The following is a 54,930-nucleotide window of genomic DNA, read 5'->3' on the forward strand; positions in this document are numbered from 1 at the left end:
GTGTGCCCTTCCGATCTGCCTGATTCTTCACTTTTTGCCCGCGCGGGGATGGGCCTGGTCATACCCGGCGGGGTTTTTGTCATCGCGGTCTGCGAAAAGCCTATTTCTTGGCTTCGCGCTTGACGATGCCGCGGCCGGAGACGCGCTCGGCGATACGAGCGGACTTACCGCGACGGTCGCGCAGATAGTAGAGCTTGGCGCGGCGGACTTTACCCTTCCGCTTGATCTCGATTTTCTCGACGTTCGGCGAGTAGACCGGGAAGACGCGCTCGACACCTTCACCGAAGGAGATCTTGCGAACCGTGTAGCTCTCGTTCAGGCCACCGCCATTGCGGGCGATGCACACACCTTCGAAGACCTGGATCCGCTCACGATCGCCTTCCTTGATGCGAACATGGACGCGCAGCGTGTCGCCGGCGCTGAAATCCGGAATGGTCTTCTCGCCCAGGACGCGGGCGGCTTCTTCTTTTTCAAGCTGCTCGATCATGTTCATCGTGCATTCTCCTTGCGCGCCTTGTACCTCTGCCAGAGGTCGGGGCGCCGCGCCTTCGTAATCTCTTCAGACTGCTCCTGACGCCAGGCCTGGATACGGCCATGATGTCCGGAGAGCAGCACTTCGGGGATCTCTTCACCCTCAAACACGCGCGGTCGCGTGTAGTGAGGATATTCGAGGAGATCGCCCTCGAAACTCTCATCTTCGGTCGACATCGGGTCGCCCAGCACGCCGGGGAGAAGTCTCACACAGGCCTCGATGAGGACCTGGGCTGCGGCTTCGCCACCGGCCAGCACGGCATCGCCGACACTGACCTCTTCCATTTCGCGGCTCTCGATGACCCGCTGATCCAGGCCCTCGAAACGTCCACAAAACACGACAACGCCAGAACCCGCCGCCCATTCCCGAACCCGGGCCTGGGAGAGCGGTCGTCCTCGCGGCGTCAAATAGATCAACGGCCGTTTCTCACCTTGCCAGCGAGACTGCACCGCATCGATCGCCTCCGTGGCTACATCCGGCCTGAGCACCATACCAGCGCCTCCGCCGGCCGGAGTGTCGTCCACGGAGCGGTGCTTATGACGGGAAAAATCCCGGATGTCCACAGTTTCTAGCGCCCACAACCCATGATTCGCAGCTGATCCTATCAGCGACACGCCAAGGGGTCCCGGAAAGGCATCCGGGAAGAGCGTCAACGCAGTCGCTGTCCAAGGCAGGGTTGGGTTTTGGGCGTCAGTCATTGGACTTGCCACCCGCCTCTTCCTCAGCCTTCGAGCCCACCTCTTCCGGCGGATCAATCGTGATCACGCCCTCGGTCAGGGAGATGTGGGGGACGAATTGGCGGGTGAAGGGGAGCATCCAGCTGCCCTTGCGGTCGGGCGTGCCGGTGATTTCCAGCAGATCGCTGGCACCGAAATCATGCACGGCCTTGAGTGTGCCCATGGGGGCACCGTCCAGCGCCTGGACTTTCAGGCCGATGAGATCGGTGTGGTAGAATTCATCCTCTTCCAGCTCGGGCAGGGCCGCGCGCGGGATATAGAGACGGGTGCCCTTGAGGGCCTGGGCCTTGTCGCGATCCAGCGCCTGGGCAAAGCGGACGATGAACCCGTCCTTGGTCGGCTTCCAGATTTTCGGGGTCAGGAGAACCCGGCCCTCTTCATCCAGGAAGGGACCATAGGCAAAGGCATCCGCAGGCTGACCGGCAAAGCTCTTCAACTTGCACTCCCCCCTCACCCCGTGCGCACCGGCCAGGGCAGCGATGAAGATGAGATCATCGGCGGGTTGGGTCATTGGATGTCGGTCCGCATCAGGTCCTCGCCCAGATAAGGCGAGGGGGACCGCGCGAATGCGCGGTGAAGTGGGTGGAGGCGAGGTGCCCGGAGAGTAATCCTCCGGGTATCACCCCGTCCGACCCAGCGCTGCGCGCTGGCCCACCTTCCCCATCAAGAGGAAGGATGGGTCAACGGCGTCAGAAAAATCCTATTCGGTCTTTTCTTCTTCAGCAGCGGCTTCGGCCGGAGCCTCTTCAGCCGGAGCTTCTTCTTCGGCCGGAGCTTCGGCTTCAGCCTTGGCAGCGGCTTCGGCTTCTTCCTGGGCAGCCTTCAGCTCGGCTTCCTTCTCGGCTTTTTCAGCCAGGCGTTCCTTGGCTTTCACGCCCGGCTCGGCCTTCTTCGGGTTATTGCCCTGTTCCCACTTCCAGGCTTCCGCCTCGACTTCGTGGATGAAACGGCCGACGCGGTCGGTCGGCTGAGCGCCCTTGGCGATCCAGGCCTTGACCTTTTCCATGTCCAGCTGAACGCGCTGGCCATCTTTCGGCAGCATCGGGTTGTAGGAACCGATCTTCTCGATGAAACGGCCATCGCGCGGGGCGCGGCTGTCAGCAACGACGATACGGTAGTAGGGACGCTTCTTGGCGCCACCACGGGCGAGACGGATTTTCAGAGCCATTGTGTTAGTCCTTCAAAGTCTGTTCTGAAATTACGCGATTACTTCCTCGGCAGACCGATGGGCAGGCCATCGGGACCGAGCGGGGCCCCTCCGCCCAGACCGGGCAGGGAGGCAGGTTTGGAATTTCCGGAGCCCAGCCCCGGCAGATTGGCGCCCGACGGCGCCTTGCCACCGAGCAAATCCTGTGTGGCGGCGCCCATATCGGCCGGGTTCATGCCCGCCATGCCGGGCGGCATGCCACCGGGCATTCCACCCATCATGCCAGCCAGGCCACCGCGACCCTTCTTGCCGACCTTCTTCATCATGTCGGCCATCTGGCGGTGCATCTTGATCAGCTTGTTCACGTCCGCGACCGTCACGCCGGAACCGGCGGCGATACGCTTCTTGCGGGAGGCCTTGAGGATTTCCGGCTTGGCGCGCTCCTGCGGCGTCATCGACAGGATGATCGCCTCCTGGCGGGTCAGCATCTTGTCGTCCATGCCGGCAGCCGAAGCCTGAGCCTGCATTTTCTTGTTCATGCCGGGCAGCATGCCCATGATGCCGCCCAGACCGCCCATTTTCTTGAGCTGGCCGAATTGTTCGCGCAGGTCCTCGAGGTCGAACTTGCCCTTGGCCATTTTCTTGGCCATGCGAGCGGCTTTTTCCTCATCAACCTCCTGCGCGGCCTTCTCGACCAGGGAGACGATGTCGCCGCGGCCCAGAATCCGACCGGCGAGGCGTTTGGCGTCGAAGGCATCCAGCCCGTCGGGCTTTTCGGAGACACCGAGAAACTTGATCGGCAGGCCGGTGACATGGCGCATGGAAAGCGCCGCACCGCCCCGGCCATCACCATCCATCCGGGTCAGGACGAGACCGGTCAGCGGCAGGCGCTCATGGAAGCGTTTCGCCGTCTCCACGGCGTCCTGACCGGTCAGCGCATCGGCGACCAGCAGGGTTTCGCGCGGCCGGGTCGCGTTCGCGATGGCCTGCGCCTCGGACATCATGTCCTCATCGATCGAAGTGCGGCCCGCGGTATCGAGGATGACAACGTCAAAGCCCTGCAGCTTGCCGGCCGTCATGGCGCGCTTCGCGATATCGACCGCCTTCTGGCCCTTCACGATCGGCAGGAAGGCGACATCCACCTGGCTGGCCAGCTGCTGCAATTGCTCCATCGCAGCCGGACGGCGCGTGTCGAGCGAGGCCAGCAGGACCTTCTTCTTGTGGCGTTCGGTGATGCGCTTGGCGAGCTTGGCAGACGTGGTCGTCTTACCGGAACCCTGCAGACCGGCCATCAGGATGGCGACCGGCGGCTCGCCTTCCAGTCCCAGGCCTTCCGGCTCCCCCTCGCCACCAAGCAGGTCGACGAGCGCGTCATGAACGATCTTGACGACTTGCTGGCCCGGAGCGACGGCGCGGATGACATCCTCGCCGACGGCACGTTCCTTGATCTGGTTGACGGCTGACTTCACGACCGGCAGGGCGACATCGGCCTCGAGCAGGGCGACGCGGATCTCGCGCAGCGCGGCATCGACGTCCTTCTCCGACAGCACACCGCGCCCGGTGAGCTTGTCGAAGACTCCGCCCAGTCTTTCTGTCAGTGCATCGAACATGCGTTCGTCCTTCAGTCCGCTTCATCACAGGGAGGCTGGCACGAAACCGACCGCACAAAGCAGATCAGCCCCGCTGAGCGAAACCTTCGCCGAGCAGGGTTCTCGCCGACCTCCCCCGTCAGGTGGGACGGATGTGCCGGTAAGACAAGCGTGCAAGCTTGCGTGATGAAGGCGGGGCAATACGCGGGGTGTGGAAAAGAGTCAAGCGGGCGCCAGGCTTTCGCCGCGTCTAATTGGCCGCCTCGACCTCGTTCGACGCCATCACCGCATCATCTTCCAGCACCGTGTCTGCGATGATGAGGGACGGGCCCGACGGGCGCGCAGAGAAAAGGGCACCGAACACGGAGGCGAACAGGATCGCAGCCGTCAGCCACAGAAGGGCGGACTTGGCAACAACGCGCAGGGCGAAATCAGCCTTGGCCATGATCGTTTCCTCTCCATTCCTGCGGGCCGGTTTCCGGTCTCCGCATCAGGCGCTGCCGAAGCGTTTCGCCTGCGTCTGATTCAGCGCGGAGTCCCTTAACGAAGGCCTACCAGCCCCCGGACAACCGCGTCATAGCGTTAACACGTCACAAATACGGCTAAAATTGGTCCTATCTCGCGACCGGACCGGGATTTGGGGAGGCCGTGTCTCCCGTGCAAGCACTCGATCCGTCGCCCCGGATCACGAATTCGAGAGCCGGGACCAGAGTTTCGGCAGGCGCCAGATGAACCAGATGGCGGTCCAGACATTGCCGAGAACAAAGATCGGCGCGATCCAGAACAGGCTCGGCCCGATGCGACGCTCGAAAGCGGCAATCACCAGCGCCGACAGGCCAAATCCCAGATAGAGATCGAACAGGGTGACGCGCCCCCAGGGGTCCGTCACCAGCCAGGCCCCGGCCGCGCTGAAATCCCCGGTCCCGACGGCGAGGGCAATCAAGGCCGTCAGGACCAGGGATAGAAGCAGGAGGATCCAGCGCATGGTTGGGGACATCGCAGCCTCCGCTTCCAGGGACATGATTGTCTACGCTGGAAACAGGAGGGCGGATCAGTCGCGCGCGGTGGAATGCGTGCCTATTCGCGCGGCGCTACACACTGGCGAACCGGCTGGCGTGTCTGGCGAGGGAAGGTTGAGACCCAGCATTCGTCAAACACCGAGCAATAACAGGCCTCATAGGTGATATCCCGCCGGGCGCGGTCGACAGCCCGCCAGACGGCGAGGCCGCGCGCCTGGGTCGCGGCGTCAGGCTGGTCGAATGTGATGAATTCGACGGTCTCCTGCGGCGCGATGAAGCGCATCTGCACATCATCGAAAATCAGCGCCATCTCTCCCTCCCGGAAGAGCGAGATCATATAGTCCAGGCGCTCATCCTCGGCGAGACCGTCCGGGGTACAGCATTGCGCCATGAATTCGGACGTGTCGGTGATCAGTTCGCCATTCCAGCGCATGGCCAGATAGTGCACCTGGGCCGGACCGAGGCCGGTATTGGAGACCTCGATCTTGATCTGCCACTCATCCGTCGCGGCATCGTAATTGCCGTGACCGACCTGGATGAGCGGCATGACGGAAGCCTCCATCGTGCGCTGCATCACCATGCCTTGGTACACAGCCACGAACAGGGAGGCGAGCGAGATGATGACGACACAGCCCGCGACGAGAAGCTCGATCGACCGGTAGTGCAGCTTCATCCCGCCAACTCCGGCCTAGATGACCGCCGGATCGCGGAAGCGTTCCTCGTCCAGCTCGCCTTCCCACTTCGCTACGGCGGTCGCCACAGCGGCATCCCCGGTGACGTTCACGGCCGTGCGGGCCATGTCCATGATCCGGTCAACCGGCAGAATGAAGCCGACGATAATGGCCGTGTGCTCCGGCGTGACACCGAAGGTTTCCAGCACAATCGCGAGAAGGAAGAGCGAGGCTGAAGGGATGCCCGCAGCGCCGATCGAGACGATGGCCGCCGTGAAGGCGATCATCACATAATTCATGAAGGTCAGGTCATAGCCGAAGGCCTGAGCCGTGAAGAGCGCCAGGATGCCCAGATACAGAGCGGTCCCGTCCATGTTGATGGTCGCGCCCAGCGGCAGGACCGAACCGGCGACGGACTTCTTGATGCCAAGGTTGTCGGAAGCCGCAGCAATGGTGACGGGCAGGGTCGCCGAGGACGAAGCCGTGGAATAGGCGACGGCAATCGGGTCGGTCATGCCGCGGAAAAAGCGCACCAGCGGCAGATTCAGGACGAAGCGGACCAGAATGCCGTAAGTAATCACGGCATGGGCGATCAGTCCCAGATAGACGGCCACGATCAGGGTCAAAATCGCCTGCAGAGCCTCAAGACCCTGACTGGCCGCTGTATAGGAGACCAGGGCGAACACGCCGAACGGCGCCACTTCCATCACATAATGGGTGATCTTCAGAACGACCTCGGAGGCCGAGTTGAACAAGTCACCCAGGGGTTTGCCGGCGGCTCCGGTCGACAAAATGGCGATGCCGAGGAAGAGAGAGAAGAAGATGATGGCCAGCACATCGCCGTCCGCGAGGGCAGCGATGGGATTGGTCGGGATGATTTCCAGCAGGCGCTCCGTGACCGAGGGCGGGTCCGTGCTCACCGGCACAGCCTCAACGCCAGCCATCAGATCGCCAGCGCCGGCCCCGGGACGCATAATGGTCCCGAAGACCAGACCGATGACGTTCGCGAAGAAGGTCGTGGTCAGATAGAGAATGATGGTCTTGATGCCCAGCGAGCCCAGCTTGGAGGGCTTGCCCATGGCGATCACACCGGACACGAGCGTGGTGAAGATCAGGGGAACGATCAGCATCCGGATAAGATTGATGAACATCAGCCCGACCGGACGGACATAGCTATCAATCCACTGCGTCGCAGCCTCTTGGCCCATGACGGCGGAGGCGGCAAAGCCGAAACCCACACCCAGAACCAGCGCAACCAGCACCCGCTGCCACAGTTTGATCTTGAACCACCAGCCCATGAAACTCTCCCCTCGATGGCGCCGAAACGGACGCGCAGCCATGGGAGAGCACACTAGAGTGTGTCGCCTAAGGGTCAATCAGGCGGGTGTTTCAAAAATCCGGGAGCCGGAAATTCAGTGCGGCGCAGAGCCGGACAGGGCCTTCAGGACAACGGTCGGAAGGCTGACAGCACAGCCGATTGCGCCCACCAGAAGCGCTAGTCCGCTCAGCGAGCCGGGACCGGTGGCCAGGCCTGCCAGGACAAGGGAAACGGAGAAAACGGCGGGCGCCGCAACCCGGATCCAGGGCACGTCGGAATAGTGGGACGCCTTGAAGACGGTATCCTTGGAAAACCACATCCGTCCGCCATGCCCACCCTGGTCAGTGCGTGTGGTGCGTTTCGGCAGCGGATCGAGCGTATGATCTATCATCGACATACGCTCATTATACGGAATTTATACGGGCGCGCAATCTGGCCATTACGCGCCCGTATTTTTACCCGTTTTCAGACCCTTGGAGTCGGGTCTTCACGGGCGTCAAAATTTTACGAAACCGTTAAAATCAGCTCTCGGCGAGAACCACATGAGCGACAGCATTCACCGTGGCCGCGATCCGGACAGCGGTCTGGATCTGTGCGGTGGTCAGACCGTGCTTGCGCAGTTCAGCTTCGTGGCTGTCGATGCACAGGCCGCAGCCATTGATCGCGGACACGGCCAGCGACCACAGCTCGAAATCGGCCTTGTCGACGCCCGGATTAGCCAGGACATTCATGCGCAGCTTGGCCGGCAGGGTCCCGTATTCCTTGTTCTTCGACAGGTGCAGGAAGCGATAATAGACATTGTTCATGCCCATGATCGCCGAAGCCGCCTTGGCCGCATTCGCCGCTTCCGGCGACAGCACGGCTTCGGCCTCCGCCTTCAGAGCAGCCAGCGTCTTGGGCTCACCCACGGCGTGGGCCGCGGCCAGGAAAGTGCCCCACTTCTTCTGGTCATCCAGCTCGGTTTCACGGGCCAGGGAGGACAGGTTGAGTTTCAGGTCCTTGGCATAGTCGGGGAGGTCGCTTTTCAGCGCATCAAGGCTCATTGCCGTCTCCTATGGGAATACGACCGGGTACAGTCACTCGGTTTTCGGGAAAGATAGGGGCCCCGGAGCCATGTGGGTCACACAAGGGCCGGCTCCGGGGCTACCGGCCGCCCAACTGGAGGGAGGGCGGCCAGCCAGGGTCTTTTGGGACGGCTTAGGCCGCCAGCGTGTCACCACCAACAGCGCGGTTGCACGGGCACAGCTCGTCCGTCTGCAGGGCGTCGAGGACGCGCAGCGTGTCTTCCGGGTTGCGACCGACATTCAGGTTCGTCGCATAGACGTGCTGGATCGTGCCTTCATCGTCGACGATGTAGGTGTAACGATAGGCCACGCCTTCCGGGGAGCGGACGCCGAGGCTGTCGACCAGGGAACCGGTCGTGTCGGCGAACTGCCAGTGACCCAGCTTGTCCAGGTCCGGATGCTCGCGGCGCCAGGCCAGCTTGCAGAACTCATTGTCCGTGGAACCGGTCAGCACGATGGCGTCACGATCAGCAAATTCCTCGGCCAGATTGTTGAAAGCAACGATCTCGGTCGGGCAGACGAAGGTGAAATCCTTCGGGTAGAAAACGATGACCTTCCACTTGCCCGGGAAGCTCTCATTCGTCAGCGTTTCAAAGGCGCTCTCGCCATTTTCTTCGTGCGCGTTGAAGCCCGGCTTCACACCCGTGACTTCGAATTCGGGAAGCTTGTCGCCAATACCCAGCATTGATCTCTCCATATTGCCAGTTGGTTCCGGCCAAAGCCGGCACATTATGATGCGCCTGCTATGACGCGGTGCACAAAATAAATCTAATGGATTGTTTTTTGCGAAGCCATAGCTATTATCTATGGCATCATGTCGCAACTCCCCACACTCCGGCAATTGCAGTTCCTGATCGCCCTGTCCGAACACGGCAGTTTCTCGCGGGCGGCCGAGGCCGTCTTCGTGACCCAGCCCACGCTGAGCGCCGCGATCAAGGAATTGGAGATGACACTGGGCACAGTGCTGGTGGAACGCGGCGCCCGCGGCGCTGTCCTCACCCATGCTGGAGAAGCCGTTCTGGAACGTGCCCAGCGCGTCATGGCCGAAGCCGAGGACCTCGTCATTGCCGCCCAGGCCGCCGGCGAGCCGCTCAGCGGACCCTTCCGGCTGGGCGTCATCCCCACCATCGCGCCCTTCCTTCTACCCAAGGTCTTGCCGACCCTGCGTATCAAGCATCCCAAGCTGGAAGTCTTCCTGCGCGAGGATTTGACCGAACGCCTGTTTGACGGGCTGCGCGAGCGTCGTCTCGATGCAGCGCTTGTCGCCCTGCCCTATGAGAGTCCGCTGATCGAGACCAAATCGATCTGGTCAGACGAATTCCTGTTTGCCTGCACGCCGGACCATCCTCTGGCCGGCAGCAAGACACTGGACCCGTCCCGGCTGGAAAATGAGCCCCTGCTTTTGCTGGAGGACGGCCACTGCTTGCGCGATCACGCCCTGGCCGCCTGCTCGACCGGCACGGCCCGATCCGATTTCGCCGCCACCAGTCTTCACACCCTCGTCCACATGGTGAAATCCGGCCTCGGCGCCACCCTGCTGCCGCGCATGGCTGTGGATGCGGGTCTGGTGGACCAGATGGGTCTGGAAGTCATGCCCTTCGACCCGCCGGTCGCCGGGCGCGAGATCGGCGTGGCCTGGCGCAAGGGCTCGGCCCGTGCCGAAGAAGCCCTGCAATTGGGTGAAGCAATCCGGGAGAGCCTGACGGGGTCAGGCAGCGCGGGCGAGGCAACCGGCTAGCTTGCCGGGATTGAGCAGATCGATCTTGTTGATCGGCCCGGTCACCTGGAAATCGAATCCGGTCGTGTCCAGACGCGGGGCATCGGCGGTCATCAGGATGACGTGCCCGCCATAGCCCGCGGCCGCGATTTCCTTCAGCGTATCCTCGAAACTGTCATAGGGCGGCAAGCACCGGTCCAGGAAGACATGGTCGAACTGCCCGGGTCCGGCTGCGATGAAGCGGTCAAGCGCTTCAAAGCCCTGGAATTCCAGTGACGGATCCTCGGCCCGCCCCAGTTCGGAGAGGATCATGTGCTCAACAGCATCATCATCGACAATGGCGATACGCATGGCGCGCTCCTGCGGTATCCCGGCTGCGGGAATCACCCGGCCGGACTGTCAGGCTAGCAGGCCAGGCCCGCCTGCAAATGACCCGGGGCCTCATGATTAATTCATCGGAAATGGACGCGTTCTTAACGCCTGCGGCGCGCCGCCGCATTGGCGCACCCCGCTTTCCGTGTTTCTGTTCAAACAGAAATTAGTGAAGGTGTCGACATGCAGCTTTCCGGACCGATGCAGCGCTTCGTTGTGCACTGGGGCGAGATGGGTGCCCGCTGGGGCGTCAACCGCTCGATCGCGCAGATTCATGCCCTGCTCTATCTCGCCGACCAGCCGCTGGATGCAGAAGAGATCGTCGATACGCTGAAGATCGCCCGGTCCAACGTCTCCAATTCCCTCAAGGAGCTGCAGCAACTCGGCCTGGTGACCCGTGAACAGGTGCTGGGTGACCGGCGCGACCGCTTCGTCGCGACCCATGAGCCCTGGGACATGCTGATGGCCATCGCCGAGGCCCGCAAACAGCGCGAGATCGACCCGACCATCGCCATCCTGCGCGAATGCGCCGACGCTGCCGAGGCCGACAACGCCACGCCCAAACTCGCCGCCGAACGCCTGCGCCGCATGGAGAGCTTCGTTACCAATCTCACCAATTGGTACGGCCAGGTCCGGTCGATGCCACAGGGCACGCTGGTCAAGCTGATGAAACTGGGCGCACGCGTGGCGAAATTCGTGGGCGGGTAACACCGCCCTTTTTTTGATCTCAAATTTCTGTCTCGACAGAAATAAATGAAGGGGGACAGAGCCATGATTTCCACAGAACGGGTTGAAGGCCACGCCACCAGCAGCGCCATGATCGGACAGGTTCACTGGGCCCCGGTCCGCTCCCTCTGGACAGGCAGCCTTTTCGCGCTCGGCCTCATCGGAGCCGCTTTCACGGTCTCGCTGGAAAATGTCCTGATCTTTCTCGGCCTGACGGCCGTGACCATCGGGCTGGGGCATTCCATCGGCATGCACCGCCTTCTGATCCATCGCAGCTTTTCCTGTCCGCTCTGGCTGGAATACAGCCTGGTCTGGCTGGGTGTCCTGGTCGGCATGGCCGGCCCGATCGGCATGATCCGCATCCATGATCTGCGGGACTGGGCCCAGCGTCAGGCGGAGTGTCACGACTTTTTCGCCCACCGCCGCGGCTTCTGGCAGGACGCCGCCTGGCAATTGCACGGCAAGCTCATCCTGCGCCATCCGCCCCGTTTCCGCCTGGAAAGCCGGGTGGCCGACGACCCGGTCTATCGCTGGATGGAGCGCACCTGGATGCTGCAACAAATCCCGGTCGCCCTCATCCTCTGGCTGCTGGCGGGCTGGGATGCCGTGATTTGGGGTGTCGCGCTTCGGGTCACGGTCTCGCTCACCGGCCACTGGCTGATCGGCCATTTCGCCCATCGTGACGGGCATCAGACCTGGCGCGTCGAAGGTGCCGCCGCGCAAGGCTTCGACCTGCCCTGGGCCGCACTCATCACCTTCGGGGAAAGCTGGCACGGCAATCACCACGCCTATCCGGACTCGGCCCGTCTCAGCCAGCGGCCGGGCGAGATCGATCCGGGCTGGTGGGTGATCAAGGCACTCGAACGCGTCGGCCTCGTGCGCGACATCATCACGCCGGACGCCTTGCCCTTCCGCCCGGGTCTGTTACGCGTTGACCCGGACGACCGCCATCATTGCCCCTGCCTCAGCCTGTTTTCCCATGACTGACACCGCGCGTCTCTACCAGGAGCTTCTGGGTGAGGCCTGGAGCACACTCCCGGCCACCACCCGGGCCCTGCACAGCCCGGAGCCAGACGCTGTATTCGAAGGCGAAGCGGATATAGAGCGGGGCGAAAGCCCGGCCGCCTGGTGGCTGGGCATGGCGCTGCGCCTTCCCGCCGCCGGTGAGGCCGTTCCGGCCAGGGTCCGGGTCACGCGGGACGGATCAGGCGAATGGCTCGAACGCTGGTACGGCGGACGCCGCTTCGCCACCTTCCAGGACCGGTCCGGGGCGGCGCTGGCGGAAGACTTCGGGCCTTTCCGGCTCTTTTTCCAAATATCGGGCGATCCCGAGGGACTCTGCTTTCACCAGCAGCGCGTCACACTGTGGGGATGGCCCTTGCCGAAAATGCTGGCCCCGCGCGTCGAAGCCAGCGAGCGCACAGCGGCCGGGCACCATCTCTTCGATGTCCGGCTCAGCCTGCCCGGCTTCGGCACAATCATTCACTATCGGGGCAAACTGCGCCCGGCCTAGCCGTGGAAGAGTTCCAGGACCTGTTCCGGCGGACGGCCGATCATGGCTTCATCCTTGTAGATCACGACGGGGCGTTCGATGAGTTTCGGATTTTCCGACATGGCCTTGAAGACCGCTTCTTCGTCCTCGATCGCTTTCAGGCCGAGCTCGCGATAGATCGCCTCATTCTTGCGCAGCCATTCATGGGCGGAGGTATAGCCCAGCTGTTTCAGGACCGTCTTGAGTTCGGCCACGCTGGGCGTGTCCGTCATGTATTCACGGACGGTCAGATCGCCACCGCGCGCTTCCAGCAAGGCCAGGCATTGCCGGGACTTCGAGCAGCGCGGATTGTGCCAGATAATCGTCGAATCGCTCATTTTTCTTCCTTTTAATCCAGCGATCAAAGCCGGTCTTGGCAGGCAACATCAAGTCTCGGCCTGCATTTGACTGTTCCTGAATGTCTAGATGTCGTTATCGCCGGCCGCCGATAAAAGGGCCCGTGCCGCCTCCAGATGCAGCCGTTCCACCATGTCACCATCCAGCGAGATGACACCCTTTCCGGCATTTTGCGGATCGGCAAAGGCGGCCACGATCCGGGCCGCCCGCTCCAGTTCAGCCGGGGTCGGACCATAATAGAGATGCGCCAGATCCACCTGTCCGGGATGGATCAGCGTCTTGCCATCAAACCCCAGCACCCGGCCCTGCTCCGCCTCGGCGCGGAAGCCCTTCGGGTCACGGAAGTGATTATAGACACTGTCCAGCGCATAGAGGCCGCGGGCCCGTGCCGCGCAGACGATCTGCGCAAGATGCGGCACCAGGGCGATCCGCTCATGGTCCGGGGAACAGCGCAATTCCTTGGCCAGATCATTCGTGCCGGCAATCAGCCCGGCCAGACCCGTCCCGGTCGCTCCGGAAATGCCCGGCAGGTTCATCAGGCCCAGCGGGGTCTCGATCATCGCCCAGATCGGAATGGAGGACCCGTGCGTGCTCAGCGCCGAGCGGACTTCATGCAGATCGCCGACCTGCTCCACCTTGGGGATGATCACGGCATCCGCCGTCTGCGCCGCAATGCGCAAATCCGCCGCGCCCCATGGCGTATCCAGCCCGTTGATCCGGACCGAGCGGATCGCGCCCGAGGCCGACCAGATATCCATTGCGGTATCGACGCAGGCGCGGGCCTCGGCCTTTTCCTCGGGCCCGACCGAATCTTCCAGATCCAGGATGAGTAGATCCGCGCCCACATGGGCCGCCTTGTCGACAGCCCGGGGCTTTGACGCCGGGACAAAAAGGGCAGAACGGATGAGACGGCGCATCGTGAGATAGAAAAGCTTCTGCGAGTGGAATTTTCCGATATAGCATGAAACCCATGCCCTTGGCGCTGATCCTTTCCAGTCTTGTCGCGGCCTCCCGTGTCGGAGGGGGTGTCAGCGAACGCGCGCTCAATGCCGCGAAGATCGATACCATGCTTGTGCCGACTGTTCTGTTCGGCCGCCATCCCGGCTGGGGTGCGCCCGGCGGCGGGCCGGTGGAACAGGACCTGTTCCAGGGCGTTCTCTCCGGCATTGCCGATCAGGGCCTGCTCGATATCACCGATATCGTGCTGACTGGCTATTTCGCCGATGTCGGCCAGGTCTTTGATACGGCCGCCGTGATCGATGTCGTGCGCAAGGGCAAGCGGGTGAATAAAGGCGTGAAGGCCTATGCCGCCCGCCCCATGGTGATTGTCGACCCGGTCATGGGCGATGCGCCGGGCGGGCTCTATGTCCACGCCGCCATTGCTGCCGGCATCAAGGACCAGCTCATTCCGCGCGCCGATTTGATCACGCCGAACCTGTTCGAGCTCGGCCATATCACCGGCCGTCAATTGACCGATCTGGCCTCCATGGTCCGCGCGGCCCGCTCGATAGACTGCCCCTGCCTGGTTTCCTCCCTGCCGCGCCACGGCCAGATCGGGGTGATGTATGTGGATCAGGACGAGGCCTGGATGGTCACCCATGACCGTGTACCCAAAGCCCCCAACGGGACGGGCGACCTGATGACCGCCGCCTTCACCTGCGCCATTGCTGGCGGGGCCGACCCGAAAACGGCACTGGAAAATTCCGTCGCCGTCACGGTCGCCCTCGTGCGCAGGGCCCAGGAATGGCAAGCCCCGGAACTGCCCATCGTCGCTGCGGCCAATCTCCTGCAGGAACCCGGGCTCAGCTTCGAGGCTGAACCTCTCTAGCCGGGCTTCACCCGCCAGGGCGGATCAATCCGGTTCTCACCGGCATGGTAGAGCTTGATAACATGACCGTCCGGATCCTTGAGGACGGCTTCGCGCCACAGCCAGCGTTCGTCGCGGGGCGCATGTTCAAAGGCGAAGCCCTTCGCCGCCAGCGCCTCATGGGCCGCGTCGACATCCTCGCTTTCCAGATAAATCACCGCACTGGAATGGATCGGCCCCTCTTCCGCATGCAGGGAGAAGGTCGTGTCACCCTCTGGTGCCAGGAAACGGCAATAATGCGGGCTGTCGACGAGCAGCCGAAAGCCCAGCCGGGCATAGAAATCCTTGGAGCGCGGAATATCGCTGACGGGCAGGGTGATCTGGTTAAGGCGCATCCGGGCTCTCTTCAGGACGGGGATCAGCGATCATGTCCAGCGGCCGGATCAGGCGTTCCAGGGTCAGGTCCGACAGGAGGAAGGCCCAACCATCGGCCGCCGCATTGAGCGCCGCCACGCTGTCCGCAGCCTCATCGGACAGGGCCTGGGCCTGAAGCCGGGCCCATCGCGTTTCGCCCAATTGCAGGACATCAACGGAAACCCGGATACCGGTAAAGGTTTCCGCGACATGGCGGGCAATCACCTCGCCGCCGATCCGATCAGCAGCCCGCACATCACGAAAGCGCACCCGCGCCAGGGCATTGGCCGGCCCATTGCCGGCCGCCGCCGTGATCGGCCGCCAGCCGCCCGGCTCCCGCAGGGCAAAATTGCGCACACTGAGACCGGCCCGTTCCAGGAAATAGTCCGGCCCCTCCGGCGGACTGATCCGGGCCGAGGCGATGGCATTCACACCCAGATCCAGAAAGTCCAAAGCCAGCCAGTCCGCCGCATTGGCAAGCGCCGGCAAATCACTGCCGGACATCTGGAAACCGGCGGCAAAAGTCCGGTCACGACCGGGAAAACGGACATAGATGCGCTCGCCCGACGCCTCGCCCAGCAGAATGTCCGCCAGAACGTCTCCGTCAGCACCGCGCACGGTGACGCGTGTGGCCGCATTCTCACCCCCGGCCGCAAGGCCAAGCCGGGCATGCTTGTCGGGATCGGCGGTGCGGGCACCGATATAGGTCAGGCCCGCCAGAAGCCGGTCGAGTTCCGCCAGCTGGTCCGGGCGGACCGGATAATTGTCGCGGCTGGGCATGACCCAACCCGCCTCCGTCCGCTCCAGCGTGAAATCATCGCTGGCGCTGCGAATGGCAATGCTCTGCGCGGCATCGACCGCCTGGGGCCAATCCGGCAGGACCGGGCCGCTGACCTCTGGCTTCCAGCCCTGGCTGGCCTGCATCCAGACTGTGCCCAGCGCCAGGACAAACAGCACAACGGCCAGCCCGCCTGTCACGCTGAGGCGTTTCAGTCTTTGCCGGTCCATATTCTGGCTCATGCGCGCCTCCGGCGGCGAAAGAGGCTGCCGGCAATGCCCGCCAGGATGATCAGGGCCGGCGGTACACCAATGGTCCAGAATTGGAGATTGGCATTGAGAGCATCGATATCACGACGGAAATCCCGCTCGACCGCCCGCAATTCGGCGCGACGCTCATTGATCTGCGTGCGAAGGGCCTCGGCCTCGGCACGCTCTTCAGCCCCGCTATGGCTCAACAGGGCCGATGTGGCGCCCTGCAGGGTCAGCACAGCCAGCCTGTCCTCCGCGGCGGCGATCTCCGCTTCCAGCCGATCCTGGACCTCCACATAACGGGCCTCTGCATCTTCACGCAGACGCTCCACCCGCGCCATCGGGCGGAAGGAGGGGGTGCGGGAGCGCAAGCCGATCAGGGCCGGATCCCCCGCCGTCATGTCGATCAAATTCATCACCAGGATGAGATTGTCCGCGACCAGGCTCTCCCCGAGAGCCGGGTCATTGCGGACATAGAAACTGTCATCCAGCCAATCCGCATCCGCGACAATCGTGATGTCGACCGGCGCGGCGGCCTGGGCGACATGCTCCGCCGGCGAAAACAGGATATCCCCCGGCGGCGGTCCGTCCGGGAAGGCCGTCTCGAACACACCCGAAGCGCGGGCCGCCAGGATGAGGGGTTCCGGCGCGGGCTCGTAATCGCGCAGCAGCGCATCCGGACCCGGCGCACCCGCCGCGATATCAGCGTCCAGCAGCGCCCCGTCCGGACTGGTGAAAACCAGCGGTGTCACGCTGACATGCTCCAGCCCGATCGCCTCCAACCGTCCCGGCGAGCCGAAATTCAGGCCCAGATCCAGCGTTGCGGTGGCGAGATCGCCGGAATTCATCTGTTCCGGTCCGGCCGAGAACCAGAGCGGATAGGCGCGGCGGCGCGCCCGGCCATCCGCTTCGACAATCTCTACCGGCAGGCCCAGCGTGCGGTCCATCGCCACGGTTTGCGGATCAAAGGCCACGCCCCAGCGCGCCAGAAGCGGTCCCAGATCCGAAGCCCGTCGGGCCCGGATCGGCGGCAGACCGTCCGGACCGGGACGCAGGGCCATGTGTGCCATGGGATCGAGGAAGGCCAGCACCCGGCCCCGGGTCAGCGCATACTGGTCGATCAGATACTGCTGGGACCGGCTCAGTTCCGGCGGGTGCAGGATGACCAGGGCTTCAGCCTCGGGAAGACTGTCAAAATCCGGGGCAATCCAGATCAGCTCATAGGCCCCGGCCAACTCGCGAACGAAGCGGTTGGGCGCGCCATTGTCCGGCGTGATCGGCAGGCCGGTCAGCACGGCCAGACGCGGCCGCGCCGGCCGGTCCAGATCGGACAGAAGCCGGGTCAGTTCATATTCCAGGCGCGCCTCGGCATCCTCGCGGAAGAGCGGGATCACCGCCTGGTCATCCACGGAATTGCGCGCCACCAGCCCGAAATACAGGGTTTCGCCGCTTTCGGTCGGCATCGCCGTCAGACCGGCCGCGATGACGGCGTCCTCATCGGCGGAGAAGGGCTCCGGATCAATCTCGGTCAGCCGGATCAGACCGCCGGACCGGTCTGCATAGGCCTGCAGCATTTCGCGCACCCGGCTCGCATAGGCCCGGATCGCCGGATATTGCGCGGCTTCGGCGCGGGAATAGTAGAAGCGCCATTCAACCGGCTCGCTCAGCCGGTCCATGATCACTTCGGATCCTTCAGAGAGGCGGTAGAGCCCGTTCTCGGTCAGGTCGAGACGCCAGGCCCGGAACACCTGTCCGGCCAGCTGATTGCCGGCCAGGAAGATGACGATCAGGCTGAGGATCATCAGTGGCAGGTAGAGACTGCGCTTCATCGACCGCCTCCGCGCCGTTCCGCGATCAGCACGCCGGCCAGGGCCAGCGAGACGATGATCAGGCCGATGAAATAGACCAGATCCGCCAAACCGATCACCCCGCGCTGGAAGGCATTGTAGTGATCCAGCGCGCTCAACCCGGCGACAAATTCGGTGACCAGGGCCGGCGCATTCTCACCCAGTGCCGCCAGAACGAAAGGAAGACCCGCCATGGTCAGCAGGAAAGCCGCCCCCGCCCCCAGCACGAAGGCCACGACCTGGTTCGCCGTGGTCGCCGACAGGGCCTGGCCAACCGCCAGATAGGCACCGGCCAGAAGCAGGGTGCCCAGATAGCCCGTCGCAATCGCCGCATTGTCCGGCTCACCCAGATAATTGACGGCGATCCACATCGGAAAGGTCAGCACGATGGCCAGGGCGGCCACGCTCCAGGCGGCCAGGAATTTGCCCGCCGCCGAGGCCCAGAGCGGGATGGGCAGGGCCATCAGGAATTCCAGCGTGCCGCGATCGCGTTCCTCCGCCCAGGCCCGCATCGCCAGGGCCGGCATCAGCACAACCAGCAGCCAGGGCAGATAGTCAAACAGGGGCGCCAGATCGGCCCGATTGGTGTCGAAGAAACGCCCGACATGAAAGGCAAAGGCCGGCGCCGCAAAGCCGAACACCGCCAGGAAGACATAGGCCAGCGGCGTCTGGAAATAGGCGGTCAGCTCCCGCCGGTACACGGCCAGCAATCCGGACATCAGGACGCCGCCTCCACCGGGTTGTCAGCCATGGTCATGGCCCGGAAGGCGTTTTCCACGCCGCCGCCCGGCCCGCTCTTGGCCAATTCATTGGGCGTGCCATCGAACAGGAGTTTGCCGCGGGCAATGATGATCGCGCGCGAGCAAACAGCTGGAACCTCTTCCAGGATATGGGTGGAGATGATGATCGCCTTTTCCGGCGCCATCTCGCGGATCAGGGCTCGAACACCATCCTTCTGATTGGGATCGAGCCCGTCGGTGGGCTCATCCAGGATCAGGACGGGCGGGTCATGGGCGATCGCCGCCGCCAGCGCTGCGCGGCGCTTGTATCCCTTGGACAGGGTGCCGATCGGCTGGCTGGCGAAACCCTCCAGCCGGGCCCGCTCCAGCGCCAGATCACAGGCCCGCTTCATGGCGGCGCCGGAGAAACCCCGGGCCCGCAGGCCGAATTCGACGAAACTGCGCGGCGTCATGGACGGATAGGCGGGTGCGCCCTCGGGCAGATAGCCCAGCCGGGCCTGCGCCTCCAGCCGGTCAGCGACGCAATCATGCCCGCCGATCATGGCCTTGCCGCCATCCGGTTCCAGCCCGCCGGCCAGCATGCGCATTGTGGTTGTCTTGCCGGCCCCGTTCGGCCCGAGAAAGCCCAGCACCTCGCCCCGTTCCAGGGTGAAGCTGACACCATCAACGGCGCGGTGCGGTCCGAAATCCTTGATCAGGCGGTCGGCGACCAGCATGGGCGGGGGGCCTCAATTGAGCGACACGCCTAGCGTTAGCGCGGTGCGCCCGGCTTGGCCAGAGCGAAGGCAAGTTATCATTTTGAAAGAGGGGGTTGGGGTGTCGACCGGATCGCAATTCCATGACCCGGGGGGCTGGGGGGGCTGTCTAAATCCAGGATCTGGAACGTTGACGCGACCGGCCGACCTGTTGGACGGTGATGGGGCGCTATGGCCGCAACGCGTCAAGAATGTGGCAAAACCGGGGCGCCGCGTGAAATGTTTGTAAGTTGAAAACTGCGATTCAACCGACGGGAGAATGTGTGTGAAATCAGGTCCCCAGCCCGCGAAATCCGCTCCGGCGCCCATCATGTGGACGCGACACGAGCTGGACGCGATCCTGAGCCTCTATGGCCAGTTCGTCGCGCGCGGGGAATGGAAGGACTATGCGATCGACGGCCTGCGTGACAGCGCGGTCTTCTCGATCTTCCGCCGCCACAGCGAAATGCCGATGTATACCGTGGTGAAGACGCCCGCCGATGCGCACCGCCAGGGCCTCTACAAGGTGGTCGCCATGGGTGGCCAGATCCTCAAGCGTGGTCATGACCTCAAACAGGTCCTGCGCATCTTCGACAAGAAGCGCTTCAATGTGATCGACTGATCCGGCCCGACTCCGGACAAAAGAAAACCCCCGGAGCCGAAGCGCCGGGGGTTTCTTTGTGCGATGTCCGCAATCCTAGTCGCGGCTGCCCAGCAGCGACAGGATGATCTGGAACATGTTGACGAAGGCCAGATACAGGTTGAGAGCACCCATATTCGTCAGCACGGCCATCGAGCGATGATCACCGGCCACCTGGTAATAGGTGACTTTCAGCGCCTGGGTCTGCCAAGCCGTGACACCCGCCATCAGCAGAAGCACGACGAATTGAAGGCCCAGCTCCAGCAGGCTCGACTGGAAGAAGAAGAAATTCAGGATGCCCAGAACCACGGCACCGATGATGGCCATGAAGAGGAAGCTCTGCATCGGCATCAGATTGCGCTTGGTCGTGTAGCCGAACACCGACAGGCCCATAAAGGCAGCCGATGTGATGACGAAGGCCTGGGCAATCGTTGCGAAATCAATGCTCAGTGAGCGGCCCGTAACCGTCTGCACAGCCTCATTCTGCTGGGCGATGATCACCCACATGGACAGCGAGGCACCGATCAGGCCGACGATCGCCCAGTAAAGCAGGGCCGATCCGACCGGAGACGGATTGCGCATGAAGAACATGGATCCGAACAGCAGGGCAATCGGCCCCCACTGGACGAGATAGACCAGCGGTGTGCCGAACACGATCTGCGTCAGCGGCGGTACCGTGCCGACGGCAAAGGCGATGGCCGCCGAAATGAGCAGGCCCAGACCCATCTTGTTGTAGACGCCGAGCATGAAGGAACGCAGGCCGGCATCGACCGACATGTCCATCGCCGGGGCGCCACCATAGGTGCGGGAAAAATCATTCATCGTTGCGACTCTTTCAGTTCGTGACGCGTCCTGAAGACGCTTTGGTGCGTAATATCGTGATATAGCGGCCGCTTGGCAAGGAGGGACGGTGAGAGGCTTGCGTCCCCCCTGACGGGTTTTTGTCAGGATTGGCGGACAAGCCCGAACGGGCCTAGGTCTTCTGCCTGGTAAAGGAATTTCCCATGTCGCTGCGCCTGTTTGCCGCCATTCCGGTGCCCGAGGAGATCGGGCGGGACTATCTGCGCCTGCAAAAGGGTGTTCCGGGCGCGCGCTGGCGGCCGCTGGAAAACTTCCATATCACCCTGCGTTTCTTCGGCGAGATGGATGAACGCCAGGCCGAGGATCTCGACGCCGAGCTGGCGCATATCACCCTGCCGGCCTTTCCGGTGGAGCTGGGCGGGGCCGACTGGTTCGGCAAATCCGATCCGCATGCCCTGTGGATGAGCGTGAAAGCGCCCGACACGCTGACCCGGCTCAATCAGGCCTGCGAGCGCGCCGCCCGCCGCGCCGGACTGGAAGCGGACACCCGCAAATACACGCCGCACATGACGATGGCCTACCTCAACAAATCCCCGGTCGAGAAGGTCCACCGCTTTGTCCAGCGCGCTGCCGATGTGAAAACCCATCCTTGGCAGGTCACGCATTTCTCGCTGTTTGCCAGCTGGACCCATCGCGGCGAAGCCAACATCTATGAGGCGATCGCGGACTATCCGCTGGGCTGAGACAGGCGGGCGATCAGCCCGTCCACACCGGCCTCGATCTGGTCCAGCACGCGTTCGAACCCGTCATCATGGCCGTAATAGGGGTCCGGCACGTCGCGCTCTGCCGGGGTTTCCACCCAGTCCATCAGGCGGGAGACCTGACCACCCGCCCGGCCGGGGGCCAGGCGGCGCAGGAAGCGCTCATGGCTGGCATCCATGGCGATGAGATGATCGAACCGGTCAAAATCCGACCGCTCCACGGCCCGCGCCCGCAAGGGCGAAAGATCATAGCCGCGACGCGCCGCCGTTTCGGTCGCGCGCTCGTCCGGGCTCTCCCCGGCATGCCAGTCACCGGTTCCGGCACTGTCGATCTGCCAGTCCAACCCCAGCGCCTCGACCCGCGCCCGGGCCACCCCGTCCGCCGTCGGCGAGCGGCAGATATTCCCGGTACACACAAACAGGATGCGCATTACTCGGCCTCGACCTCGAACGCGCCCGGCAAGACGGTCAAATGCCAGTCCTCGCCGGTCCGGTAGAGCCAGAACACATCGCCATAGGCCGTTTCAGCCAGACGGCCCTCGGCATTGCACCCGGCCTCGGCCGCCGCTGAATCACCGGCAAATTCCAGCATCCACAGACAGCTCGTATTGGAATGCTCGCCGGCCAGCGTCCAGCGCACCGGGTCATGCCGCGTTTCCGCGAAAGCCTCCGCGCGCTGGCGCGTGATCGTCTCACCCTCGCTACAGTCGACCGCATAGCCATCCACCGCCTGGTGAGCGAGGACTTCGCGGCCACCTGCAGCCGCGGTCAGCCGCGTCCGGCAAGCGGCGCTGGCATAGGCCCGGTCCACAGGCGCCGGCCCAACGAGTTCAGCCAGACGCGCCACCATGGCCTCACCCTGCGGGCTGAGCGGACAGGACATGCCATTGCAGTCGGGCGAAATCTTGCGGGCATGGCGCACGACCAGGACATGCTGGTCGGCCGCTTCCAGTGCCGCCTGGACAGAGGGCTCGGCCAAGTCCAGCAGGGCCGGCCGGTCGAACTCCGCCTCCATTCCAGTTGTTAGGGACAGGGCAGCAAAAACGGTCAGGGCAGTCTGGAACACAAGCATCTCCTCTGGTGCCGGAGCGGCACGGTGAAGAGAGTCAGCCCTGAATCCGGTTCAGGGCAAGCCTTCTTGATCAGAAATCCTCGTCAGCCGGTGCCGGCTCGACCTGAAAGCGCAGCGTGGCCGTCGCCGTCGTGCCTTTGTCGGCCTCACTCTGGAAAGACAGCCCGCCATCCATCAGCCAGGCCAGACGCCAGCAGATGGACAGGCCGATACCGGACTGTGCACCCGACTGCATGACCGGGCCCTTATTGGCCTGTTCCAGAACACTGTCCGACATGCCCACGCCCGTATCGGACACACTAAAGCTCACCGCCACATGATCCGCATCAATGGACTTGCTGCTCACTTTTACGGCGATCGACCCGGACGGTGTGAACTTGATCGCATTGGACAGGAGATGGGACAGGACCTGGCGCACCCGAACCGGATCCCCGATCACGGCCTGATCGCTCATATCCTCGCAATCGCAGGTCAGGGTGAGGCCTTTCTCCGCCGCCAGCGGCTCGAACAGGCCCACGGCGGCCCGGCTGACATCTTGCGGCACAAACAGGGCCGAACGCAGTTCGACCCGCTCGGTCTCAAGCAGGGAAAGGTCAAAAACATCGCTCACCCGGGACAGCATGGCCTGGGCGGAATGCTCCAGCGTCGTCAAAAGCTTGCGCTGATCGTTTTCCAGATTGGTATTGGACAGGAGGCTGGCCAGACCGATCACGCCATTCAGCGGCGTCCGCAATTCATGGCTCAGACCCATCAGGAATTCGGATTTGGCCTTGCGAAAGTCCCGCTCGTGCGCGGCCTCGCTCTTGAGCTCTTCCGCTTCCGTGTCGCGGTGACTGATCTCGGTTTCCAGTGCATCGGCGCTTTCCTGCACCCGCTGGAGCAATCGGTTGACCCCCCGCAGCAGCAATAGAAGGCCGGCGAGAAACAGTCCGGTCGCCACCAGATTGGTGATCCAGCGTGCCGCGCCCTCGAAATTGTTCGCAATCAGCTCAGCCTGCGCGAGGCCGAACACGAAGGGGCCAAAGATGATGACGATGAATTGGAAGCCGTAATACAAGCCCCACAGAACCAGACCTCCGGTCATCAGAGGCAAAGACAGTTCGGCACCCGCGGTCCGGATGACGCGGGCATTCTGCCAAAGAAACCAGATCGCGATGGCCGCTGCCGTCGCGAGTCCAACATCCATCAAACTGGTCAGTAGCACCGAGCGCATTGCCTCACTCGTTCACCGCTATCACCACGGGTTGCAAGACCGTATTCCCCTACTTCTTTACACACTGTTAACCCTCAGCCCTCTCGGGACCCGTCAGCCTTGCTGTCGGGGGCAGGTGTGTAAAGCGCGGACCGGGCACAATGAATTTTTCATTCATCGGGCCCGGCGCCGGTTTTCGGGTCAATCATTGCGGCCGAGGCGACGCTTGCGGCGAGCCAGAAGTTGCAGGCGCAGGGCGTTGAGGCGGATGAAGCCTTCCGCATCCTTCTGGTCGTAGACCTCGTCCTCTTCGAAGGTGACATGGGCTTCCGAATAGAGCGTGTGGGCCGAAGAGCGGCCGACCACATTGACGGAACCCTTGTAGAGTTTCAGCCGGACATCACCGGTGACATGCTCCTGGCTGGCATCAATCGCCGCCTGCAGCATTTCGCGCTCCGGCGAGAACCAGAAGCCTTCATAGAGAAGCTTGGCATAGCGCGGCATCAGCTCATCCTTGAGGTGCGCAGCACCCCGGTCCAGCGTCAGCTGTTCGATCCCGCGGTGGGCCGCCATCAGGATGGTGCCGCCCGGGGTTTCGTAAATGCCGCGGGACTTCATGCCCACAAAGCGGTTCTCGACCAGATCAAGACGGCCGATCCCGTGCTTGCGGCCCAGCTCGTTGAGCGCCGTCAGCAGGGTGGCCGGGGACATCGCGTCACCATTGATGGCCGTGGCATCACCGCGCTCAAAACTGATCGTGACATATTCCGGCGTGTCTGGCGCATCGACCGGGTCGACCGTGCGCTGGAAGACAATGTCGGAGGCTTCCTCGGCCGGGTCTTCCAGGACCTTGCCCTCCGAAGAGGTGTGCCAGAGGTTCGCATCGACCGAGAAGGGCGCTTCGCCGCGCTTGTCCTTGGCGACCTGGATACCGTTCTCTTCGGCGTAGGCGATCAGCTTGGTGCGGGAATTGAGATCCCATTCGCGCCAGGGGGCGATCACGCGCAGATCCGGGTCCAGCGCATAGACGCCCAGTTCAAAACGGACCTGGTCATTGCCCTTGCCGGTGGCACCGTGCGCCACGGCGTCCGCGCCGGTCTCATGCGCAATTTCGACCAGGCGTTTGGAAATCAGCGGACGCGCGATCGAGGTGCCCAGCAGGTAGAGGCCCTCATAGACCGCATTGGCCCGCACCATCGGATAGACGAAATCCCGCACGAATTCCTCGCGCAGATCCTCGATGAAAATGTCTTTCACGCCTGCGGCTTCGGCCTTCTTGCGCGCCGGTTCCAATTCCTCACCCTGGCCGAGATCGGCGGTGAAGGTAACGACTTCCGCGTCGTAATGGTCCTGGAGCCATTTCAGGATGACCGAAGTGTCGAGGCCACCGGAATAGGCAAGAACGACCTTTTTGACGGGCTTTTTCGCAGGCATGTGCATGTCCTTTTCGATTTTCCCAGCGCGTAGCGCCACATTCGTGCGGGTGCAAGGATTTCCTTCGGCCCGAAGCGCTGGACAGGCGGCAAAGGCATGCCATTCTCCGGCCCATGTTTCGATCCGGCCTATCCCGTTTTTCCCGCTATCGCGGTCGCCGCGCCCGCTTCGAGCACGGCCCGCAGGATGAAGCCGCGCTCGATATCCGGCTGGCAGCCCTGTGCCGGCAAGCGGCCGGGCTGGGTTTGACCAGCCCCCAAATACTGCTGGAATATCTCGACGCGCGGGGCCTCGACACCGGCCTGCCCCGCCTCTCGGCCTGTCTCGCAGCCCTGAGCCGTGCCCGCGGCCCCCTTGCGCCGGAGCAGTTCGGTCAGGACCTCTCCCATGACGGGCTGGACCTTCTGGAGCGGGCCGTCGGCGATGATCTCGCCATTCCGAACTTTGCCCATTTCTGTCACCGCGTATCCGGCTTTTTCAGCTATGCGCAGGAAAACCGGCGCGGCCAGATCGCCGACTACATCCCCGAACTCGCGCGCCAGGATGCCGACGGGTTCGGCCTGGCCCTGTGTTCGATTGACGGACAGCGCTTCAATCTGGGCGATGCCCAGACCGGCTTCTGCCTGCAATCGGTCGTGAAACCGCTCAATTATGCCCTCGCCCTGGCGCTGAACGGGGAAAGCCTGGTTCACGCCCATGTCGGACGGGAGCCCTCGGGCCGCCGCTTCAACGAGCTGGCCCTGGACCCCGATCACCGGCCCCATAATCCGATGATCAATGCCGGCGCCATCATGTGTGCCGCCCTCATCCGCCCGGCCCAGCCTGTGGAGGCCCGGGCCGAACTGATCCGGCGCTTTGTCATGTCCGCGGCCGGCGGTGCGGACTGCAGGCTCGACGAGGCCGTCTACCGGTCCGAACTGGCCACGGCCGACCGCAATCGCTCCCTCGTCAAAATGATGGATGAGCACGACGCCTTCCCGCCCGGCACCGACACGCAGGCCGCCCTCGATCTCTATTTTCGGGCCTGCGCCCTCAGCCTGGATTGCGATGCCCTGTCCGTCGTGGCCGCCATGCTGGCCAATGGCGGGGTCTGTCCGGTCACCGGCCACCGGGTGATCGACCCGGTCATGGTCCGTCACACCCTCTCCCTCATGCTGACCTGCGGCATGTATGACTATTCCGGCGAGTTTGCCTTCACGGTCGGCCTGCCCGCCAAGTCCGGCGTCTCAGGCGGGTTGATGATCGTCATTCCCGGTGTCGGCGGTTTCGGCCTCTGGTCGCCCCGGCTGGACCGGCAGGGCAATTCGGTACGCGGCGTCGAGTTCTGCCAGCGCCTGGTGGAAGATTACCCGTTTCACATCTTTGCCGGGGTCGCGTCTGACTGAGAAGCGCGGCATGATCGCCGCCTTGCCGGAGTTCCCCCATGCTTGATTGGTCCCTGTTTCCGCTTTTCCTGGCCGCTGGCCTGGCCCTGGCGCTCAGCCCGGGTCCGGACATGGCCTTCACCCTGGCAACAGCCGCCTCGCGCGGTCCGCGTGCCGGTCTGGGTGCCGTGGCCGGCATTATCACGGGCGGCCTGATCTGGACTCTGGCCGCAGCCGCCGGCCTCGCCGCCCTGGTGGCGGCCTCCGAACACGCCCTGACCGTGGTCCGCTATGCCGGTGGGGCCTATCTCGTCTGGCTGGCCATCCGCACGGTCCGGGCGCTGGATGCGCCCATGCATGCCAAGAGCGCCCGCGATGCCTGGCACGGTTTCCGCCAAGGCCTGATGACCAATCTGCTCAATCCCAAGATCGGCCTCTTTTTCCTGGCCCTCCTGCCGCAATTCACCAATCCGGACATCGGCCCGGTGTGGCTGCAAATGCTGAGCCTGGGTCTGATTTTCTTCGCCATGGGCACGATCATCCTGACCATTGTCGCCCTGGCGGCCGGCGCCGCCCGCGACCGGCTGGCCCGCTCCGCCCGCTCACGACGCGTTCTCAATGGCTTGGCGGCCACGGCCTTCGGCGGGCTCGGTCTGCGCTTGCTTTTTTCGGGCAATACGGCCTAGAAGCCCGTTCATGTCCAAGACCTCTGACCCCCGCCTCATCGTCGCGCTTGACCTGCCGTCGACCGACGAAGCCTGGACGCTGACCCAACGGGTCGGCGACGCCGTCGATTACTACAAGATCGGGCTACAGCTCTTCCCGCTTGGCGGGATGGATCTGTGCCGCCGCCTGAAATCGGCCGGCAAATCGGTCTTCCTGGACTTCAAACTCCACGACATCCCGGCCACGGTGGAAAAAGCCACGCGCTCGATCACCCAGGGCGGGGCCGACCTCCTGACCGTGCACGCCGAGCCGCCGGTCATGCGCGCGGCGGTCGCCGGATGCGAGGGCTCGGACCTGCAAATCCTCGGCGTCACCGTGCTGACCAGTTATGACGACGCCATGCTGACCGAGATGGGCTATGCCTATGGTGCCCGCGACCTGGTCCTGCGCCGGGTCGAACAGGCGCTGGAATGCGGCGTCCACGGGATTGTCGCCAGCGCTCATGAAGCGGCGGAAATCCGCCAGCGTTTCGGTGACGGCTTCCATATCGTCACGCCAGGCATTCGTCCGGACGGTGCCGATATCGGTGACCAGAAACGCGTGGCCACGCCGGCCAAGGCCCTCAGCGAGGGCGCGACCCATCTCGTGGTCGGACGCCCGGTCAATGCCGCACCCGATCCGGCCCAGGCTGCCCGGGATATTGTCGCGGAAATGCAGACCGTTCCGGCCTGAACCCGGCTCTAATTGTAAGGATAGGCGCGCGGCGGCGTGATCACCGGCCGGCCGATTGAGGGCCGGTCCATGGCACGAACCTGCCGCGTCAACGAGGTCGGCGGACCGGCAAAACCCGTCCGGACGCGGCCATCCGCGCCGATCAGGATCAAGCCGCGATAGGAATAGACCGGCTGGAATCCCGGCCGTTCGACCCCGCCCACCAGCGAGCCGGTGAAAAAATCATCCTGCAGGACAACCCGTTCGCGCACCGGTTCCGCGACCGGACGGGCCGGCGGCGGCGACATCTGCGCCCGCGGCGCCTCAAGGGCCGGTCGTGCCGGCACATCCATCACCAGCCGTTGCGGCGGCGCACCGGCCAGCCGGTCGGCCGGTCGGGATGGCTGAGCGGAAGGAGGAGCCGGCGCAGCCTGGTCTGCCGAAAAACGGCAGGCGGGCCCGGTATAGGTCCCTGCACGGGCCTCGGCGATATCCTGGGCGGTGCAGACACGATCCGGCACAGCCTGCCCCAGCGCGCTCGCGGGCAGGATGAGGGCGGCGGTCAGGGCCGCCAGGATGAGATGGGACTGTGCCATAGCGGCACACTAGCGCGCCGCACCGCCTTCGCTAAGCCGATGCGCGCCACAGGCGAAACCCGCGGCTAGAAATCGCTGATAATGCCCTTCTTCTCCCAGTCGCCGAACCGCGTCGGTTCCGGGCCCTTGCGGCCACCCAGCTCGGTCGGACGCTCTTCGGCTGCAGCCGCGGCACGCCGCGCCTCGGCCTCGGCCAACGCCCGCTTGGCAGCCTCGCTCAGCGGTTTGCGGGGAGAGGGGACAGACGGCGCGTCCGTCCCGTCTTGAGAAGTCTCATCGGTCATACCACTTATCTAGTCCGACGAGGGCCGCATGGCCATGTGTATTGGAGCTTGCACGACAGATGACCGCAAACGGATTGAGAACCTTCCTGCTTCTGGCCGGCATGACGGCCTTTTTCATGGGGATCGGCTATCTTCTGGGCGGACCGGCCGGGGCCATGCTGGCGCTTGTCGTGGCCGCCGGCATGAATCTGTTCGCCTGGTGGAATTCCGCCGACATGGTGCTGCGCATGCATGGCGCGCGCGCGATCACACCCTCCGAACGCCATCCTGCCCTGCGCCAGTATGCGCTGGACGTGCAGATGCTGGCCCAGCGCGCCAATTTGCCGGCCCCGCGCGTCTATGTGATCGAGACCGACCAGCCCAATGCCTTCGCCACCGGCCGTGATCCGCAGCATGCCGCCGTCGCCGCCACGACCGGCCTGCTGGCCCGGCTCGACCGCGAAGAGGTCCAGGGTGTGATGGCGCACGAGCTGGCCCATGTGAAAAACCGCGACACGCTGACCATGACCGTCACCGCCACCCTGGCCGGTGCGATCGGCATGCTGGCCAATTTCGCCCTCTTTTTCGGCGGCAATAACCGCGCCGGACTGATCGGCTCCATCGCCCTGGCGATCTTCGCGCCGATGGCGGCCATGCTGGTCCAGAGCGCGATCAGCCGCGCCCGTGAATATGAAGCCGACCGGATCGGTGCGGAAATCATGGGCAAGCCGATGGCCCTCGCCAGCGCGCTGGAAAAGATCGAGCGCTCGGCCCGCCAGACCCTCAACCCCGCCGCGGAACGCAATCCGGCCACCGCCCACATGTTCATCATCAACCCGCTGAACGGGCAGAATATGGACAATCTCTTCTCCACCCACCCGGACACGGCCAACCGGATCGCCAAACTGCGCGAAATGGCGGGCGCCGCGGCCCCGGTCTCGTCAGGCCCTTGGGCGCCCCGGGGTCCCTGGGGCTAGGGTGCATGGCCGGTTTGCGGCCAGAAGGAATCGACGGAACCGGGCCCGCGTGCTAGCTCCGCGCCGATGACAGACGGACTTGCTTCGCGGCGCTCGGCCGCCCACGCCTATATGGCCATCATGTCCCAGCGCAAAACGCTGGAATCGGCCCTGGAACACACACGCGGCTATCGCGAGATGGAAACCCGCGACCGGGCTTTCGCGCGTGCCATTCTGGCCACGACCTTCCGCCGCCATGGCCAGACCATCGCCGTTCTGTCCAAGCTTCTCGCCAAACCCTTGGAAGAAACCCCGGAACCGGCGGTCGCGCTTCTGGTCACCGGCGCAACCCAGCTTCTGTGGATGGATGGCGCACCGCATGCCGTGGTTTCCACGACGGTGGCGCTGGCCGAGGAAAACAAGGCGGCCTTCGGCCTGAAAGGCCTGATCAATGCCGTCCTGCGCAAGGTCGACAAGGAAGGCCGCGACCTGGCGGCCCGCACCGCCCCGCGCGACAATCTTCCCGACTGGATGGCCCGCGCTTGGCGCAAGGCCTACGGCCCGGGCGCCCTGGCCCGCATGACCAATGTCCTGATGGACCCGCCGCCGCTGGACATCACGCTGAAAGACCCGGCCGAGCGCGAGAAATGGGCCGAAGCCCTGAAGGCCGAAATCCTGCCGACCGGCTCCCTGCGCCGCCAGGAAATCGGCGATATCACCCAATTGCCGGGCTATCGCGACGGAGCCTGGTGGATCCAGGACGCCGCCGCCGCCATCCCGGCCACCCTGCTGGGCGTGAAAGAGCGCGATCACGTCCTCGACATGTGCGCCGCGCCGGGCGGCAAGACGCTGCAACTGGCAGCCCTGGGTGCGCGCGTCACGGCGATCGACAGTTCCGCCGGCCGGCTCAAGCAATTGCGCGACAATCTCGGCCGCACCCAGATGCGGGCCAATGTCGTGGCCGAGGATGGCCGCCGCTTCAAACCGAAGGGCCCGGCCGACGCCATCCTCCTGGATGCGCCCTGTACCGCGACCGGTACGCTGCGCCGCCATCCCGAGGCCTCACAGATCAAGAAGCCCGGCCAGGTCGCCAAAATGGTGAAACTCCAGCTGGAACTGGCCAATGCGGCCACGCGCTTCCTGCGCCCGGGCGGCACGCTCGTCCTGTGCACCTGTTCCCTGCAGCCGGAAGAAGGCGAGGGGCTCGCCGCCGAACTTCTCAAGCGACAGAGCGAGCTGACCGTGCGTCCGATCCAGGACGGGGAAGTGCCCGGTCTTGAAGACGCGATCACGCCGGAAGGCTGGCTGCGCCTCACCCCGGCCATGTGGGCCGAAAAGGGCGGGCTGGACGGTTTCTTCATCGCCCGGTTCGAAAAGCGGATTTCAGCGTAAATTCACTGCGAAACGTCCGCATCGCTTGCGCGCCAGCAGCCTCACTGTTATCGGATCGGCATGTCCAAATCCGTGATCATTTCGCCGTCCATCCTGTCTGCCGACTTCGCCAAGCTCGGCGAGGAAGTCCGCGCCATCGACGAGGCTGGCGCCGACTGGATCCATGTCGACGTGATGGATGGCCACTATGTGCCGAACATCACGATCGGACCGGCCGTGGTCAAAGCCCTGCGCCCGCACAGCCAGAAGACCTTCGACGTCCATCTGATGATCCAGCCGGTTGATCCCTATCTGGAAGCCTTCGCGGAGGCCGGATCGGACATCATCACGGCGCACCCGGAAGCCGGGCCGCACTTCCATCGCACGGTCCAGAACATCCGCTCCCTGGGCGTGAAGGCCGGCGCCGCGCTCAACCCGTCCACCGATCCGGGCATTATCGACTACGTCCTGGACGAGCTCGACCTTGTCCTGGTGATGAGTGTCAATCCGGGCTTTGGCGGACAGAGCTTCATCGACAGCCAGCTGCGCAAGATCGAGCAGATCCGCACGATGATTGATGCGCGCGGCCTGTCCACGATGATCGAAGTGGATGGCGGGGTGAATCCGGAAACGGCCAAGTCCTGCATGGCCGCCGGTGCCGATGCGCTGGTCGCCGGCAGCGCGGTCTTCCGGGGCGGGCCGGACGCCTACCGCGACAATATCCACGCCCTGCGCGGCTGATCGCCATGGCTCGCACGCTGCGTCTGTCCGATTATGCCGGCGCGAGCATTATGGGTCTGCGCCGCGAGGCCTCGGCCACGCTCAACGCCATCGGCCTGCCCTGGGGATTCCAGGGCCTGACCAGTCTTCCCGATGCGCTGGAAATCCTGCCGGACGACCTCTATGCGGCCGATTCAGATCGTGGCGAGGCCATCATGGTCGGCCGTTTTTCCCTGGCCGGCGATGTCCATGTCGTCGAAAACCCTTCGGACATCTGGCTCCAGCCGGCCCCCACGCGGGCCTTTGCCCGCCGCCTGCACGGTTTCGGCTGGCTGCGCGACTGCCTCGTCGTGCCGGAAAAGGATGGCGCGGCGCTGGCCCGCACACTGGTCGATAGCTGGATCGAGGCCTTTGGCCGCTGGAACGGCTTTGCCTGGTCCCATGGCGTGCTCTCGGCGCGCTTGCTGAACTGGTTGCGCTGCGGCGAGGCCCTGTTCAACACGGATGAAGGCGACCGCAAGGCCCGCCGCAACCGTTTCCGCGCCCTGCTGCGCCAGGCGCGTTATCTCCAGCGCTCCCTGCCCATCGCCCATGACGGCGCGGTGCGTCTGCGCTGTGCGACGGCACTGGCCCTGGCCGGTATCTGCCTGCCGCGGCAGGCTGCCTTGCAGAAGGCCGGGCTGCAGGCGCTGGTTCGCGAAGTGGGCCGACAGATCCTGCCCGATGGCGGCCATGTCTCCCGCTCGCCCCGCGCCTGCGCCGAAACCCTGATCGACCTCGTCACCCTGCGCGATGCGGCCGAGCGCGCCGGAATCAGCCTGCCCTCTGAAATCAATCGTGCGATGGATCGGCTGGCCCCGATGGCCCGCTTCTTCCGCATGTCCGATGGCGGGCTGGCCAGTTTCCATGGTGGCGGGGAATGCGATCATTCCGCCCTGGCCCATGCCCTGGACCGCGACGACACCCAGGCCAAACCCTTCGGCTTCGCGCCCCATTCCGGCTATCACCGGGCCGAGGCTGGCGGTGCCACCATTCTGCTGGATGTCGGCAAGCCGGCGCCGGGCGCTCTGTCCACCAGCGCCCATGCCAGCGCCCTGGCCTTTGAACTCTGCACATCCGGTGGCCGCCTTGTGGTCAATTGCGGCTGGCATGATGACCAGCCCGCCTCCTGGCGCGAAGCGGTCCGCGCCTCGGCAGCCCATTCCACGCTGACCCTGGATGAAACCTCCTCCGCGCGCCTGTTCGGGCCGGGCTGGCAGCGTGACCTTCTGGGTCCGCGCCTGGTCTTCCCGTCCGGCTCGGTGACAGCCCGGCGCAATGAGGAGGAAATGGGTGTCTGGCTGGAAGGCATCCATGAAGGCTATCGCTCCAGCTATGGCCTCTCGCACCGCCGCCGGGTCTTCCTGGCCGCCGATGGCGGGGATTTGCGCGGCGAGGATGCGCTGTTCCGACCGGTCTCCGACGGACCGCCGGATGATGTCGATGTGCGCTGGCCCTTCGCCATCCGCTTCCACCTGCATCCCGATGTCCGCGCCTCCCTGTCACGCGATTCCATGAGTGCCCTTCTGGTCCAGCCCAATGGCGATGGCTGGCGCTTCCGCACCGATGGCGGACCTATCCGTCTGGAACGTTCGGTTTATTTGGCAGCGGGTGCACCTCCACAACGGGCCACACAAATAGTAATACAGGGGGATGCCGAACCCTTCGGGGCCGGCGACAGACCGCCGAACCGGGTTCGCTGGGCTTTCCAGCGCCTGGGCCGTATCGGCGGTGCGGGGGGAGATACCGAATGACGCGGCGCAAGCCCGACACGGTCAAAACAGCGACGCATCGCAACCAGATCTCCATGGTCGCCGTGGCGCTCTTCGACCTGTGCGCCGGGGCCTTTTCCATGTGGGCTGCGGTTCTGCTGCGCTACCGGTTCGAACCGATCGCCCCGCCGGACCAGATCGTCCTGCAATCCGTCGCCGTGTTCGCGCTCTCCTGCGCCCTGGTCTTCCCGGTGGAGGGCCTGCACCGCGGTCTCTGGCGCTATGCCGCCCTCAATGATGCGGCCCGCATCGTACGCGCCGTGGTGATCGCCAATCTCGTCTTCCTGCCCATTCTCTTCCTGATCAATCGTCTGGACGGTTTCCCGCGGACCGCCATCCTGATCGACATCCCGATCCTGATCGGTCTGCTTCTGGCACCGCGCTTCATTTTTGGCGGTTTGCGGACCCAGGGCCTGCGCGCCCTGCTTCAGGTGGAAGACCGGAGCAAGCCGGCGGCCATCCTGGTCGGGTCCGAAGCCGAACTGGATGATGCCCTGCGCGATCTGCATCGCCGCAACGGATCCGCGCCCTTCCGGGCCAAGGGTTTGATCGAGCCCAATTCCGCCCTGACCGGCCATGCCATCCGCGGTATTCCGGTTCTGGGCGGGATGAATTCCCTGGAAGCCGCACTCACCCGGCTGACCCAGGCCGAACATCAGCCGCCGCGCCTGGTCCTGGCCGGGGATTCCGCCGATGTTGACGTGGTCAACCAGCTCATCCGCATTGCCTCCAAGACCGGGGCCAAACTGTCCCGTGCGCGTCCCGCCGAAGGTCCGGGTGCCTTCTCGCCGGTTGAAGCCGCCGACCTGCTCAATCGCCCGCCGCGACCGCCCAATCTGGAACCAGCGCGCCCGCTGATCGAAGGCAAGCGCATCCTGATCACCGGGGCCGGCGGCACGATCGGCTCCCAGCTGGCCCGCCTGGCGGCCACGCTCAATCCGGGCAAGCTGATCTTCTTTGATGCCTCCGAGGCCAATCTCTACGAGATCGACCTGGAATTCTCGCGCCGCACCCAGCGGGTCGCCTGGCGTGCCATCCTGGGCGATATCCGCGATACCGAACGTCTCGATGCCGTGTTCGCCGAGGAAAAACCGGACGTGGTCCTGCACGCCGCCGCGCTGAAACACGTGCCCATGAGCGAGCTCAATCCCGGCGAGGCCGTGCGCACGAATGTGGTCGGCACGGTCAATACGATCGAGACAGCCAAACGCCATGGCACGCGTGTCGTCGCCCTGATCTCCACGGACAAGGCCGTGGAACCCAATAATGTCATGGGTGCCACCAAGCGCGCTGCCGAACTCTATGCCCGCGGTGCGGCGGAGGCCGGCGGCGATACCCGGATCTGCGTCGTGCGGTTCGGCAATGTGCTGGGCTCCACCGGTTCGGTCGTGCCCCTGTTCGAACGCCAGATCGAGGCCGGCGAACCGGTCACCATCACCGACCCGGAAGCCACCCGCTATTTCATGACGGTGGAGGAAGCCTCCGGTCTCGTGCTTGATGCCGCGGCCCAGACTGCGTTTGACCCGGCCCTGAACGGCGCGCTCTACGTGCTCGACATGGGCAAGCCGGTGTCCATCCTGCGCCTTGCCCGCCAGCTTCTGCGCCTGCGGGGCCATGACCCGGACATGCCCGGCGCGATTTCCATTGTCGGCCTGCGTCCCGGCGAAAAGCGCCATGAGAGCCTGGTCTATGAATTCGAACGGCGTGAGGCGACGAAGATTGACGGCGTGTGGTGCGTGACAGGACCGACACTGGATCGCGAACAGGTCAGCCAGGCGCTCGATACTGTCCTCAAATCAACGCATTCCGGCCAAAGGGACGCCACCGGGGTGGCCCTGGAAGCCCTGTGCGCCCTGCGTCCGCGCGAGACCGCCACATTGACTTGATCACCCGGCGTGGTAACTCGCCGCGCATCCGGGTGGATTGAACGGAGCCCCAACCATGTCCGACCTCGCACTTGCGCCCGTCCGGCGCGCGCTGATTTCTGTTTCCGACAAGTCCGGTCTCATCGAGCGTGGCCGTCAATTGGCGGATGCCGGGGTTGAGATCCTCTCCACGGGCGGCACGCTACGCGCCCTCAAGGATGCTGGCATTCCGGCGAAGGACGTCTCCGAGGTCACCGAATTTCCCGAAATGATGGATGGCCGCCTGAAAACCCTGCACCCGCGCGTGCATGGCGGCCTGCTCGGCCGGCGCGACAATGCCGAGGACCGCGCCTCCATGTCCGAGCACGGCATCCCGAATATCGACCTGCTCTACGTCAATCTCTACCCGTTCGAAGAGACGGTGGCGAAAGGCGGCGAATACGCCGATTGCGTCGAGAATATCGATATTGGCGGTCCGGCCATGATCCGCGCCGCCGCCAAGAACCATGCCTGGGTGAATGTCTGCACCGATGGTGCCGATGTCGATGCGGTCCTGGCCGCCATGGGCGAGCATGAGGGTGCCACTCCGCTCAGCCTGCGCCAATCCCTGGCTGCGAAATCCTATGCGCGCACGGCCGCCTATGATGCGGCGATTTCCAACTGGTTTGCCGACCAGCTGGGCAATGGCGCCCCGGCCTGGCGGGCCTTTGGCGGTCAGCTCGCCCAAGCCCTGCGCTATGGCGAGAACCCGCACCAGAAGGCGGCCTTCTACACCACGCCGGAAACCCGCAAGGGCATTGCCACGGCCAAACAGGTCCAGGGCAAGGCGCTCAGCTATAACAATCTGGCCGATGCCGATGCGGCCTTCGAGCTGGCTGGCGAGTTTGACCCCAGCGACAAGCCGGCCGTGGTCATCGTCAAGCACGCCAATCCGTGCGGCGTCGCCGTGCATGACAGCCTGGCCGCAGCCTATGAGAAGGCCTTCGCCGCTGACCCGATCTCGGCCTTTGGCGGCATTGTCGCCATGAACAAGACGCTCGATGCGGAAACCGCGGGCGAGCTGGTGAAAATCTTCACCGAAGTCGTCGTGGCTCCGGATGCCGACGAAGACGCTCTGGCAGTCCTGTCGGGCAAGTCCAATCTTCGCGTCCTGCTGACCGGTGGCATGCCGGACCCGAACCAGGCCGGCTGGCTGACCAAGACGGTCGCCGGTGGTCTCCTGGTCCAGGAGCGCGACACCGCCATGATCGGGCTGGACGAGCTCAAAGTCGTCACCGAGCGCGCACCGACCGAAGCGGAACTCGCCGATCTCATGTTCGCCTGGAAAGTCGTCAAACACGTCAAGTCGAACGCCATCGTTTACGCCCGCAACGGTTCCACGGCCGGGATCGGCATGGGCCAGACCAGCCGTCTGGAAGCCGCCCGCCTCGCCGTCCGCAAGGCCGAGGCGACGGCACAAGAACACAAGTGGGACGCCCCGCGCACCGAGGGTTCCGTCTGTGCCTCTGACGCCTTCTTCCCCTTCGCCGACGGTCTCAATGCCGCCGCCGAAGCCGGGGCCACGGCCGTCATCCAACCGGGCGGTTCGATCCGAGACGAGGAAGTCATCGAAGCCGCCAACAAGGCCGGCATCGCCATGGTCTTCACCGGGATGCGCCACTTCCGTCACTGATCCGGACCGGCGGGAGAGCGATTTCACGCCGTTTCATTAAAATGCGCGATGATTGCGCGGGACGTGAATGCATCTTGCGTTGACTGTGGCGGGCCTGGCTCGCCATGGTCGCGTCATGTCGCTTGTCCGCCGGATACTGGTTCCTGTCTCCGTCATTCTCCTGATCGTCCTGTCGGGCCTTGGGGCGTGTGCCGTGGGCAATGCCACTGGCCTCTCCGTGCCCCGGCGCAGCCTGGCTGAACAGTCCGCCCTGCTGGACAGGCATGTCGAGATGCGCCTTCCCGAAACGGCCAATGGTCCCGTTCCGGCCCTCATTCTCCTGCATGGTTGCGGCGGGCTGCGGGAGGTCCAGAACGCCTATTCAGACAGGGTTTTGCAGGCCGGCTATGCGGCTGTGATTGTCGATTCAAACGGAGCTCGGGGCATTGGCCGGTTTGGCGCAATGAGCCGGGTCTGCACCGCCCAGACGCTCTGGGGTCAGGATCGCGCTGCCGACATTGCCGCCGTGCTGGACCAGCTGCGCGATACGCCCGGAATCGATGGTGACCGGCTCGCCCTTATCGGCTGGAGTCATGGCGGCTGGTCCCTCATGGAGGCGCTGGCCTATTCCGGCAGCGGTGATCAGCCCCGCGCCCTGAGCGACCAGAACTTATCCCTCACGCCCCAGGTCCGGCTGGCTATCGCCATGTATCCCTATTGCGGTTTCCCCATGCGGACATCAGGCGCGGATTTCGATCCGGATATCCCTTTGCGGGCCATCCTGGCGGAGCAGGATGTAATCGCGCCCCATGCCGCTTGCATCCGCCGCTTTGACCGGGCCGCGGCCGCTGGCGTGGATCTCGAATTCAGCGTCTGGGACGGTCAGAGCCATGCCTTCGACGAGCCCAATCCACCCCCGGACCCGCGCATCCGCTATGACGCCGAAGCGGCCAGGCGGGCGCAGGACCAGGTGGTTGATTGGCTTGATGAAACCTTTGCCGATCAGGGCTGAGCGACGGCGGCCATCTCGCTGAGCTGGGTGGCGGCAATCGACAGTTTCGACAGGGTCCAGCTGCCGGAATCATCCAGCTGGCGCTGTACGGAGTCGACCCGGCCGGCCTCTTCCTCATTGACCGTGTTCCAGGCCTCGATCAGGGCATCGGCCCAGTCCCGCGACGGGTTCTCGATACCCGCGGACAAGGCACCGCCCGCCTGCTGCGCAAACCGCATGGCCGAGGCCGTCACCGTCTGCTGGCTGGCATAGAGGTCTTCCATCAGGCGACGCACCGCCAGACGGTCCCAGTGCAGATCGGACGACACTTCCTGCCCCATCCCCCGCAACCGATCAAACCGGAACCGCGCCCCACAGGCATGATAAATATAAGCCGTGGAGGCCAGCGGCCAGGCGTGATCCTTAGCCATATCAATGACATCGGTCGAGGACGTCAGGGGACGCAGCTCGGCCACAGCCTGGGCCAGGTCTTCCGGAGCACCGGCGGAAACGAAAGCTTTCTTGCGCTTGCGGACACCGGCCCGCTCATGCTCGGAAATGATCTCATGCACCATGGAGCGCAGCTCCTGCACGCCGGACTGATAGGTCTGGATCACATCCCCGATCGAGCCGCTGCTTGCCGCCGACGCATTGCGACCCCGGCGCACCAGCCAGTAGGTCTGGCGCCGCAAAAGGCGAATGATTTCCTCATGCAGCCGGATCTGCACCTGGGCCGGCGCCTCATTGTCCAGCGTGTTGATCGCACGGGTCAGCGCCGCGAAGCCGAAGATTTCGCGCCCGGCTTCAAAGGAGCGTGCAATCGCCGGGATCGACGCCGTTGTGGAATCAATCGCCCGGTGAACAAAGGTCGGGCCGCCCAGATTGATCATCTCATTGGCCAGCACGGTGGAAATGATTTCCCGCTTCAGCCGGTGACCTTCCATGGCGTCACTGAAGGTGTGCAGCCCTTTCGGGAAATAGTTCACCAGCATGGATTTGAAGTGCGGGTCATCCGGCACATCGGACGCAACCAGCTGATCAAACAGGGTGATCTTGGCATAGGAGGTCAGCACGGCCAGCTCCGAGCGGGTCAGGCCCTGACCCCGCGCCTTGAGCGCGCGGACGCCCTCGCTGGACGGCAGGCCTTCCACGTCACGGTCCAGCTGACCCAATTCTTCCAGGCGCAGCATGAAGCGTTCATGCGCGTCCAGGTCGGCCTCGGCAGAATGCTCGGCCATGGAAAGCGCCAGGGTCTGGTCGTAGTTATGGCGCAGCACATGGTGCGCCACATCATCCGTCATGGATTCCAGCAGTTTGTCGCGATCCGCCCGGCTCATATCACCGCCGCGCATCATCGGGCGCAGCAAGATCTTGATATTCACCTCATGGTCGGAACTGTCGACGCCGGCAGAATTGTCGATGAAGTCGGCATTGGCGCGACCGCCATGCTGGCCAAACTCGATCCGCGCCGCCTGGGTGAAGCCCAGATTGGCCCCTTCGCCAATCACCTTGGCCTGGACCTGATCCGCATTCACGCGAAGCCCGTCATTGGTCTTGTCGCCGACTTCCCAATGCTGTTCCTGGGTCGCCTTCACATAGGTTCCGATCCCGCCGAACCAGAGCAGCTCGACCTCGGCCTTCAACAGGGCATGGATCAGCTCAACCGGACTGGCCGTATCCTTCGAAATCCCGGTCAGCGCCTTGATCTCGTCAGACAGATTGATCGACTTCGCACTGCGCGAAAACACGCCGCCGCCCTTGGAAATCAAGGACATGTCATAGTCCTGCCAGGATGTTCGCGGCAGGTCGAACAAGCGCTTGCGTTCATTCCACATCGTTTCCGGATCACCCGGATCCGGATCGATGAAAATATCGCGGTGGTCGAAGGCGGCAATCAGTCGGATTTGCTTGGACAACAGCATGCCATTGCCGAACACATCGCCGGACATGTCACCCACACCGATCACGCTGAAGGGCTCGGATTGGATATCCTTGCCCATTTCCCGGAAGTGGCGCTTCACCGATTCCCAGGCACCGCGCGCGGTAATGCCCATCTTCTTGTGGTCATACCCGGCCGAGCCGCCCGAGGCGAAGGCATCGCCCAGCCAGAAGTCAAACTCGTCCTCGGCGAGGCCATTGGCCGTGTCCGAGAATGTCGCCGTACCCTTGTCGGCAGCGACCACGAGATAGGGGTCCTCATCATCCCAGCATTCGGTCAGGGCCGGGCTGACGACCGCGTCATCGACAATATTGTCGGTCAGGTCGAGCAGACCGCGGATGAAGGTCTTGTAGGCTTCCCGGCCGGCTTCGAATATCTCGTCGCGAGACCCGTTCCGGGGCAGGGATTTGGGATAGAAACCGCCCTTGGAACCCACCGGAACAATGACAGCATTCTTCACCTGCTGCGCCTTCACCAGGCCCAGCACTTCGGTGCGGAAGTCATCGCGACGGTCCGACCAGCGCAGCCCGCCACGGGCCACCGGTCCGAAACGGATGTGCACGCCCTCGACATCCGGCGCCCACACGAAGATCTCGCGATAGGGTTTCGGCAGGGGCAGTTCTTCCAGCAACTCACTGGCGATCTTGATTGAAATGCGCGGCTTGGGATTACCCTCCGCGTCACGCTGGTAGAAATTCGTGCGCAGCGTGGCTTCGATCAGATGGAAGATCCGGCGCAGGGCCCGGTCATGGTCCAGGCTGGCAACATCATCGAGTGCCTTGCGCAGGCTCTCGCTCACATCCCAGACGGCATCGGAACGCTGTTTGCGGTCACCCTCGAAGTCCGGATCGAACTTCACCCGGGCCAGTTCCAGAAGACCCCGGGCAATGTCCGGACAGGCAGCGAGCGCCTCTTCCTGGATCGCCTGCGACGGATCGAGACCGGTTTGCTGGCGATAGCGCGCGCAGGTCCGCAGGAAGGCGGCTTCGCGCCAGCTGACCCCGATTTCGACGATCAGGCGGTTGAAGCCATCATCCTCGGCACGGCCTTCGGCCATGGCTAGGAGAGCGTCTTCCAGTTTCGGCCCCAGCTCATCGAGCGAGCGCGCGCGGATCGTGTCGGATTTCATCTCGAAATCATGGACATAGGCGCGGTCAACGCCCTGACCGCCAGCGCTTCGCCGATCAACGGGGAAGCCGGTTTCCTGGACGACATAAAGACCGAGATTCTCCAGCACGGGCATGACCCGTGACAGGGAAACCGGCTTGCCGACCCGGTAGATTTTCAGGCGCAGCTCATTGTCCGCATCCTCCGGCTCGCGATAAACGCGCACCGCCACCTGGTCCGGAGAGGCCAGGCTTTCCAGCTTGAGCACATCGGCCAAGGCTTCGGCCGGATCGTACAATTCGCGATAACCGGCCTTGAAGGCGTCCTGATAGACCGGCATGCGCAGACGGATCGCTTCGGGTGCATTCAGCCTGACATGGGTTTCCAGATCATCTTCCCAGGTCCGCGCGAGGTGCGCGACCCGCCGTTCCAGATCGGGGATTTCCGGCTCGGGGTGATCAAACGGATTGAGGCCGATGATGAAGTGGACACGCGCCAGGGAGCCATCACCGAATTGGGGATAATAGGCCGACAACCGGCCGCCAAAAGCGTCACGGATGAGCTCACCCGCCTGCTCACGGACCTTCGAATTATACCGGTCCCGCGGCACGAACAGCAGGGCGGACACAAAGCGGTCGAACTGGTCCCGCCGGATGAAGAGCTTGGTGCGCGGGCGGTCCTGCAGGTGGAGAATGCCCAGGCAAATCTCCAACAAGTCGTTTTCGTCAGTCTGGAACAGTTCGTCGCGCGGAAAATTCTCGACCGTATTGCGCAGCTTCTTGGCCGAGTGGGTGCCAGGTGTCTTGCCGGCCCGCTCAAGGACACGGCGGACCTTGCGCCGGATGAGCGGCACGGCCGAGGCGCTCTGATCATAGGCTTCCGCGGTGAACAGGCCCACGAAGCGGGCCTCGCCAATCACCGCACCATCCTCGCGATAGCGCTTCACGCCGATATAATCCATGTAGACGCGGCGGTGGACGCGCGACTTCATGTTGGCCTTGGCGACAATGATGGGGCTGGGCTCGCGCAGGAAAGTCTCGATCGCCGGCGTCAGAACGGCCGGTTCGGACCCCTTGCGCAGGACATGGCGATCCGGATCACGCAACACACCCCGTCCGGTTTCCAGTCGGACACTCGGGTGGCGCTGCGCCATGGTGCCATCGTCGGCCACTTCGAAGTCATAGACACGGCAACCCAGGAAGGCGAAATGGTCATCCCGCAACCAGCGCAGGAAGTCGCAGGCTTCGGCCAGCTCTTCCGGCGATGCATGCGTGCGGGCCTGTTCCAGATGGGCAATGGCCTCATCCATCTGGGCGCGCATATCGGTCCAGTCCTCGACCGCGACACGGACATCTTCAAGCGTGGCCGTCACGCCTTCGATCAGGGTTTTGCGGGACAATTCGTCCAGGGGCGGCAGATGTACCTGGATCATGGACTCGGCCAGACACCGGCCACCTTCGTCCACGCGCTGGCCGTCAGACCCGCGACGGACCTGAACAATCGGGTGGAACATGGCAAGGATGTCGTAGCCTTGAGCCCCGACCTCACCCATGACCGAGTCCACAATGAAGGGCCGGTCGCGGCCAATGATCTCCAGGATGTCACGATCAACGGCCGTGCCGTCGGCCTTCTGGGCCGGGCGCATCCGGATCAGGATGTCGTCGCCGGGCCGGCTGTCGCCAAAGCCCCAGAAATCGACACACAGACTGGCGAGATCCGCCGGGCCTACCTGATCGAGATCCTCGGCAAGAGCATCATCGTGGATCTGGGCAAAGAAGGAATTGCCCGCTTCTCCACACTCACTGCCGAATAAGTCCTGCCAGCGCTGCCGCGCCGCCTCCATGAATTCCGCTCGAGAATACGCGTGCGCGACTCCGACGACCGCCCCCATGTGGCGCTCCCTGTGGTCTGTGTTTTTGTTGTGGCGAGCCTAGACCTGTTTTTGCCACGCGCAAGCCGTGTACGCCGTTGAAAACGCAAACGAGCCATTCTTTTTGGCAAAGCCTTGCCGGCAAATCAGGTGGCGGGGATAGGAAGTGTGGCACCGTCGGGAAGGGACAGGGGGATCCCGACGGTGCCTGGCAGACCTCAAAGGCAGGCTGGGGGGACGCTCTCATGAGGTCTGGTCTTCGAGGGATGACCCAATCCTGTACCGACCCAGGGGAGGCGGGTGGGCGAGTGGCCATCCTGACCAGACATGTAGAAACGCGCGGGCCAAATCCAAGACCCGCGCGTGTCGAATTTCAGGAATTTAATGTTGGCGCGTCCGGCACGGTCACGCTTGGAAGGAGGCGCTAGGCGTCAACCGGGGCCCGCAACCATTTTTCCGACACCGTGTCCCAGTCCAGAACCGGGGATATACGGCCGATCAGATCAAACGCCATGGCCCGGGTTTCGGCGACATTGCGGGGTTCCACAGCCAGGCTGCCGACCGCATCGGTCACGACGCTCAATGCCTGCCCGCGGGTCTGGGCATCAAATACCGTGGCCAGCATGGAGAAGGGCGCGGAAAAACCGGCCAGGAGGCACGGACCTTCTGTATTGCGGGCCAGAACCTGGTGGAAATAGGGGTCTGAAAAGGCCGACAGGCCCGGACGTACGAAAACAGCCTCCCGCGCCGTCGGGCGGAGGGTCTTGATGGGTGAGGTTTTCGGCTTCGTCCGGTCACCCGCTTGCTGGCTGTGACACACGGTCCAGCCTTGGTTTCGGGCGTGATGCAACAGGGTCGCGATCCGATCGATCACCACCTGGTTTTCCGGATCAACCTTGCCGTCTTGGGGTTGGACCTGATCCATCTGGCAATCGAGAAGGATCAGACAGGGCGCGGCAGTCGTCATGCAGCTTCCTCGGCCTTTTTCTTGGTCTGCTTGCTGGGGTTTTGAAGTCTTTCCAAAGACCGGTCAATCGGTCCCGGTTCGTCCCAGGCGCCATCCGGGCGGATCACCACCATGGGATCAGTATTCTCGGTAATCGCATCGGCCGGCGGAACCAGCGTCCGCTCGATCTCGACATATTCATAGTCGGTGAAAAAGAAATGGGGACGGTCTTTGCGAACCCGGAATCCATGCGTGCGCCAGTATTTGACCCGGTCCAGCTGGGCATGGCCGATGACTTTCTCATAACCGCGTCGTGCGGCGTAACGCAGGGCTTCCTGCATCAGCAACCGCATCACGCCATCGCGGCGATAGGGTTTGAGAACAGCGGCGCGTTCAACCTTGGCAAAGCCCGCAAAGAAGCGAAGGCGCAGGACGCCCACCGGTTCAGCGCCCTTCCAGGCGATCAGGTGAGACGCCGCAACAAAATCATTGCCGTCATACTCTTCATCAAAGGGGGCCTGCTGCTCGCCCAGATAGATCACACCACGCAGGGTCATGGCGGTCACAACCTGATCCAGCGTGCGCGCGACTGTCACTTTCAGACTATCGGACATCACGGTTTTCATGAGACTGGCTCCCATTCACCCAGAATTGTTCGCTTCAAAAGCATGGCGCCGATCTTGTCGGGAAAGCCTGTGCTCCCATAAAGGGGCTCAACACCGTCCGGATAGGCACAGATTTCGAAATTGAGCCGGCGCATCAGAGCCCGCCCTTCAGTCGATCGCGCGCGGGCATAAACCCGAACATCCGAATAGAAACCCCGCCATCCCACGAGCAATGCGCGCAGTGCAGCGGCTTGAGCATGCGGATTACGGCCTGCCAGGCCCCAAGAGAGCAGGGCAGCGGCCTTTTCTTCCAGGCCGCAAACCCAGTCTCGGCGCGCATTGGCAAAGCCGAATTCTCCGGCGAAAAGCGCGTCAACGCCTTTCTGGCTTAGCGGAATTGACGCGACAAAACCATCAGGGGTGCCATTCCAAATGCGCATGTGAAGGGAGCGTTTGGTCCAGTCCTGGACCCGCGCAATGTCATCGACACTCGCGATTTCACCATCGATCAACTCATCGGCGAGCGTGTGAAACTCCTCGACGCGATCCATGGTCACAGGGACGAAATCCAAAGACCCGAAAGCCTGATCCAGTCTTTCCAGGGGAAATTGAAAGCCCGTGCGCACATCTCTAAGCTGCGCTTCGTGAGTCGCCATCTTCGGCCCTTACGCAAAAAAATACTTAATGCTTCGTTAACACCGCGCAGCCTGCGCGCCTCTAGCAAAGTTGGAATATTGGATAGTCCGGAATCAGGTAACGATCTTCGCCGTCACGTCTTTGACTGGGACGATCTGCAAATCTTCCACGCCGTCGCGACCACGGGCTCGATGAGCGCTGCCGCGTCGGCCCTGGGCTGCCAGCAATCCACCGTGTCCAAGCGAATGCGGCAGCTGGAGAGCCGGTTGGGCAGCCAGCTGATCGAACGCCGCGCGGCTGGCATTGTTCTCACGCCCGCCGGCGAAACGGCACTCGACTTCGTTCTCACCATGCAGCGCTCCGCGCAGCAGTTGGAGAACCAGGTCTCCGGACGGGACCGGGCCATGGAGGGTGAAGTTGTGCTGAGGGCGCCCGACGGGCTGTCGACCTATTGGCTCGCCCGACAGATGCCGGAATTCATGCGGGTGAACCCGGCCATCGACGTCAAACTGGTCAGCGACCAGTCCCCGACGGTGGGTGATAATGCCGCACCCCTGTCGATAACTTTCGTGCCGGAAAAAGGCATGGACGTCCGGGCCAGTGAGCTCGGCTGCCTGCACTACATGCCCATGGCATCCCCTGACTTCATCAACACCTATGGGGCGCCACAATCACTGGCTGACGTCATGCACCTACGTTTTCTTACGCTGGAGCAGTACGATAAGAAGCTAAATACATGGGGGATTCAGGCGAGTGCAGCCGATGCACTTATTAAATATTCATTCCGCACAGATATTAGTTCGGTGCTATTTGAAACCATACGTTATGGCGGCGGCATCGCCATGGCGCCAACCTATCTGGCGCACCTGTACCCGGATGAGCTCGTCGTTCTCGACTATGAGTTCCATGAAAGCATCCGGTTCTGGCTGAAATACCAGCCGGGTAGTCATGAGGTTGGACGAGTGAAGTGCGTAGGCGACTGGATTGAAGAAGTGTTCAATCGTAAGAAAAACCCATGGTTTCGTGATGAATTCTGTCACCCGGGCGAGTTCTGCGACATAACTGTCATAAAACCACAACAACGAGGATAATATGAGCGCTAGGGGCCCAACGAGTATCGACCAGCATGTTGGCGCGCGGCTTCGTCTGCGGCGCAGCCTGCTGGAAATGAGCCAGTCCGAGCTTGGAGAGAAGCTGGGCGTGACTTTCCAGCAAGTCCAGAAATACGAGCGCGGCACCAACCGTATCGGTGCCAGCCGGCTGTTCCATGTCGCGAAAGTGATGGAAGTCCCGGTCTCCTATTTCTTCGAAGGCTTGGAAGAAGACGGCTCTTCCGAGCTCAAGGGCACCGACTCCGATACGCTCTACGATTTCATTGCCTCGCCCGACGGCCTGGCACTGGCTTCCGCCTTTTCCGCGATCAAGGACCAAACGGTCCGACGACGCGTGATCGACCTTCTCCGGTCGCTCGCTGACTGACAAAACGCCCGGCCCTGCGCCGGGCGTTTTTCATTTGGGTTTCCAATCAATGAGATTTCCCGGGCGCCCCATGCCCGGCTGACCGCGTTGTCCCGTTGCGCTTGCGCCAACATCGCGCAACAGTCTGCAAATCATTCGGAAACCCATTTGCCCGTCATGCCAAAACCCAAACTCCTCCTGCACATTGGCCATTCCAAATGTGGCAGCACGACCATTCAGCGCACGCTCCTGGCCAACCAGGATCAGCTGAAGGAGCAGAAGGTTTTTCTGTACGGCCGCGATCTGAGCTCATCCCGCGAAGGATCGGTCAAAGGCATGCCAAATGCTGTGCTGAACGATGCAGAGCACTGGAAAACGGCGGCGGAACAAGTGGCGAGCGTGGTCGAACAGGCTGGCGAGAACGATACCTACATCCTGTCCGCCGAAATCCTGTGCCAGCCCCGGATGGCCGGTTTCGTGGCACACCTGACTGAGTATTTTGACAGCCGGATCATCCATTACATCCGGCCACAAACCGACTGGTGCTATTCCGCCTGGAAACAGTGGCAGGTCAAACGCGGGCTCAAACTGCAAGAATGGGTCGATCATTGTTCCGGCAATCACCTTCCCGCTTTCTGGCAGGCTTGGGAAAACTACCGGGACACGGGTTTCACACCAGACTCCTACTCGATGCGAATCCTGAACCGGGCCTTTCTCCACGAGGGCGATCTGATTGCCGATTTCTGTCAATGGGCCGGCCTCGACCCGACCGGCTGGACACGCCCGGTTGAACAGTCCAACCCCAATGTCGATCACGCCTTGCTGGAAGTCTTCCGTGCGTCGGAATCCATCTTCTCAAACTCGCGCGATAACCGGGCCTTTGACTGGGCGGTCAAGCGCCTGCCCGAGGAAGTGGTCAAACGGCGCGGTGGCCTCACGGCGGCCCAGGAACAGCAGATCCTCAGCGCCCACCAAGTCCACAACACCGAGATTTGTGCCCAATTCTTCAGCGAGAGAGCCGAAGATTTCTGGTCCCTGTTCAGCGCGCGCAAAACCGAAAGCGAGGACACGCTCCCAGAGGACCAGCTTCGCATCCAACAGCTCGAAACCGAGCTGGAAGGTTTGCGGCGCGTGGTCGGCTATCTGATCAACGTAATGGTCGAGCAGGACAAAAGCCTGCCGTCGCAAGCCATCATGGAAGCCGCCGTCAAGCAATGGCGCGAGACGCAAGGCATCAAATAGCGCAAGACGCTGATTTCAAATCCATTGTCCGGGAGAGGAAATGGAGCGGGCGATGAGATTCGAACTCACGACATTCACCTTGGCAAGGTGACGCTCTACCCCTGAGCTACGCCCGCTCACGATGTGCGGGGCTGGGCCCCGCCGGGGAGCGGGGTATATCGCGCAAACGCCGGATAATTGCAAGCACCTGATTCCGTCCTCTTGCATATGAAGCTGCAGCAGGCTTCAACACCCTCATGCCTGCCACCCGACACGACCTCTTCGACCGCCTCGATCAGCTGGGAATTCCGCATTCCACAGTGGATCATCCGCCTGTCTTCACCGTTGCAGAGGGCGACGCCATCAAGGCGGAAATGCCGGGCGGGCACACCAAGAACCTCTTCCTCGACGACAAGAAGGGCAATCTCGTCCTGATCTCGGCCTTGGGTGAGACCCAGATCCGGATCAACAGGCTTCACCGGCATCTGGGCTGCGCACGGTTTTCCTTCGGCAAGGAAGAGCCGATGTTTGACGTGCTGGGCGTACGGCCCGGCTCGGTGACCGCCTTCGCGCTGATCAACGACACCGCCAAACGGGTCCGCTTCATCCTGGACGCTGCGCTGACACGGTACGACCCGGTCAATTTCCACCCGCTCAGCAATGATGCGACCACGGCGGTCAGCTGCGCTGACCTGATCCGTTTTGCCGAAGACACCGGACATGAGGTCGAGATCTTCGACTTCTCATCCCTGCTGGACGAGGCTGACGCGGCGCAGTGACGCCTTGCATCGAGCGCGCAGGACGTCCAACTAGAGTGAAGACAATGCAAGGAAGACCCCGATGACCCTGTTCACTGGTTCCGAAAACGACGCGCCCGCTGGCGATCTCGTCAAGGATTCCACCGATCAATCCTTCATGGCGGACGTCGTTGAACCGTCGCGCGAAGTCCCGGTCATCGTCGATTTCTGGGCCCCTTGGTGCGGCCCCTGCCGCCAGCTGGGTCCGGTGATCGAGAAAGCCGTGCTAGATGCCGGCGGCGAAGTGAAACTGGTCAAGATCAATATCGACGAGAATCCGGGCATCGCCCAGCAATTGCGCGTCCAGTCCATCCCGGCGGTCTTCGCCTTCAAGGACGGACAGCCGGTTGATGGTTTCATGGGGGCCCTGCCGGAAAGCCAGATCAAGGATTTCATCCAGCGCATCTCGGGCAAGGGGCCGGGTGAAGCCGAGCTCAAGGCGATGGTCGATCGCGGTATGGCCGCGCTGGAATCCGGTGATCTGGGTGGTGCATCCCAGGATTTTGCCGGCGTGCTGCAGGCCGACCCCGGCCATGCCGCCGCGCTGGCCGGTCTGGCGCGTGTCTGGCTGAAGAATGGGGATACGGACAAGGCCCGTGAAATCCTGGCCCATGTTCCCGAAGACCGCGCGGATGACCCGGCTGTGGTCGGTGCCCGCACTGCGCTGGACCTGGCGTCCGGCGAACCGGGTGACGATGCCGAAACCGCGGCCCTGCGCGGCAAGGTCAGCAGCGACCCGTCCGATCTGCAGGCGCGCTATGATCTGGCCGAAGCCCTGGTCGCCAGCGGCGATCACGCCGGGGCCGTGGACCAGCTGATCGCCATCACGGCGCTGGACCGCGAATGGAATGACCAGGCTGCCCGCACCCTGCTCCTGAAAGTCTTTGAGGCCGCCGGCCCGATGAGCGATGTGGCCAAGGATGGCCGCCGCCGGCTCTCCTCCATCCTGTTCTCGTAAGGAAGTCACCGATGAGCGAAGCGCAAACCCCGCGTGAGGTCGACCCGAAACTGCTGGAAATCCTGGTCTGCCCGGTGACCCGCGGCCCCCTGACCTATGATCGCGACGCCCAGGAACTGGTCTCAGAGGGGGCCGGTCTGGCCTATCCCATCCGGGACGGCATTCCGATCATGCTGCCCGACGAAGCCCGCACACTGGAAGACAGCTGAGATGAGCCGCCCCTGGCCCTCCGAACTGGTCTTTTCGGCCGGCAAGCGTGCGCTCGACATTCGGTTTGACGACGGACGCGACATGTCCATCCCCTTCGAGACACTGCGCGTGGAAAGCCCCAGCGCAGAAGTTCAGGGCCATGGGCCCGGGCAGAAGAAGACCATCACCGGCAAGCAGGATGTCCGCGTCACGGCCGCCGAGCCCGTCGGACGCTATGCCGTTCGCCTGGTCTTTGACGACGGACATGACAGCGGCATTTTCACCTGGGACTATCTCTATGCGCTGGGCGAAAGCGCGGCGTGACCGGCGATGCGGCCTGCACCCCCATCCGCTGGGGCATGATCGGCTGCGGTGACGTCACCGAACGCAAAAGTGGACCCGCCTATCGGCTCGCCGAAGGGTCTGAACTGACGGGCGTGTTCACCCGGCGTGCCGAACAGGCCAGGGACTATGCCCGCCGCCATGGCGTGCCGCGTGTTTTCGACAGCGCCGAGGCCCTGATCCGCGACCCGGACATTGACGCCGTCTACATCGCCACGCCGCCCTCCAGTCATGCGGCCTACGCCCGCATGGTGGCCGCTGCCGGCAAGCCCTGCTGCGTCGAAAAACCCATGGCTTTGACCGAGGCCGAGGCCCGGGACATGAACGCCGCCTTCCTCACGGCCGGCAAACCCCTCTTCATCGCCTATTATCGCCGCTGCCTGCCGCGTTTCGAACAGGTGCGAAACTGGTTGCAGGGCGGATGTATCGGCGATGTCCGGCAGATTCACTGGACACTGACCCGGCCGCTCGATCCCCACACTATCGCGACCAACCGGCCCTGGCGGGTGGACGCCGATGAAGCCCCCGGCGGCTATTTCGACGATCTCGCCGGCCATGGGCTGGACCTGTTTGACCATTGGCTCGGTCCGATCCGGCACGTCGCCGGATATACCGCGAATCTGGCCGGGCAGCACCAAGTTCCCGACACGTTTTCGGCGAGCTGGCAGCATGAGTCCGGTGTCACCGGCACTGCCTGCTGGAATTTCGCGAGCTTCGACCGGACCGATCGCGTGGACATCACCGGCAGTGAAGGCCGTATCCAGACCGCCATTTTTGATGACGCCCCCTTGGAGCTGGAAACCAGGAATGGCCTGAAAACGCTGGACATCGCCCATCCCGACCCGATCCAGCTGCCGCATGTGGACGCCATGATCACCCAGTTGCAGGGTGGCCAAGCGCATCCCTCCACCGGCCTGTCCGCGCTGCGTACGGCCCGGGTCTGCGAAGCCATCCTGACAGGAGACAGTGCCGCCAAATCCTCGTAGTCTTTCGACAACACCGAGGAGATTCCGACATGGTCCGCACTGTTCTCACCACGCTGACTTCACTCGCCCTGGCAGGTCTGGCTGCAAGCGCAGCGCAAGCCGGTCCCGATAATTTCGGCCCCGGCCCGGTCATTCCTGATTTCGGCCCCATCGCCATGATCGAGAACCATCTTCCCATTCCCGAGGGCCAGGTCTTCCGGATCAGTTTCGACACGGCCACGGGCGCAGACGAGGATGCCCTCAATTCAACGCTGACCGGTGCAGCCCGCTTCATCAACATGCATGCCGCCGCAGGTGTCCCGGTGGAGAACATCCAGCTCGCGATTGTGGTTCATGGCGGGGCGATGCGGGATGTCAGCACGGAGACGGCCGGCACCAATGCAGCGCTGGTTGCGGCTTTGGTGGAACAGGGCGTCCAGATCATCGTCTGCGGCCAAAGTGCTGCCTGGTACGACATTTCCAATGAGGATCTCCTGCCCGGCGTCGACATGGCTCTGTCCGCCATGACAGCGCACGCCCTGTTGCAGGCGGACGGCTATTCCCTGAACCCGTTCTGATCCGTCAGGCCGCGTCCAGACGCTCACCCTTCAGCAGACGCGGCGGATCACCCGTCTCTCCTCCAGCCTGGCGCATGAAGAAGCGCCGGGCCGGCGGGATTTTGTCGACCAGGGACAGGCCGAGACCGCGGATCTGCCGCAATGGCTCGAAATCGTTTGAGAACAGGCGGTTGAACACATCGGTCCCCAGCGCCAGTGTCGCGCTGTCGAAACGGCGCCAGTCGGCATAGCGCTGCAGCGTCGTCGGAGCGCCGATATCCAGGCCGACGCGCCGGGCCTCACCACAGACTTCGGCCAAAGCGGCGGCATCCCGTATGCCCAGATTGAATCCCTGTCCGGCCAGCGGGTGGATCCCGCGCGCGGCATCACCGACGAAGGCGATCCGGTCATCCAGAAAGCGTTCCGACATGGACAGGCTGAGCGGATAGGTGAAACGCGGGCCTTCCGGTCTTACATCGCCCAGGAAATCGCCGAACCGCGCTTCCAGTTCTTCCTGGAAGACATCATCGGACGCCTCTTTCAGCGCATCAGCAACCCGGTCCGGTTCTGTCCAGACAAGCGAAGACCGATTGTCCGGCAAGGGCAGAATGGCAAACGGTCCGGACGGCAGGAAATATTCATAGGCGGTGCCATTATGCGGTTCCGCATGACGCACCGTCGCGACCAGGCCTTTCTGGCCGTATCGCCAGCCCGCTGTGCGAATCTTCGCCTGCTTGCGAACCCGCGAGAACTTGCCGTCACAGGCGACCAGAAGCTTGCCGCTCAGGCGCCGCCCGTCTTCCAGAACGAGGTCAATGCCGCCGGTTCGGTGTTCATAATGATCGGCCCGGGCCGGCGCCACGATTGTGATGCCCGGCTTGGCCTTCAGCGCCTTGACCAGGGCCTGGCGCGAATGCCGGTTCTCCGCCATCCAGCCCAGCGGCTCGCCATCCGGACCAGGCGAGATTTCCTCGCGATCGAAATGCAGCGTGTGCGGCCCCGGGCCACCCGGTCGAGTCCCGCCATAAGGGCGGCCATCACACACCAAAATGTGCTCGATCCGCTGGGCATGCTCTCGCAGATGATCCGCCACACCCAAGGCCTCAAACATGCGCCAGGACGTGTAGGCCAGCGCGGAGGCCCGGCCATCGAATTCAGGAGCCAGCTGGTCGGACATTTCCAGCGCATCGACCACGGCCACGGACAGGCCGGCCTGCTCAAGCGCCAAGGCCAAAGTCATGCCTGCCAGACCGCCGCCGGCGATCACGACATCGCCATCAAAGAATGCTTTGTTTGCCATGAGCGGCAACATACGGGGTTTGAGCCGGGAGAAAAGCGGACACTGCGCCGCAGCTGCGGCGTTAAGCTTTGTTTACCCTGCGGGAAGACTTGGGGGAGTAGTGAGAAGATATGAGTGGGAATTCCAAGTCCGACGCCGGGGATAAGGGGCGCGCGGCCAAGCCGCGCTGGCGCCTGCGTCTGTTCGATGTGGTCTTCGGCTGCCTGATGCTGGCGGGCGGCGGCTTTCTGCTGGCTGCGCTTCTGTCCCACAATGTGCTCGACCCGTCCTGGAATGTGGCTGCGGACGGTGATGTCGCCAACTGGATGGGGCCCTGGGGCGCCTCCGTTTCCGACGGATTGCTGCAAGCCCTGGGCTGGGCGGCCGGTGGGCCGGCCATCGCCCTCCTGATCTGGGGCGGAATCCTGATCTGGCGCCTCCCCCGCATCCGCACCCGGTCCGTGGCCGGTTTCCGCTGGTTCTTTGCCGCCATTGCCACGGCAGCCTTCGCAGCCGCTGTCAGCGCGCTACCCGTCCCCAATGCCTGGCCCTTCGCCTCCGGTCTCGGCGGCGCGCTGGGTGATATTTTCCTCAGCGCCCTGGCCGCATTGCCCAACCGGTTCGACCTGCCAGCCGCCCAGGGCATGGCCGCCGCCTTTGCACTCCTGGTCGCCATTGGCGGGATTTTCTTCACTTTCGGATTGCGCTCCCGGGATCTGACCGCTGCGGTCGATGCCGCCGGCCTGATCTGGGCGACCGTGCGGGTTTGGGCCGATGCCATTCGCGGCCGCGCCCTGGCCCTGGGTGGGTCGCGCGACCACGACATCGGGGATGAGGACGAGGAAGAGGTCCGCGAAGAGCCCGTCCTGCGCCGCGCCATGCGCGCTGCGGATACGGGTGGCGTCGCCATGGCCCGGCCGGTTGCCGCCGAGGATGCACCCCTGGACGATCCGATGGCCGGAGCGCATGTCAAAGTCTCCGCCAGCCGCAAGCCCAAGGATTCCGGACGGGATGCCCGCGAAGCCCAGGGCGCGCTGCCCTTTGCCAGGTCCGAAGGCTTCAAACTGCCGCGCCTCGACCTGCTGACCAAACCGGCCCTGCGCAATGATGCCGTGGACGAGCAGGCCCTGCGCCAGAATGCGGAACTCCTGCAGGGCGTCCTGTCCGATTTCGGGGTTAAGGGCGAGATCGTCCAGGTCCGTCCGGGCCCGGTCGTGACCCTGTATGAATTCGAACCGGCACCGGGGGTGAAATCCTCCCGCGTGATCAATCTGGCCGATGACATCGCCCGCTCCATGTCGACCCTGGCCGCCCGCGTGGCCGTTGTGCCGGGCCGCAATGCGATCGGTATCGAACTGCCCAATGCCAAGCGCGAAACGGTCTTCCTGCGCGCCCTGTTCAATTCCAAGGCTTTCGAGGACGCCAAGGCGGAACTGCCCTTCGCCCTGGGGGAAACGATTGGCGGGGAGCCCTTCGTGGCCGATCTCGCCCGCATGCCGCACCTGCTGATCGCCGGCACCACCGGCTCCGGTAAATCGGTCGGGATCAATGCCATGATCCTTTCCCTGCTCTACCGGCTGCCGCCCTCGGACTGCCGCATGATCATGATCGACCCGAAAATGCTGGAACTCTCCGTCTATGACGGGATCCCGCATCTTCTCACCCCGGTCGTCACCGATCCCAAAAAGGCCGTGGTCGCCCTGAAATGGGCTGTCCGGGAGATGGAAAGCCGCTATCTGCGCATGTCCAAGATCGGCGTGCGCAATGTGTCCGGCTTCAACGAGAAGGTCGCCGAAGCCCAGCGCACCGGCGAGGAACTCTCGCGCACGGTCCAGACCGGCTATG

59 protein-coding genes and 1 tRNA gene (1 of these 60 only partly in view) are annotated in these 54,930 nt (G+C 63.6%); 27 read left to right on the plus strand and 33 right to left on the minus strand.

Features of this window, described 5'->3' with window-relative positions; all coding sequences use genetic code 11:
- Positions 1-100: 100 nt before the first annotated feature.
- From rplS to I0K07_RS02175, 12 genes are all read right to left on the minus strand, one after another.
- Positions 101-493 (minus strand): 50S ribosomal protein L19, encoded by a 393-nt coding sequence (rplS, locus tag I0K07_RS02120; RefSeq protein ID WP_203291012.1) that lies wholly within the window; start codon positions 491-493, stop codon positions 101-103.
- On the minus strand, positions 490-1,230 hold the full coding sequence (trmD, locus tag I0K07_RS02125; protein WP_203291013.1) for a tRNA (guanosine(37)-N1)-methyltransferase TrmD: 741 nt from the start codon (positions 1,228-1,230) through the stop codon (positions 490-492). Before trmD ends, rplS begins: the two co-directional genes overlap by 4 nt.
- Complete coding sequence (gene rimM / locus I0K07_RS02130) at positions 1,223-1,780, minus strand: ribosome maturation factor RimM (RefSeq protein ID WP_203291014.1); 558 nt, start codon at positions 1,778-1,780, stop codon at positions 1,223-1,225. The genes trmD and rimM overlap by 8 nt, the downstream gene beginning before the upstream one ends.
- 189 nt (positions 1,781-1,969) lie before the next feature.
- Positions 1,970-2,437: a 30S ribosomal protein S16 gene (gene rpsP / locus I0K07_RS15935; RefSeq protein WP_203291015.1), complete on the minus strand. Its 468-nt coding sequence runs from the start codon at positions 2,435-2,437 to the stop codon at positions 1,970-1,972.
- A 38-nt stretch (positions 2,438-2,475) separates the two neighbouring features.
- Positions 2,476-4,026 carry a signal recognition particle protein gene (gene ffh / locus I0K07_RS02140; RefSeq protein ID WP_203291016.1) on the minus strand — a complete coding sequence of 517 codons (1,551 nt, stop codon included), beginning with the start codon at positions 4,024-4,026 and terminating at the stop codon, positions 2,476-2,478.
- A gap of 229 nt (positions 4,027-4,255) precedes the next feature.
- Positions 4,256-4,450, minus strand: coding sequence for a hypothetical protein (locus tag I0K07_RS02145; protein ID WP_203291017.1), 195 nt, complete (start codon positions 4,448-4,450; stop codon positions 4,256-4,258).
- Between the two features lie 240 nt (positions 4,451-4,690).
- Complete coding sequence (locus I0K07_RS02150) at positions 4,691-5,002, minus strand: hypothetical protein (protein ID WP_203291018.1); 312 nt, start codon at positions 5,000-5,002, stop codon at positions 4,691-4,693.
- 80 nt (positions 5,003-5,082) lie between these two features.
- Positions 5,083-5,697 carry a hypothetical protein gene (locus I0K07_RS02155; RefSeq protein WP_203291019.1) on the minus strand — a complete coding sequence of 205 codons (615 nt, stop codon included), beginning with the start codon at positions 5,695-5,697 and terminating at the stop codon, positions 5,083-5,085.
- 15 nt (positions 5,698-5,712) lie between these two features.
- Positions 5,713-6,993 (minus strand): dicarboxylate/amino acid:cation symporter, encoded by a 1,281-nt coding sequence (locus I0K07_RS02160; RefSeq protein ID WP_203291020.1) that lies wholly within the window; start codon positions 6,991-6,993, stop codon positions 5,713-5,715.
- Positions 6,994-7,107: 114 nt separating this feature from the next.
- The gene (locus tag I0K07_RS02165) at positions 7,108-7,410 is read right to left on the minus strand and encodes a hypothetical protein (RefSeq protein WP_203291021.1); all 303 of its coding nucleotides are present in this window, start codon (positions 7,408-7,410) and stop codon (positions 7,108-7,110) included.
- Between the two features lie 124 nt (positions 7,411-7,534).
- Complete coding sequence (gene ahpD, locus I0K07_RS02170) at positions 7,535-8,056, minus strand: alkylhydroperoxidase, AhpD family (protein ID WP_203291022.1); 522 nt, start codon at positions 8,054-8,056, stop codon at positions 7,535-7,537.
- Between the two features lie 154 nt (positions 8,057-8,210).
- Positions 8,211-8,762: a peroxiredoxin gene (locus I0K07_RS02175; RefSeq protein WP_203291023.1), complete on the minus strand. Its 552-nt coding sequence runs from the start codon at positions 8,760-8,762 to the stop codon at positions 8,211-8,213.
- 129 nt (positions 8,763-8,891) lie between these two features.
- Here I0K07_RS02175 and I0K07_RS02180 point away from each other — a divergent pair, with 129 nt between their 5' ends.
- Positions 8,892-9,815 carry a hydrogen peroxide-inducible genes activator gene (locus I0K07_RS02180; protein ID WP_203291024.1) on the plus strand — a complete coding sequence of 308 codons (924 nt, stop codon included), beginning with the start codon at positions 8,892-8,894 and terminating at the stop codon, positions 9,813-9,815.
- Here I0K07_RS02180 and I0K07_RS02185 read toward each other — a convergent pair.
- Positions 9,786-10,145, minus strand: coding sequence for a response regulator (locus I0K07_RS02185; protein WP_203291025.1), 360 nt, complete (start codon positions 10,143-10,145; stop codon positions 9,786-9,788). The two genes, I0K07_RS02180 and I0K07_RS02185, sit on opposite strands and share 30 nt — an antisense overlap.
- 204 nt (positions 10,146-10,349) lie before the next feature.
- On the opposite strand from I0K07_RS02185, the gene I0K07_RS02190 reads away from it, so the two are divergent.
- From I0K07_RS02190 to I0K07_RS02200, 3 genes are all read left to right on the plus strand, one after another.
- Positions 10,350-10,874, plus strand: coding sequence for a GbsR/MarR family transcriptional regulator (locus I0K07_RS02190; protein ID WP_203291026.1), 525 nt, complete (start codon positions 10,350-10,352; stop codon positions 10,872-10,874).
- 63 nt (positions 10,875-10,937) lie between these two features.
- A complete protein-coding gene (locus I0K07_RS02195) occupies positions 10,938-11,879 on the plus strand; it encodes an acyl-CoA desaturase (protein WP_203291027.1) in 942 nt (313 codons plus the stop codon).
- Positions 11,872-12,405: a DUF4166 domain-containing protein gene (locus I0K07_RS02200; protein WP_203291028.1), complete on the plus strand. Its 534-nt coding sequence runs from the start codon at positions 11,872-11,874 to the stop codon at positions 12,403-12,405. The genes I0K07_RS02195 and I0K07_RS02200 overlap by 8 nt, the downstream gene beginning before the upstream one ends.
- Here the strand turns inward: I0K07_RS02200 and arsC are convergent.
- Positions 12,402-12,761, minus strand: a complete 360-nt coding sequence (arsC, locus tag I0K07_RS02205) for an arsenate reductase (glutaredoxin) (RefSeq protein ID WP_203291029.1) — start codon at positions 12,759-12,761, stop codon at positions 12,402-12,404. The two genes, I0K07_RS02200 and arsC, sit on opposite strands and share 4 nt — an antisense overlap.
- Positions 12,762-12,845: 84 nt before the next feature.
- A complete protein-coding gene (locus I0K07_RS02210) occupies positions 12,846-13,697 on the minus strand; it encodes an HpcH/HpaI aldolase/citrate lyase family protein (RefSeq protein WP_203291030.1) in 852 nt (283 codons plus the stop codon).
- Positions 13,698-13,741: 44 nt separating this feature from the next.
- Between I0K07_RS02210 and I0K07_RS02215 the strand changes: the two genes are divergently transcribed.
- A complete protein-coding gene (locus I0K07_RS02215; RefSeq protein WP_203291031.1) occupies positions 13,742-14,608 on the plus strand; it encodes a PfkB family carbohydrate kinase in 867 nt (288 codons plus the stop codon).
- Here I0K07_RS02215 and I0K07_RS02220 read toward each other — a convergent pair.
- Genes I0K07_RS02220 through I0K07_RS02240 form a run of 5 tightly spaced genes read right to left on the minus strand, consistent with a single transcriptional unit; the run spans position 14,605 to position 19,333 of the window.
- Positions 14,605-14,982, minus strand: coding sequence for a VOC family protein (locus I0K07_RS02220; protein ID WP_203291032.1), 378 nt, complete (start codon positions 14,980-14,982; stop codon positions 14,605-14,607). The two genes, I0K07_RS02215 and I0K07_RS02220, sit on opposite strands and share 4 nt — an antisense overlap.
- A complete protein-coding gene (locus I0K07_RS02225) occupies positions 14,972-16,021 on the minus strand; it encodes a DUF4340 domain-containing protein (RefSeq protein WP_203291033.1) in 1,050 nt (349 codons plus the stop codon). The genes I0K07_RS02220 and I0K07_RS02225 overlap by 11 nt, the downstream gene beginning before the upstream one ends.
- A complete protein-coding gene (locus I0K07_RS02230) occupies positions 16,018-17,859 on the minus strand; it encodes a GldG family protein (protein WP_203291034.1) in 1,842 nt (613 codons plus the stop codon). The genes I0K07_RS02225 and I0K07_RS02230 overlap by 4 nt, the downstream gene beginning before the upstream one ends.
- Positions 17,856-18,596 (minus strand): ABC transporter permease, encoded by a 741-nt coding sequence (locus I0K07_RS02235; RefSeq protein ID WP_203291035.1) that lies wholly within the window; start codon positions 18,594-18,596, stop codon positions 17,856-17,858. The genes I0K07_RS02230 and I0K07_RS02235 overlap by 4 nt, the downstream gene beginning before the upstream one ends.
- Complete coding sequence (locus I0K07_RS02240; RefSeq protein ID WP_203291036.1) at positions 18,596-19,333, minus strand: ABC transporter ATP-binding protein; 738 nt, start codon at positions 19,331-19,333, stop codon at positions 18,596-18,598. Before I0K07_RS02240 ends, I0K07_RS02235 begins: the two co-directional genes overlap by 1 nt.
- A 349-nt stretch (positions 19,334-19,682) precedes the next feature.
- Between I0K07_RS02240 and I0K07_RS02245 the strand changes: the two genes are divergently transcribed.
- A complete protein-coding gene (locus I0K07_RS02245) occupies positions 19,683-19,973 on the plus strand; it encodes a DUF2794 domain-containing protein (RefSeq protein WP_238934382.1) in 291 nt (96 codons plus the stop codon).
- Positions 19,974-20,048: 75 nt separating this feature from the next.
- Here I0K07_RS02245 and I0K07_RS02250 read toward each other — a convergent pair whose 3' ends face one another.
- On the minus strand, positions 20,049-20,813 hold the full coding sequence (locus tag I0K07_RS02250; protein ID WP_203291038.1) for a Bax inhibitor-1/YccA family protein: 765 nt from the start codon (positions 20,811-20,813) through the stop codon (positions 20,049-20,051).
- A 182-nt stretch (positions 20,814-20,995) separates the two neighbouring features.
- Between I0K07_RS02250 and thpR the strand changes: the two genes are divergently transcribed.
- A complete protein-coding gene (gene thpR, locus I0K07_RS02255) occupies positions 20,996-21,535 on the plus strand; it encodes an RNA 2',3'-cyclic phosphodiesterase (protein WP_203291039.1) in 540 nt (179 codons plus the stop codon).
- Here thpR and I0K07_RS02260 read toward each other — a convergent pair.
- From I0K07_RS02260 to I0K07_RS02275, 4 genes are all read right to left on the minus strand, one after another.
- Complete coding sequence (locus I0K07_RS02260) at positions 21,520-21,984, minus strand: low molecular weight protein-tyrosine-phosphatase (protein WP_203291040.1); 465 nt, start codon at positions 21,982-21,984, stop codon at positions 21,520-21,522. The two genes, thpR and I0K07_RS02260, sit on opposite strands and share 16 nt — an antisense overlap.
- The gene (locus tag I0K07_RS02265; RefSeq protein WP_203291041.1) at positions 21,984-22,619 is read right to left on the minus strand and encodes a histidine phosphatase family protein; all 636 of its coding nucleotides are present in this window, start codon (positions 22,617-22,619) and stop codon (positions 21,984-21,986) included. The genes I0K07_RS02260 and I0K07_RS02265 overlap by 1 nt, the downstream gene beginning before the upstream one ends.
- 76 nt (positions 22,620-22,695) lie before the next feature.
- A complete protein-coding gene (locus I0K07_RS02270; protein WP_203291042.1) occupies positions 22,696-23,811 on the minus strand; it encodes a sensor histidine kinase in 1,116 nt (371 codons plus the stop codon).
- 207 nt (positions 23,812-24,018) lie between these two features.
- Entirely contained in the window at positions 24,019-25,251 is a 1,233-nt protein-coding gene (locus I0K07_RS02275) for an argininosuccinate synthase (RefSeq protein ID WP_203291043.1), read from the minus strand.
- A gap of 113 nt (positions 25,252-25,364) precedes the next feature.
- Between I0K07_RS02275 and glsA the strand changes: the two genes are divergently transcribed.
- Genes glsA through pyrF form a run of 3 tightly spaced genes read left to right on the plus strand, consistent with a single transcriptional unit; the run spans position 25,365 to position 28,013 of the window.
- The gene (gene glsA, locus I0K07_RS02280; protein ID WP_203291044.1) at positions 25,365-26,636 is read left to right on the plus strand and encodes a glutaminase A; all 1,272 of its coding nucleotides are present in this window, start codon (positions 25,365-25,367) and stop codon (positions 26,634-26,636) included.
- A gap of 38 nt (positions 26,637-26,674) precedes the next feature.
- On the plus strand, positions 26,675-27,301 hold the full coding sequence (locus I0K07_RS02285; protein ID WP_203291045.1) for a LysE family translocator: 627 nt from the start codon (positions 26,675-26,677) through the stop codon (positions 27,299-27,301).
- Between the two features lie 10 nt (positions 27,302-27,311).
- Entirely contained in the window at positions 27,312-28,013 is a 702-nt protein-coding gene (pyrF, locus tag I0K07_RS02290) for an orotidine-5'-phosphate decarboxylase (protein ID WP_203291046.1), read from the plus strand.
- Between the two features lie 8 nt (positions 28,014-28,021).
- Here the strand turns inward: pyrF and I0K07_RS02295 are convergent, their stop codons facing one another.
- Together I0K07_RS02295 and I0K07_RS02300 are read right to left on the minus strand one after the other, a co-directional pair.
- Positions 28,022-28,588 carry a hypothetical protein gene (locus tag I0K07_RS02295; RefSeq protein WP_203291047.1) on the minus strand — a complete coding sequence of 189 codons (567 nt, stop codon included), beginning with the start codon at positions 28,586-28,588 and terminating at the stop codon, positions 28,022-28,024.
- A gap of 65 nt (positions 28,589-28,653) precedes the next feature.
- Positions 28,654-28,872, minus strand: a complete 219-nt coding sequence (locus tag I0K07_RS02300) for a DUF1674 domain-containing protein (protein ID WP_203291048.1) — start codon at positions 28,870-28,872, stop codon at positions 28,654-28,656.
- Positions 28,873-28,931: 59 nt separating this feature from the next.
- Here I0K07_RS02300 and htpX point away from each other — a divergent pair, with 59 nt between their 5' ends.
- From htpX to I0K07_RS02335, 7 genes are all read left to right on the plus strand, one after another.
- Positions 28,932-29,828: a zinc metalloprotease HtpX gene (gene htpX, locus I0K07_RS02305; protein ID WP_203291049.1), complete on the plus strand. Its 897-nt coding sequence runs from the start codon at positions 28,932-28,934 to the stop codon at positions 29,826-29,828.
- 66 nt (positions 29,829-29,894) lie between these two features.
- The gene (locus I0K07_RS02310; protein ID WP_203291050.1) at positions 29,895-31,199 is read left to right on the plus strand and encodes an RsmB/NOP family class I SAM-dependent RNA methyltransferase; all 1,305 of its coding nucleotides are present in this window, start codon (positions 29,895-29,897) and stop codon (positions 31,197-31,199) included.
- Positions 31,200-31,259: 60 nt separating this feature from the next.
- The gene (gene rpe, locus I0K07_RS02315) at positions 31,260-31,919 is read left to right on the plus strand and encodes a ribulose-phosphate 3-epimerase (protein ID WP_203291051.1); all 660 of its coding nucleotides are present in this window, start codon (positions 31,260-31,262) and stop codon (positions 31,917-31,919) included.
- A gap of 5 nt (positions 31,920-31,924) precedes the next feature.
- A complete protein-coding gene (locus tag I0K07_RS02320) occupies positions 31,925-33,691 on the plus strand; it encodes a heparinase II/III family protein (protein ID WP_203291052.1) in 1,767 nt (588 codons plus the stop codon).
- Complete coding sequence (locus I0K07_RS02325; RefSeq protein WP_203291053.1) at positions 33,688-35,595, plus strand: SDR family NAD(P)-dependent oxidoreductase; 1,908 nt, start codon at positions 33,688-33,690, stop codon at positions 35,593-35,595. The genes I0K07_RS02320 and I0K07_RS02325 overlap by 4 nt, the downstream gene beginning before the upstream one ends.
- Before the next feature lie 55 nt (positions 35,596-35,650).
- Complete coding sequence (gene purH / locus I0K07_RS02330) at positions 35,651-37,246, plus strand: bifunctional phosphoribosylaminoimidazolecarboxamide formyltransferase/IMP cyclohydrolase (protein WP_203291054.1); 1,596 nt, start codon at positions 35,651-35,653, stop codon at positions 37,244-37,246.
- Positions 37,247-37,313: 67 nt separating this feature from the next.
- A complete protein-coding gene (locus I0K07_RS02335; RefSeq protein ID WP_203291055.1) occupies positions 37,314-38,237 on the plus strand; it encodes a dienelactone hydrolase family protein in 924 nt (307 codons plus the stop codon).
- On the opposite strand, the gene I0K07_RS02340 is transcribed toward I0K07_RS02335, so the two are convergent.
- From I0K07_RS02340 to I0K07_RS02355, 4 genes are all read right to left on the minus strand, one after another.
- The gene (locus I0K07_RS02340; protein WP_238934383.1) at positions 38,228-43,105 is read right to left on the minus strand and encodes an NAD-glutamate dehydrogenase; all 4,878 of its coding nucleotides are present in this window, start codon (positions 43,103-43,105) and stop codon (positions 38,228-38,230) included. The genes I0K07_RS02335 and I0K07_RS02340 overlap by 10 nt on opposite strands.
- Positions 43,106-43,556: 451 nt before the next feature.
- Positions 43,557-44,099: an isochorismatase family protein gene (locus I0K07_RS02345; RefSeq protein ID WP_203291057.1), complete on the minus strand. Its 543-nt coding sequence runs from the start codon at positions 44,097-44,099 to the stop codon at positions 43,557-43,559.
- On the minus strand, positions 44,096-44,704 hold the full coding sequence (locus I0K07_RS02350) for a GNAT family N-acetyltransferase (protein WP_203291058.1): 609 nt from the start codon (positions 44,702-44,704) through the stop codon (positions 44,096-44,098). The genes I0K07_RS02345 and I0K07_RS02350 overlap by 4 nt, the downstream gene beginning before the upstream one ends.
- Positions 44,701-45,234, minus strand: a complete 534-nt coding sequence (locus tag I0K07_RS02355; RefSeq protein WP_203291059.1) for a hypothetical protein — start codon at positions 45,232-45,234, stop codon at positions 44,701-44,703. The genes I0K07_RS02350 and I0K07_RS02355 overlap by 4 nt, the downstream gene beginning before the upstream one ends.
- Between I0K07_RS02355 and I0K07_RS02360 the strand changes: the two genes are divergently transcribed.
- From I0K07_RS02360 to I0K07_RS02370, 3 genes are all read left to right on the plus strand, one after another.
- On the plus strand, positions 45,211-46,410 hold the full coding sequence (locus I0K07_RS02360; RefSeq protein ID WP_203291060.1) for a LysR family transcriptional regulator: 1,200 nt from the start codon (positions 45,211-45,213) through the stop codon (positions 46,408-46,410). The genes I0K07_RS02355 and I0K07_RS02360 overlap by 24 nt on opposite strands.
- 1 nt (position 46,411) lies before the next feature.
- The gene (locus I0K07_RS02365; RefSeq protein WP_203291061.1) at positions 46,412-46,798 is read left to right on the plus strand and encodes a helix-turn-helix domain-containing protein; all 387 of its coding nucleotides are present in this window, start codon (positions 46,412-46,414) and stop codon (positions 46,796-46,798) included.
- Between the two features lie 156 nt (positions 46,799-46,954).
- Complete coding sequence (locus I0K07_RS02370; RefSeq protein ID WP_203291062.1) at positions 46,955-48,019, plus strand: hypothetical protein; 1,065 nt, start codon at positions 46,955-46,957, stop codon at positions 48,017-48,019.
- A 41-nt stretch (positions 48,020-48,060) separates the two neighbouring features.
- On the opposite strand, the gene I0K07_RS02375 is transcribed toward I0K07_RS02370, so the two are convergent.
- Positions 48,061-48,135 (minus strand) — tRNA-Gly (locus tag I0K07_RS02375).
- Between the two features lie 120 nt (positions 48,136-48,255).
- Between I0K07_RS02375 and I0K07_RS02380 the strand changes: the two genes are divergently transcribed.
- The 6 genes from I0K07_RS02380 to I0K07_RS02405 all read left to right on the plus strand — a co-directional run bounded on the left by I0K07_RS02380 (position 48,256) and on the right by I0K07_RS02405 (position 51,827).
- The gene (locus tag I0K07_RS02380; RefSeq protein ID WP_203291063.1) at positions 48,256-48,777 is read left to right on the plus strand and encodes a prolyl-tRNA synthetase associated domain-containing protein; all 522 of its coding nucleotides are present in this window, start codon (positions 48,256-48,258) and stop codon (positions 48,775-48,777) included.
- 61 nt (positions 48,778-48,838) lie between these two features.
- Complete coding sequence (gene trxA / locus I0K07_RS02385) at positions 48,839-49,753, plus strand: thioredoxin (RefSeq protein WP_203291064.1); 915 nt, start codon at positions 48,839-48,841, stop codon at positions 49,751-49,753.
- An 11-nt stretch (positions 49,754-49,764) separates the two neighbouring features.
- Positions 49,765-49,962, plus strand: coding sequence for a Trm112 family protein (locus tag I0K07_RS02390; RefSeq protein WP_203291065.1), 198 nt, complete (start codon positions 49,765-49,767; stop codon positions 49,960-49,962).
- Position 49,963: 1 nt separating this feature from the next.
- Positions 49,964-50,266 (plus strand): gamma-butyrobetaine hydroxylase family protein, encoded by a 303-nt coding sequence (locus I0K07_RS02395; protein WP_203291066.1) that lies wholly within the window; start codon positions 49,964-49,966, stop codon positions 50,264-50,266.
- A gap of 35 nt (positions 50,267-50,301) precedes the next feature.
- On the plus strand, positions 50,302-51,270 hold the full coding sequence (locus I0K07_RS02400) for a Gfo/Idh/MocA family protein (protein ID WP_203291474.1): 969 nt from the start codon (positions 50,302-50,304) through the stop codon (positions 51,268-51,270).
- Between the two features lie 29 nt (positions 51,271-51,299).
- A complete protein-coding gene (locus I0K07_RS02405; RefSeq protein ID WP_203291067.1) occupies positions 51,300-51,827 on the plus strand; it encodes a DsrE family protein in 528 nt (175 codons plus the stop codon).
- A 4-nt stretch (positions 51,828-51,831) separates the two neighbouring features.
- On the opposite strand, the gene I0K07_RS02410 is transcribed toward I0K07_RS02405, so the two are convergent.
- Positions 51,832-53,106: a UbiH/UbiF/VisC/COQ6 family ubiquinone biosynthesis hydroxylase gene (locus tag I0K07_RS02410; protein WP_203291068.1), complete on the minus strand. Its 1,275-nt coding sequence runs from the start codon at positions 53,104-53,106 to the stop codon at positions 51,832-51,834.
- 110 nt (positions 53,107-53,216) lie between these two features.
- Between I0K07_RS02410 and I0K07_RS02415 the strand changes: the two genes are divergently transcribed.
- Positions 53,217-54,930: the 5' portion of an FtsK/SpoIIIE family DNA translocase gene (locus I0K07_RS02415; RefSeq protein WP_203291069.1), read on the plus strand. It continues 713 nt past the right edge of the window; only the first 1,714 of its 2,427 coding nucleotides appear in the window; its start codon is at positions 53,217-53,219; the stop codon falls past the right edge of the window.

Source organism: Maricaulis parjimensis, from assembly GCF_016817355.1.
Classification (GTDB): domain Bacteria; phylum Pseudomonadota; class Alphaproteobacteria; order Caulobacterales; family Maricaulaceae; genus Maricaulis; species Maricaulis parjimensis.

Bases quoted from the DNA above. Each gene is read 5' to 3' on its own strand.
- rplS (WP_203291012.1), bottom strand. From the start codon at position 493: ATGAACATGATCGAGCAGCTTGAAAAAGAAGAAGCCGCCCGCGTCCTG.
- trmD (WP_203291013.1), bottom strand. From the start codon at position 1,230: ATGACTGACGCCCAAAACCCAACCCTGCCTTGGACAGCGACTGCGTTG.
- rimM (WP_203291014.1), bottom strand. From the start codon at position 1,780: ATGACCCAACCCGCCGATGATCTCATCTTCATCGCTGCCCTGGCCGGT.
- rpsP (WP_203291015.1), bottom strand. From the start codon at position 2,437: ATGGCTCTGAAAATCCGTCTCGCCCGTGGTGGCGCCAAGAAGCGTCCC.
- ffh (WP_203291016.1), bottom strand. From the start codon at position 4,026: ATGTTCGATGCACTGACAGAAAGACTGGGCGGAGTCTTCGACAAGCTC.
- I0K07_RS02145 (WP_203291017.1), bottom strand. From the start codon at position 4,450: ATGGCCAAGGCTGATTTCGCCCTGCGCGTTGTTGCCAAGTCCGCCCTT.
- I0K07_RS02150 (WP_203291018.1), bottom strand. From the start codon at position 5,002: ATGTCCCCAACCATGCGCTGGATCCTCCTGCTTCTATCCCTGGTCCTG.
- I0K07_RS02155 (WP_203291019.1), bottom strand. From the start codon at position 5,697: ATGAAGCTGCACTACCGGTCGATCGAGCTTCTCGTCGCGGGCTGTGTC.
- I0K07_RS02160 (WP_203291020.1), bottom strand. From the start codon at position 6,993: ATGGGCTGGTGGTTCAAGATCAAACTGTGGCAGCGGGTGCTGGTTGCG.
- I0K07_RS02165 (WP_203291021.1), bottom strand. From the start codon at position 7,410: ATGTCGATGATAGATCATACGCTCGATCCGCTGCCGAAACGCACCACA.
- ahpD (WP_203291022.1), bottom strand. From the start codon at position 8,056: ATGAGCCTTGATGCGCTGAAAAGCGACCTCCCCGACTATGCCAAGGAC.
- I0K07_RS02175 (WP_203291023.1), bottom strand. From the start codon at position 8,762: ATGCTGGGTATTGGCGACAAGCTTCCCGAATTCGAAGTCACGGGTGTG.
- I0K07_RS02180 (WP_203291024.1), top strand. From the start codon at position 8,892: ATGTCGCAACTCCCCACACTCCGGCAATTGCAGTTCCTGATCGCCCTG.
- I0K07_RS02185 (WP_203291025.1), bottom strand. From the start codon at position 10,145: ATGCGTATCGCCATTGTCGATGATGATGCTGTTGAGCACATGATCCTC.
- I0K07_RS02190 (WP_203291026.1), top strand. From the start codon at position 10,350: ATGCAGCTTTCCGGACCGATGCAGCGCTTCGTTGTGCACTGGGGCGAG.
- I0K07_RS02195 (WP_203291027.1), top strand. From the start codon at position 10,938: ATGATTTCCACAGAACGGGTTGAAGGCCACGCCACCAGCAGCGCCATG.
- I0K07_RS02200 (WP_203291028.1), top strand. From the start codon at position 11,872: ATGACTGACACCGCGCGTCTCTACCAGGAGCTTCTGGGTGAGGCCTGG.
- arsC (WP_203291029.1), bottom strand. From the start codon at position 12,761: ATGAGCGATTCGACGATTATCTGGCACAATCCGCGCTGCTCGAAGTCC.
- I0K07_RS02210 (WP_203291030.1), bottom strand. From the start codon at position 13,697: ATGCGCCGTCTCATCCGTTCTGCCCTTTTTGTCCCGGCGTCAAAGCCC.
- I0K07_RS02215 (WP_203291031.1), top strand. From the start codon at position 13,742: ATGAAACCCATGCCCTTGGCGCTGATCCTTTCCAGTCTTGTCGCGGCC.
- I0K07_RS02220 (WP_203291032.1), bottom strand. From the start codon at position 14,982: ATGCGCCTTAACCAGATCACCCTGCCCGTCAGCGATATTCCGCGCTCC.
- I0K07_RS02225 (WP_203291033.1), bottom strand. From the start codon at position 16,021: ATGAGCCAGAATATGGACCGGCAAAGACTGAAACGCCTCAGCGTGACA.
- I0K07_RS02230 (WP_203291034.1), bottom strand. From the start codon at position 17,859: ATGAAGCGCAGTCTCTACCTGCCACTGATGATCCTCAGCCTGATCGTC.
- I0K07_RS02235 (WP_203291035.1), bottom strand. From the start codon at position 18,596: ATGTCCGGATTGCTGGCCGTGTACCGGCGGGAGCTGACCGCCTATTTC.
- I0K07_RS02240 (WP_203291036.1), bottom strand. From the start codon at position 19,333: ATGCTGGTCGCCGACCGCCTGATCAAGGATTTCGGACCGCACCGCGCC.
- I0K07_RS02245 (WP_238934382.1), top strand. From the start codon at position 19,683: ATGTGGACGCGACACGAGCTGGACGCGATCCTGAGCCTCTATGGCCAG.
- I0K07_RS02250 (WP_203291038.1), bottom strand. From the start codon at position 20,813: ATGAATGATTTTTCCCGCACCTATGGTGGCGCCCCGGCGATGGACATG.
- thpR (WP_203291039.1), top strand. From the start codon at position 20,996: ATGTCGCTGCGCCTGTTTGCCGCCATTCCGGTGCCCGAGGAGATCGGG.
- I0K07_RS02260 (WP_203291040.1), bottom strand. From the start codon at position 21,984: ATGCGCATCCTGTTTGTGTGTACCGGGAATATCTGCCGCTCGCCGACG.
- I0K07_RS02270 (WP_203291042.1), bottom strand. From the start codon at position 23,811: ATGGATGTTGGACTCGCGACGGCAGCGGCCATCGCGATCTGGTTTCTT.
- I0K07_RS02275 (WP_203291043.1), bottom strand. From the start codon at position 25,251: ATGCCTGCGAAAAAGCCCGTCAAAAAGGTCGTTCTTGCCTATTCCGGT.
- glsA (WP_203291044.1), top strand. From the start codon at position 25,365: ATGTTTCGATCCGGCCTATCCCGTTTTTCCCGCTATCGCGGTCGCCGC.
- I0K07_RS02285 (WP_203291045.1), top strand. From the start codon at position 26,675: ATGCTTGATTGGTCCCTGTTTCCGCTTTTCCTGGCCGCTGGCCTGGCC.
- pyrF (WP_203291046.1), top strand. From the start codon at position 27,312: ATGTCCAAGACCTCTGACCCCCGCCTCATCGTCGCGCTTGACCTGCCG.
- I0K07_RS02295 (WP_203291047.1), bottom strand. From the start codon at position 28,588: ATGGCACAGTCCCATCTCATCCTGGCGGCCCTGACCGCCGCCCTCATC.
- I0K07_RS02300 (WP_203291048.1), bottom strand. From the start codon at position 28,872: ATGACCGATGAGACTTCTCAAGACGGGACGGACGCGCCGTCTGTCCCC.
- htpX (WP_203291049.1), top strand. From the start codon at position 28,932: ATGACCGCAAACGGATTGAGAACCTTCCTGCTTCTGGCCGGCATGACG.
- I0K07_RS02310 (WP_203291050.1), top strand. From the start codon at position 29,895: ATGACAGACGGACTTGCTTCGCGGCGCTCGGCCGCCCACGCCTATATG.
- rpe (WP_203291051.1), top strand. From the start codon at position 31,260: ATGTCCAAATCCGTGATCATTTCGCCGTCCATCCTGTCTGCCGACTTC.
- I0K07_RS02320 (WP_203291052.1), top strand. From the start codon at position 31,925: ATGGCTCGCACGCTGCGTCTGTCCGATTATGCCGGCGCGAGCATTATG.
- I0K07_RS02325 (WP_203291053.1), top strand. From the start codon at position 33,688: ATGACGCGGCGCAAGCCCGACACGGTCAAAACAGCGACGCATCGCAAC.
- purH (WP_203291054.1), top strand. From the start codon at position 35,651: ATGTCCGACCTCGCACTTGCGCCCGTCCGGCGCGCGCTGATTTCTGTT.
- I0K07_RS02335 (WP_203291055.1), top strand. From the start codon at position 37,314: ATGCATCTTGCGTTGACTGTGGCGGGCCTGGCTCGCCATGGTCGCGTC.
- I0K07_RS02340 (WP_238934383.1), bottom strand. From the start codon at position 43,105: ATGGAGGCGGCGCGGCAGCGCTGGCAGGACTTATTCGGCAGTGAGTGT.
- I0K07_RS02345 (WP_203291057.1), bottom strand. From the start codon at position 44,099: ATGACGACTGCCGCGCCCTGTCTGATCCTTCTCGATTGCCAGATGGAT.
- I0K07_RS02350 (WP_203291058.1), bottom strand. From the start codon at position 44,704: ATGAAAACCGTGATGTCCGATAGTCTGAAAGTGACAGTCGCGCGCACG.
- I0K07_RS02355 (WP_203291059.1), bottom strand. From the start codon at position 45,234: ATGGATCGCGTCGAGGAGTTTCACACGCTCGCCGATGAGTTGATCGAT.
- I0K07_RS02365 (WP_203291061.1), top strand. From the start codon at position 46,412: ATGAGCGCTAGGGGCCCAACGAGTATCGACCAGCATGTTGGCGCGCGG.
- I0K07_RS02370 (WP_203291062.1), top strand. From the start codon at position 46,955: ATGCCAAAACCCAAACTCCTCCTGCACATTGGCCATTCCAAATGTGGC.
- I0K07_RS02380 (WP_203291063.1), top strand. From the start codon at position 48,256: ATGCCTGCCACCCGACACGACCTCTTCGACCGCCTCGATCAGCTGGGA.
- trxA (WP_203291064.1), top strand. From the start codon at position 48,839: ATGACCCTGTTCACTGGTTCCGAAAACGACGCGCCCGCTGGCGATCTC.
- I0K07_RS02390 (WP_203291065.1), top strand. From the start codon at position 49,765: ATGAGCGAAGCGCAAACCCCGCGTGAGGTCGACCCGAAACTGCTGGAA.
- I0K07_RS02395 (WP_203291066.1), top strand. From the start codon at position 49,964: ATGAGCCGCCCCTGGCCCTCCGAACTGGTCTTTTCGGCCGGCAAGCGT.
- I0K07_RS02400 (WP_203291474.1), top strand. From the start codon at position 50,302: ATGATCGGCTGCGGTGACGTCACCGAACGCAAAAGTGGACCCGCCTAT.
- I0K07_RS02405 (WP_203291067.1), top strand. From the start codon at position 51,300: ATGGTCCGCACTGTTCTCACCACGCTGACTTCACTCGCCCTGGCAGGT.
- I0K07_RS02410 (WP_203291068.1), bottom strand. From the start codon at position 53,106: ATGGCAAACAAAGCATTCTTTGATGGCGATGTCGTGATCGCCGGCGGC.